Raw genomic sequence first — 41,685 nt, 5'->3', positions numbered from 1 at the left:
GGGGGGGGGGGGCCCCCGCCCCGCGGGGCCCTGCGGGGGTGGGGGGCTCGCCGCGGTCGGCCACCCTTCGGGGGGGGGGGGGCCCGCCCGGGCGGCCGGGGGGGGGGGGGGGGGCCGCCCCCCCCGCGACCCCCACCCCACCCGCATCACAATGTGGAACCGGATTCTCACTTCGTAGCCCGAACGGGGGATCCTGAGCCCTGGACGAGGGATAATCAGTCCCGGAACGACGGAACCAGGGCAGGCTCCGAACAGCCTGCGACAGCCCAGAAATCCCCACGTGACCAGGAAAGAACCGGTTTCGGGGGCAGACTGTGCGCGCCACGTCACACCGGCGACGTACCGTTCGGCGGCGGAAACAGGTACCGTTAATGCTCCAAGGGACGGTTCTCCCACTTCGGGCGCACCGGTCCTGATCATGAACACGTGTCAGACTCGGGGCCGTGAGCCCCATCGTTGAGGGGGTCGACCCATGGGGCGCGGCCGGGCCAAGGCCAAGCAGACGAAGGTCGCCCGCGAGCTGAAGTACAACAGCGGCGGCTTCGACGCTAACCGTCTGTCCAGCGAGCTGGGCGTATCGCCCTCTACCGCTTCGATCAAGCCAGAGCCGATCGAAGAAGAGGACGACGATCCCTACGCGGCGTATGCAGATCTCTACGCCGACGAGGATGACGACGCGGAGGCGGACGCGGGCAGCAGCCAGTCCCGCCGCCGCGCGTAAGAGCCTGACCGGACCGGCCCGGCGCTTCCGAGCGCCGGGCCGGTCTTCGGCGTTCCCGCGCGGGGCCGGCGGCGGACAACCGGGGAGCGGCGGCCCGCACTCCGGTGGGAAACCGCCCCCGAACGCGGAGAAGGGGCCCACCAGGGGCCCCTCCGTCCGTTGCAGCGGGTGTCAGAGCTGGAAGCCCTCGTAGGCGTTGTAGAGCGCCGCACCGCCGTCGTGCTCGTCCGCGCGGTCGACGATGTCACCGAGCAGCCAGGCCTCGACGCCGCGGTCCTCCAGGACCGCGAGCACCACGTCGACCGAGGACGGCGGCACGACGGCGACCATGCCGACGCCCATGTTCAGGGTCTTCTCGATCTCCAGGGTGTCCATCTTCCCGACCTGGGCGACGGTCTGGAAGACCGGCAGCGGGGACCAGGTACCGCGGTCCAGGCGGGCGTGCAGGCCGTCCGGGATGACCCGGGCCAGGTTGGCCGCCAGGCCGCCGCCGGTGACGTGCGAGAAGGCGTGGATCTCGGTGGCCCTGGTCAGTGCCAGGCAGTCCAGCGAGTAGATCCGGGTGGGCTCCAGCAGCTCCTCGCCCAGGGTGCGGCCGAACTCCTCGACCTGGCGGTCCAGCGACCAGCCGGCCTGGTTGAGCAGGACGTGGCGCACCAGCGAGTAGCCGTTGGAGTGCAGCCCCGACGCGGCCATCGCGATCACCACGTCGCCCGCGCGGACCCGGTCGGCGCCCAGCAGCGCGTCGGCCTCCACCACGCCCGTACCGGCGCCCGCGACGTCGTACTCGTCCGGGCCCAGCAGCCCGGGGTGCTCGGCGGTCTCGCCGCCGACCAGTGCGCAGCCGGCCAGCGTGCAGCCCTCGGCGATGCCCTTGACGATCGCGGCGACCCGCTCGGGCACGACCTTGCCGACGCAGATGTAGTCGGTCATGAACAGCGGCTCGGCGCCGCAGACCACCAGGTCGTCGACGACCATGCCGACCAGGTCGTGGCCGATGGTGTCGTGCTTGTCCATGGCCTGGGCGATGGCGACCTTCGTCCCGACACCGTCGGTGGCCGAGGCCAGCAGCGGACGCTCGTAGCGCTTGAACGCGGAGGCGTCGAAGAGCCCGGCGAAGCCGCCGAGGCCGCCCACCACCTCGGGGCGGTTGGTCTTCTTCACGTAACGCTTCATGAGCTCGACGGCACGGTCGCCGGCCTCGATGTCGACACCTGCGGCGGCGTAGGTGGCACCGCTCTCGTTGCTGGTCACTGCTGTGCGGCCCTCTCGGGTCGAAGGGGGTGTGGAACAGATTCCTCAGGGGCTGGGGGAGCCCGTCAGGGGCGCGGGGAACGGCGCGGGCCGGAGGGCGTCCGTGCCGCGCGCGCCCCCGGACGGTGCGGTGCACCGTGCCCACCGGGCCCGGCGCACCGCAGGGGCCGTCCGCGGCTTTCGGTCCGCCCCTGACGGCCCGAGGCCGTTACGGGCGCCGCAGCGCGTCGCCCGCGCCCGCTCCGCCGATCAGCGACTGGACTCCGTCCAGGTCGGTGGTCGGCTTGCCGCGGACCGGCGGCTGCTGCTTGCCACCGGCGATCTCGGCCTCCAGCAGGAGCTTGCCGAGCAGCGCCGGGTCGGGCAGCTCCATCGGGTACTCACCGTCGAAGCAGGCCCGGCAGAGCCGGTCCTTGGGCTGCTTGGTGGCCTCGATCATGCCGTCGATCGAGATGTAGGCGAGGGAGTCGGCGCCGAGGGTGCGGCCGATCTCCTCCACGGTCATCCCGTTGGCGATCAGCTCCGCGCGGGTGGCGAAGTCGATGCCGAAGAAGCAGGGCCACTTGACCGGCGGGGAGGAGATCCGGATGTGCACCTCGGCGGCGCCCGCCTCGCGGAGCATCCGGACCAGCGCGCGCTGGGTGTTGCCGCGGACGATGGAGTCGTCCACGACCACCAGGCGCTTGCCCGCGATGACCTCGCGCAGCGGGTTGAGCTTGAGCCGGATGCCGAGCTGGCGGATGGTCTGGCTGGGCTGGATGAAGGTGCGCCCGACGTAGGCGTTCTTCACCAGTCCCGAGCCGTACGGGATGCCGCTGGCCTCGGCGTAGCCGATCGCGGCGGGCGTGCCGGACTCGGGGGTCGCTATCACCAGGTCGGCCTCGACCGGGGCCTCCTTGGCCAGGCGGCGGCCCATCTCCACGCGGGAGAGGTGGACGTTGCGACCGGCGATGGAGGTGTCGGGGCGGGCCAGGTAGACGTACTCGAAGACGCAGCCCTTGGGCTTGGCCTCGGCGAAGCGGCTGCTGCGCATGCCGTTCTCGTCGATGGCGATCAGCTCGCCGGGCTCGACCTCGCGGATGAAGGAGGCGCCGCAGATGTCGAGGGCCGCCGTCTCGGAGGCGACCACCCAGCCGCGCTCCAGCCGGCCGAGGACCAGCGGGCGGATGCCCTGCGGGTCGCGGGCGGCGTAGAGGGTGTGCTCGTCCATGAAGACGAGCGAGAAGGCGCCCTTGACCCTGGGCAGGATCTGCCGGGCGGTCTCCTCGATGGAGAGGTCCGGGTGGCCGGCCAGCAGCGCGGTCACCAGGTCGGTGTCGTTGGTGGCGGCCGTGCGCCCCGAGCGGGAGACGTGCTCCTCGCCGGGCAGCTCGGCGACCATGGCCGCCAGTTCGGCGGTGTTCACCAGGTTTCCGTTGTGGCCCAGGGCCAGCGAACCGTTCACGGTCGCCCGGAAGGTCGGCTGGGCGTTCTCCCAGACCGACGAACCTGTTGTCGAGTAGCGGGCATGTCCGACCGCGATATGCCCGTGCAAGGACCCCAGAGCGGCCTCGTCGAAGACCTGGGAGACGAGTCCCATGTCCTTGAAGACGAGAATCTGGGAGCCGTTGCTCACTGCGATGCCCGCGGATTCCTGTCCGCGGTGCTGCAGGGCATAGAGGCCGAAGTACGTGAGCTTTGCGACCTCCTCGCCGGGAGCCCAGACACCGAAGACGCCGCAAGCGTCCTGGGGGCCTTTCTCGCCGGGAAGAAGATCGTGGTTGAGTCTTCCGTCACCACGTGGCACGTCTTCGAGTCTAGGGCAGTTCCGTACGCCTTCCCGAACGAGGGAGCCCCCGGTTATTGGCCGATCGAATAGCAACGCGCGTAGACAAAACCCCTTACCGAGAGCGCAATTCCGGCACGGCAATTCGCCAGGGCTGGGAGTTCCCTTGTGCCGCGTGCCTTCGGGGGGATATCGGGCCGCCGACGGCCCGTCGCGGCCGGGGCACCGACGTGACGCTGCTCACCCGGTGGGCAGCAGCAGCTCCCACGCCCCGGCGTGCACCGTCCAGGTGCGGGCGCCGACCGGCCCGATCGGGTGACCGTCCGCCTCGCACCCGAAGCCGCGGCCGGACACGGTGAGGCTGCCCGCCCGGATCCGCCGCGGCTCGCCTCCGGTGCGCAGCAGCAGCTCCAGCACGCCCTCGCCGGCCGGGACGGTGATGTCGAGCCGGCACGGCGGCTGGTGGACGTCGGCGAGCAGGCGGCCGTCCGCCTCGATCCGCAGCCGGGGGTTCCCGGCGGGTGCCGTCGCCTGCTCGGCCGCAGCGAGTTTCGCCCATAGCGAACGCCAGCCACTCGTGCGGCCCTGCCGGTAGGGGTGGATCCGCAGGCCGCCCAGGACCACCCCGCCGCCGTCGTCGATCAGCAGGTCCAGCTTCCGCGAGCTGCCGTTGATCACCGCGCGGGCCGCCGCGACGGGTTCGGGCGGAACACCCAGCGCCCGTATCGCGGCCACCGACCGGGGGCGTCCCACCGGCACCACGCCGAGCGCGTCGACACCCAACTCGCGGTGCCGGTGCAGGGCCTGAAGGGCCCGCTGCACGGCGAGATCGGAACCGATCACCACCGGTCGCCGACGACCACGGCGCGCCAGCGCGCGATCGAGTTCGGACGGGCTCTCGGGCAGCACCACCTTGACGTCCGCACCGCCGCACAGGACATCCCGGGCAATCCGCACCGACTCACCGTCGCCCTGCCGGGCCGCCGGGTCGAGGAGTACCAGGAGCGGGTCGGGACCGGCCTGGTCCACGGGTCGGGATTCGGGCGCGGACAGGGACGACACGACCGGTCCTTCCTCAGGTAATCTCTCGGTGCAAGAGCCCCTTGCGCTATTGCGCCAGGGGCTTCGTCTATCTCGGGGCAGACTGCGGCCTACGCAGGATGCCCCAACCGGAAGGGGTGTACGCCTGTGCCGGCACTCGTGCTCGTTGGCGCTCAGTGGGGAGACGAGGGCAAGGGGAAGGCCACCGACCTCCTCGGCGGCTCCGTCGACTACGTCGTCCGCTACCAGGGCGGCAACAACGCCGGTCACACGGTGGTCATCGGCGACCAGAAGTACGCCCTGCACCTGCTGCCTTCCGGCATCCTCAGCCCGAATGTGACGCCGGTGATCGGCAACGGCGTCGTCATCGACCCGGGCGTGCTGCTCTCCGAGCTCAGCGGGCTGAACGAGCGCGGCATCGACACCTCCAAGCTGCTGATCTCGGGCAACGCCCACCTGATCACGCCGTACCACCGCACCCTGGACAAGGTCACCGAGCGCTTCCTGGGCAAGCGGAAGATCGGCACCACCGGGCGCGGCATCGGCCCGGCCTACGCGGACAAGATCAACCGCATCGGCATCCGGGTCCAGGACCTCTTCGACGAATCGATCCTGCAGCAGAAGATCGAAGCGGCGCTGCACGACAAGAACCAGATCCTGGTCAAGCTCTTCAACCGCCGCGCAATCCCGGCCGACCTGGTGCTGCAGGAGTACCTGGGCTACGCCGACCAGATCAAGCCCTTCCTGGCCGACACCACCCTCGTCCTGGACGAAGCGCTGAAGGCCGACAAGGTCGTCCTGCTGGAGGGCGGCCAGGGCACCCTGCTGGACGTCGACCACGGCACGTACCCCTTCGTGACCTCGTCCAACCCGACCTCCGGCGGCGCCTGCACCGGCGCGGGCATCGGCCCCACCAAGATCGACCGGGTCATCGGCATCCTGAAGGCGTACACCACCCGCGTCGGCTCGGGCCCGTTCCCGACCGAGCTGCTGGACGCCGACGGCGAGGCGCTGCGCCGGATCGGCGGCGAGCGCGGTGTCACCACCGGCCGTGACCGCCGCTGCGGCTGGTTCGACGCGGTGATCGCCCGCTACGCCACCCGCGTCAACGGCCTGACCGACTTCTTCCTCACCAAGCTGGACGTGCTGACCGGCTGGGAGCAGATCCCGGTCTGCGTGGCGTACGAGATCGACGGCAAGCGCGTCGAGGAACTCCCGTACAACCAGTCCGACTTCCACCACGCCAAGCCGATCTACGAGACGCTGCCCGGCTGGACCGAGGACATCAGCAAGGCGCAGACCTTCGCCGACCTGCCGAAGAACGCGCAGGCGTACGTGAAGGCGCTGGAGGAGATGTCGGGCGCCCCGATCTCCGCGATCGGCGTCGGCCCCGGCCGGACCGAGACCATCCAGATCAACTCCTTCATCTGACCCGTCCGAGCCCGGAAGGGCCGACTCCGGTCGGACCGGGCCGGGCCGGCTCCGGAAGGGCCCCGCACCGTTCGGTGCGGGGCCCTTCCGCATGGGCGGACACACGAACGGAAGATATTGCACTAGTACAGAAGATCATTGCACCTAGTGCAACTTGGGGCTAGCGTGGCGCGCATGACCGCGAAGCCGCCCGCCCCCGTCACCCTCACCGGCACCCACGTCCGCCTGGAACCCTTCGACCCGGCCCACGTGCCCGACCTCTTCGGGGCCACCGGCCGGGACGAGGAGGTCTGGCGGTGGATCCCGGTGGCCGCGCCGCAGAGCGAGCAGCAGTTCGCCGACCTCGTCCGCTCCTGGCAGGCCAACGGGTTCCTGCCCTTCACCGTGGTCGACCGGCAGACCGGCCGCGCCGTCGGACTGACCTGCTACCTCGACGTCAGCGCCCGGGACGAGCGGCTGGAGATCGGCGGCACCTTCTACGCCCGTCCGGTCTGGCGCACCGCGGTCAACACCGAGTCCAAGCTGCTGCTGCTCACCCACGCCTTCGAGGAGCTCGGCATGGGTCGGGTCTGCTGGAAGACCGACCTCCTCAACGAGCGCTCGCAGAACGCCATCCGCCGGCTCGGCGCCCAGTACGAGGGCACCCACCGGCGGGAGCGGCGCCGGGCGGACGGGACGTTCCGGGACACCGTGTACTTCTCGATGCTGCGCGAGGAGTGGCCGGCGGCCAAGCTCCGGCTGACCGGGCGACTGGCGGCGGGCCAGGCGCCGACCGGCCGGCCGGGCCCCGGCTAGGGCCTGACCGGCACCGGGCCGGGACCTGGCCAGGGCCGGGCCGGGTCCCGGCTAGGCGTGCCGCACCGCCGCCGGCCGGGCCGGACGCACCTCGCGGACGATCCGGGTCCGCCCGCGCGACCGCCCCTGCTCGTACGTCCGGAAGGCCGTCCAGCAGATCAGCAGGGCCACCGCGAACAGCGGCAGCCAGGCCAGCCGGGCGAGTATCCAGCCCGGTCCGTCGGGTGCGGTGGTCAGGCCGGGCAGGGTCCCGCCCACGAGCAGGCCGGTGGTGGTGACCACCATCATCGCGGTCTGGTGCCAGAGGAAGACGGTCATCGCGGAGAGGTTGAGCAGTGCCACCGCCGCCCAGGTCGCGGGCCGTGCGAGGGCCCGGCGCAGCGGGCCGAGCAGGAGCAGGGCCGCTCCGCACTGGGCGAGGCCGAAGGTGACGACGGCCAGGGTGGGCGGGTCGAGGTTGGAGATCGCGGCCCCGGGCACGCCGACCATGGCGGCCGGGTAGCCAGCGAACAGGACCAGGACGGCGGTGGCGCCCGCACCCCCGAGCAGCAGTGCCCAGCCGGTCGCCCGGCTCTGCAGGCCACCGCGGGCCCAGGCCGCACCGAGGCAGTACGGGACCAGCCAGCCGGCCGCCACGTTGGTCCAGCCGAGCCAGGCGGGTCCGCCGAGGCCGAACCTGACCAGGTCCACGGCCAGGACGACGGCGAGCGGCCACAGCGGGTGGAGCCGCGCGGCCAACGGGGTCGCCGCCGTGAGCGCGGCGAAGACCAGCAGGAACCAGAGCGGTGACAGGACCAGTTTGAGCAACGTGTGCATGGTCTCGAAACTCGTCCCGGAGGTCAGCATCGCGCCCGCCGCCACCGTCCACACCACCAGCACGGCGGCGACCGGCCTGGACAGCCGCGCCAGCCTGGCGCCGAGCCACTGACCGTACGTCGTTCCCCGGGACCGGGCCGAGGCGTGGCTCCTCACCGCCACCTGACCGCCCACCAGGAAGAACACGGCGAGGGTCTGGAACAGCCAGGAGACCGGGGCGAGTCGGGGCATCCGCTGGAGCGGGCTCGCGCCGTGCAGGGTGCCGCTGTCGGCGACCAGGGCGGTCACCAGCCAGTGACCCAGCACCACACCGAGGATGGCGAAGGCGCGCAGGGCGTCGACGGCACGGTCCCGGCCGGGCGGGGTGGCGGAGTCGATCCGCCGGACGAGGTCACGCATGACGGTCCTCCGAAGCCAGAGTCTGCGGGGTCTGCGGGGTCTGCGGGGTCTGTCCGGAAACGATCCGGGCGATGTTCCGCAGGGAGACGGAGCCGGGATCCAGGTAGTCACCGTGGCCGCCGGCGCCCGCGTCGAAGACGTGGGCGCCGAAGCCCTTCGAGACCGGGTCGGCTCCCAGCCCGACGGTGGCGAAGGGCAGCCGGAGCCGGACGTGCGGCACGTCGGCGATCCAGTCGGCGGCGCCCCGGCCCGCCCAGACGGTGGCCCCGGTGTGCAGCCCGGCGACGCTGCCGGCCCCGGTGCCGGGACTGCCGTAGAGGACGATGTCCGCGACCCGCAGCCCCGAGGCCGCCCTGGCGCAGACCACCGAGCCGTAGGAGTGGCACAGCAGCGAGGTCCGGGCCGCAGGTTCGGCCGCACTCAACTCGTCGACGAACCGCCGGAGTTCGGGCGCCGCCTGATCCGCACGGTCGGCCGTCAGCACCTGCGGGCTCACCGTGCCCGGTGTCCGGTAGCCGAGCCAGGCGACGACCGCGGCCCGGCCGCCCAGCTCGTGCTGGAGCGCCACCGCACCGGCCCGGAACCGCTCGTACCTGTCGAGGCTGGTGTCCGAGCCGGGCACCAGCACGGCGATCCGCCCGGCCTGCGCCAGGTCGCCGAAGACCTCGGCGGTGCGCCCGCCGTCGCGCCCGTCGAAGGAGAGGAAGTGGCGTGCCGGGTCGGCCATGGCGTGCAGCGCGGCGGCCCGTCCCCGGTCGCCGTGGTCGGCGGCCATCCGCTCGGCCGCCCGGATGCCCTCGCGGTTGACGGCGTACCGGTCGTCGAGCTCGGCCGAGGTCGCGTCCCCGAGCGGGGCGAGGGCGGCGGGGGCGGGCGCGGGGACGGCCGCCGGACGGGCCGCACCCGAGACCGGTACCACCACCGCGGCGGTGACCAGCGCGGCGAACAGGGTGCGGCGCAGACGGCTGTTACGCGGGCGGGGCGCCATGGAGGAAGGTCCTTCCGGTCGACACGGCCGCCTCGACGGGGTGCTCCCTCCGGCGGCCTGCTGGCAGGAACGACGCTAGGTGTGGACACCGTGCGGGCGCGTCAGCCCTCGCATTGACATCGCGTCGCCCCCGCGGACGACCCTGACGATGCGTCATCCCGGCGATGTACGCCCGGGGCAGGGCCCTGACCGCCCAGGTGGATGTGCGCCGGAGCAGTCAGGTGTGACGCCGGGCCGGCGGGGAGGGGGCGGACCGCACCGTCCGCGTCACCCGGCGCCGGGGGCGGGCGGCTCCGCGCTCGCGGCCGTGCTCGTCGCCTCCGCGTTCCCGGACGCCGGCCCCGGCGCGGCCGGCCCTGTCGGCCGTCGTCGCCCTCACGGGCGGTGCCCGTCACCCGGTCTCGCCGAGGGGAGGGCCGCAGCGGCTCCGGAGCGGGTCCGCGCCGGGGTGCCCCCAGGCCCCAAGCCCCAGGCCCGCGCCCGGCCCGCACCGGGTCCGAACCGGAGTGCGCACGGGCATCGCGCGGGCGTCGCACGCGGGGGGATCCCTCGGACCCGCCGTCACAGTCGCCGAGTAGCATCCCGGCTATGACGCAGTCCGATGCCGCACCCTCCGGCAGACGCCGCTCAGGCTTTGTCGCCCTGGGCATGGTCGGCACGCTCGCACTGGCACTGACCAGCTGCTCGTCCGGCAACAACCCGCCGCGGCGCTGCGTGGACCCGGGCACCCTCAAGGTCCTGGACAACCACTCCTGCACCGACAGCAAGTCCACCGGCCGCTGGTACTACTGCGGCTCGGGCTCGCTGACCGCCACCGGCGGCACGTTCGACAAGGCCGCCACCAAGCGCGGCGGCTTCGGCTGCCCCAAGGGCTCCACCACCGGCACGGGCGGGGGCTGACCGGCCGTGCACCGCCGCACCATCGAACCGCGGCCCGGCTGGCAGCAGACCGTGGAGGGCCAGGGCCTGCTCTACGCCGTCTGCGACGACCCCCGCACCCCCGGCGCGGAGTACGCCTACTGGGACGAGAGCGCGTACTACGAGTTCTCGCTGCCCGAGGTCGAGCGGCTGGAGGAGGTGGTCGAGGAACTGCACGAGCTGAGCCTGGCGGCCGCCGACCACGTGGTGCGCGAGCGCCGCTTCGCCGAGTACGGCATCACCGACCCCCGGCTGGCGGAGGTCGTCGCCGAGTCCTGGCGGCGGCGCGCGGAGCAGCCCTCCGTGTACGGGCGGTTCGACCTCGCGTACGACGGGAGCGGCCCGGCCAAGCTCTACGAGTACAACGCCGACACCCCGACCTCGCTGATCGAGGCGGCCAGCCCGCAGTGGTTCTGGATGGAGGAGCGCTTCCCCGGCGCCGACCAGTGGAACTCGCTGCACGAGCGGCTGGTCGACGCCTGGTCCCGGCAGAAGCACCTGTTGCCGCCCGGCCCGGTGCACTTCGCGCACTCGCGCGGGGACACCGAGGGCGAGGACTGGATGACCACCCTCTACCTCCAGGAGACCGCCGAGCAGGCCGGGCTGGCGACGGTCGGCATCGCGATGGAGGACATCGGCTGGGACGGGCTGTCCGGCCGCTTCGTGGACCTGGAGCAGCGCTACATCCGGTCCGTCTTCAAGCTCTACCCCTGGGAGTGGCTGACCGAGGACGAGTTCGGCGAGCAGCTGCTCAGCGGGATAGACCAGGGCGGCGGCACCGGGAACACGCTGTGGATGGAACCCGCCTGGAAGATGCTGCTCTCCAACAAGGCCCTGCTCGCGGTCATGTGGGAGCTCTTCCCCGGCCACCCCAACCTGCTGCCCGCCTACCTCGACGGCCCGCGCGAGCTGGCCGGCCCCGGCGGCCCCGGCTACGCGGCGAAGCCGCTGCTCGGCCGCGAGGGCGCGGGCGTGCGGATCGTCGCCCCGGACGGCGCGCAGAGCCGCCTGGCCGACTGGGCCGGTGACCCGGACCGCTACGGCGCCGAGGGGTACTGCTACCAACAGCTCTGCCCGCTGCCGGAGTTCGACGGCAACCGCCCCGTACTCGGCGCCTGGGTGGTCGACGGCGAGGCCGCCGGCCTGGGCATCCGCGAGACCGAGGACAGCCTGATCACGCACCAGGGCGCCCGCTTCCTGCCCCACATCATCGTCTGACCCCCGCCGCCCGGCCCGGCTTCCCGCGCACGCGCACGCACCCCCGGAGCCGTCGGCGAGGGCGGCCGGCCCGACACCCGGTGGCGGGATCCGACCCTCGCCGGCCTCCGGGGCGGGATCACCGTCCTGGCCTTCCGGACGCTCCGGGCACCGGACCCACATGACGTCGGCCATGGCCGAGCCGCCTCGATCCGCGTGTGCCCGAGAGCCTCGACGAGCTCCCCGATGTCTCCCGGCTCGTCGGTGAGGACCGGCGCGTCGAGGTGCTCGATGGCAGCCAGGACGACGCCCGCGTCCACCACGTCGTCGCTGCCCGCGCGGTGGCACAGTTCAGCCGCCGCCCTGGCCCGCGCCGCCGTGAGCAAAAGCGCCTCCCAGCCACGCAGCACACGGTGCAGAACCGCCGGGGACGGCCGGGCTTTCCGCACCCGTGCCGACACGCCTGCCGGCACCAGTGGCCGAACCCTCGCAGCCGGGAGGGTCCGGTGCTGGGCCGCGGAGGAATGCCCACCCGTCTCGTGAGGTTGGATGTGGGCATGGCTTCTCGTGCTCGCGTACGCGCCCCCGAACTCGTCGGCAAGGGCGGATGGCTCAACACCGGTGGCAGGGAACTGTCCCTTGCCGACCTCCGGGGCAAGATCACTGTCCTGGACTTCTGGACCTTCTGCTGCATCAACTGCCTCCACGTCCTCGACGAGCTGAGGGAGTTGGAGGAGCAGCACCGCGACACCGTGGTGATCGTCGGTGTGCACTCGCCCAAGTTCGTGCACGAGGCCGACCACCAGGCCGTCCTCGACGCCGTCGCGCGCTACGAGGTGCACCACCCGGTGCTGGACGACCCGGAGCTGGCGACCTGGAAGCAGTACGCCGTCCGGGCCTGGCCCACGCTGGTCGTGATCGACCCCGAGGGGTACGTGGTCGCGCAGCACGCGGGCGAGGGGCACGCGCACGCGATCGCCAAGCTGGTCGCGGAGCTGGAGGCCGAGCACGAGGCCAAGGGCACGCTGCGGCGCGGCGACGGCCCGTACGTCGCGCCCGAGCCGGAGGCGGGCGACCTGCGCTTCCCCGGCAAGGCCGTACGGCTGCCCGGCGGCACCTTCCTGGTCGCCGACTCCGGCCACCACTCGCTGGTCGAGCTCGCCGAGGACGGCGAGAGCGTGGTCCGGCGGATCGGTGACGGCGAGCGCGGCCTGGTGGACGGCACCGCACCCAGGTTCAGCGAGCCGCAGGGCCTGGCGCTGGTCCCGGCCGGCCTGGGCCTGGACTACGACGTGATCGTCGCCGACACGGTGAACCACGCACTGCGCGGCGTACGGCTGGCGGACGGCAGTGTCACCACGCTGGCGGGCACCGGACGGCAGTGGTGGCAGGGCTCGCCGACCGGGGGCCCGGCCCGCGAGGTGGACCTCTCCTCGCCGTGGGACGTCGCGTACTTCGACGGCCGGTTCTGGCTCGCGATGGCCGGGGTGCACCAGCTGTGGGCGTACGACCCGGTGGCGGGCACCGTCGAGGTCGCCGCCGGGACCACCAACGAGGGCCTGGTGGACGGCCCGGTGACCGAGGCGTGGTTCGCCCAGCCGTCCGGGCTCGCGGTCTCGGCCGACGGCGAGCGGCTCTGGGTGGCCGACTCGGAGACCTCGGCGGTGCGCTGGGTTTCACGTGAAACCGCGACCGGCCCCGCGACGGTGCACACCGCCGTCGGCACCGGCCTGTTCGACTTCGGGCACCGCGACGGCGCCGCCGACCAGGCGCTGCTGCAGCACCCGCTCGGCGTGACCGTGCTGCCCGACGGCTCGGTGGCGATCGCCGACACCTACAACCACGCGCTGCGCCGGTACGAGCCGGTGAGCGGTGAGGTCAGCACGCTCGCCACCGACCTGCGCGAGCCCTCGGGTGCGGTGCTGGTGGACGGCGACATCGTGGTGGTCGAGTCGGCCCGGCACCGGCTGACCCGGCTGCGGCTGCCCGAGGAGGCCGTCCAGGTCGAGTCGGTCGCCCACCGCACCCAGCGAGCGGCCACCGAGGTCGCCCCGGGCCGGCTCCGGCTGGACGTGGTCTTCTCCGCGCCCACCGGCCAGAAGCTGGACGAGCGCTACGGCCCGTCCACCCGGCTGCTGGTCAGCTCGACCCCGCCCGAGCTGCTGGTCTCCGGCGCGGGTGCGGACAGCGCGCTCTCCCGTGAGCTCGTGCTCTCCGCCGAGGTGACCGAGGGCGTGCTGCACGTCTCGGCGATGGCCGCGTCCTGCGACGACGACCCGGAGATCGAGTTCCCCGCCTGCCACGTCCACCAGCAGGACTGGGGCGTCCCGGTGAAGCTCACCGCCGGCGGGGCCACCCGGCTCCCGCTCGTCCTGGCGGGCCTGGAGTAGCCACCGCGGGTCCCAGCGGCAGTCGGGCAGCCGCTGGGACCGCGGGGGACCGCGCCCCTGACCTGCCTCCCTTGCCTGGAAGACCGTCAGGGGCGGTCGGGAGCCGTGACGTCCGGAGGCGTCAGCCCTCCAGGAAGGCCTTGATGGCGCTCGCCAGCAGGAACGGGTCGTCCGCGCCGCACAGCTCACGGGCCGAGTGCATGGAGAGCGCGGCGATCCCGCAGTCCACGGTGGTGATGCCGAGCCGGGCCGCGGTGATCGGGCCGATCGTGGTGCCGCAGGGCATGGCGTTGTTGGAGACGAAGGTCTGCCACGGCACACCGGCCTTCTCGCAGGCGGCGGCGAACACCGCCCGGCCGACCGCGTCGGTGGCGTACCGGTTGTTGACGTTGACCTTGAGGATCGGCCCGCCGTTGGGCATCGGGTGGTGCCCCGGCTCGTGCCGCTCGCTGTAGTTGGGGTGGACGGCGTGGCCCATGTCGGAGGAGAGGCAGACGGTGCCGGCCAGCGCCCGGGCGCGGTCCTCGGGGGTGCCGCCGCGCGCGTACACGCTGCGGTCCAGCACGTTGCCGAGCAGCGGGCTCTGCGCGCCGGTGTCGGACTCGCTGCCGGTCTCCTCGTGGTCGAAGGCGGCCAGCACCGGGATGTACGGCAGTTCGGCGCCCGCGACCGCGGCCAGCGCGGCCGTCGCGGCGTGCACCGACAGCAGGTTGTCCAGCCGGGGCCCGGCCAGCAGCTCGCGGTCCTTGCCCAGGTAGGACGGCGGCTGCACGTCGTGGGTCATCAGGTCCCAGCCGACGACGTCCGCCGCCGCCACCCCGGCCCGCTCCGCGACGAACTCGATCAGCGATCCCTCGGTGACCGCACCGAGCCCCCAGATCGGCGTGAGGTGACGCTGCTTGTCCAGCTTGAGGCCCTCGTTGACCTGCCGGTCCAGGTGGATCGCCAACTGCGGCACGCGCAGCAGCGGTTCGTCGATCTGGACCAGGACGGCGCTGCCGTCACGCAGCGCGAGCCGCCCGGACAGGCCGAGGTCGCGGTCCAGCCAGGTGTTCAGCGGGACCCCGCCGTAGATCTCCACGGCGACCTGCCGCCAGCCGGCCGAGCCGGTGTCCGGCAGCGGCTTGACCCGCAGGTTCGGCGAGTCGGTGTGCGTCCCGACCACGCGGAACGGCGTCTCGGGGCCGACTCCCTCGGGCACGTACCAGGCGATCAGCGCGCCGCCCCTGATGAGGTACCGGCCGCCGGCCGCCGCGTCCCAGGCGTCGGTCTCCTGGACCCGGCGGAACCCGGCCTTCTCCAGCCGCTCCGCAGCGCTGGCCACGGCGTGGAACGGCGACGGCGAAGAGCTCAGGTAGGCGATCAGGTCGTCGGTGTGCGTTCGGTCGAAGGCGGCCTGACGGGCGGCGGTTGACATGCTGCTCCTGAGTCGAGGGAGGGCGGAAGCCGAATGGGGGAACCGGCTTCGCCCTTGAGCATATGCCCGTACACGGACACGGCACGGAGAACCCGGGAACAGTGACGGAATGGTGAAGGCCGACGGCCTGCGCTGTGGACCGGCCGCAGTGCGGCGACGGCCGGGCGGCCGCCCGACGGCGGCCCGCGGAACGGCCGGGGCGCGCGCGTACTGCCGGACTGAAGTGGGAAGTTGCCGGACGGCGAAACGCTGCGGGGCCCGGCGCAGTACGACCGGGCCCCGCAACGTGAGGGTGTGTCAGGCAGTCACTTGGGCCTTCCTCAGAAGGACTCCTCCGCGAGCTCCATGATCTCGTTGTCGATGCCCTCCGCGACCTGACGCTGGGCGGCGACGGTCGGCAGGACGTTGCGGGCGAAGAAGCGGGCGGCCGCGACCTTGCCCTGGTAGAAGGCCACGTCCTTGTCGGAGGCGCCGGCCTCCAGCTTGGCCTGGGCGACGACGGCCTGGCGGAGCAGCAGCCAGCCGATCACGACGTCGCCGGAGACCATCAGCAGGCGGGTGGCGTTGAGGCCCACCTTGTACATGTTCTTGACGTCCTGCTCGACCGAGGAGAGGTCGGCGAGCATCTTGCCGACGATCGCCTCCAGGTCACCGGCGGCCTTGGCCAGGTGCTCGCGCTCGACGGCCAGGGCGTCGCCGCCCTCGCCCGCGCCGAGGAACTTCTGGATCTGCTCGGAGACCGAGGTCAGCGCCTGGCCGCCGTCCTTGACGATCTTGCGGAAGAAGAAGTCCAGACCCTGGATCGCCGTGGTGCCCTCGTAGAGGGTGTCGATCTTGGCGTCCCGGATGTACTGCTCGATCGGGTACTCCTGCAGGTAGCCGGAGCCACCGAAGGTCTGCAGGGACTGGGCGAGCTGCTCGTAGGACTTCTCGGAGCCGTAGCCCTTGACGATCGGCAGCAGCAGGTCGTTCAGGCGCTCGGAGGCCTCGTCGGCCTCGCCGCGCAGGCGGGCGGCGATCATGTCGTCCTGGACGGAGGCGGTGTAGAGGACCAGGGCGCGCATGCCCTCCGCGTACGCCTTCTGGGTCATCAGCGAGCGGCGCACGTCCGGGTGGTTGGTGATGGTGACGCGCGGGGCGGCCTTGTCCAGGAAGTTGGAGATGTCCGCACCCTGCACGCGCTCCTTGGCGTACTCCAGGGCGTTGAGGTAGCCGGTGGAGAGGGTGGCGATGGCCTTCGTGCCGACCATCATCCGGGCGAACTCGATGATCTTGAACATCTGGCGGATGCCGTCGACGGTCTCGCCGAGCAGCCAGCCCTTGGCCGGGTGCTTGGCGCCGAAGGTCATCTCGCAGGTGTTCGAGGCCTTGAGGCCCATCTTGTGCTCGACGTTGGTGGCGTAGGCGCCGTTGCGCTCGCCGAGCTCGCCGGTCTCCCAGTCGAAGTCGAACTTCGGCACGATGTAGAGCCCGAGGCCCTTGGTGCCCGGCTTGCCGCCCTCCGGGCGGGCCAGCACCAGGTGGATGATGTTGTCGGACATGTCGTGCTCACCCGAGGTGATGAAGCGCTTCACACCCTCGATGTGCCAGGAGCCGTCCTCCTGCTTGACGGCCTTGGTGCGGCCGGCGCCGACGTCCGAGCCCGCGTCCGGCTCGGTGAGCACCATGGTGGCGCCCCACAGGCCGTCGATCATGCGCTGGGCGACCTTCTTCTGCTCCTCGGTGCCCTCGTCGAAGACGACGCCGGCGAAGGCCGGACCGGAGGAGTACATCCAGATCGCCGGGTTGGAGCCGAGGATCTGCTCGGCGTAGGCCCAGATGAGGGAGGACGGGGTGACCTGGCCGCCGATCTCCTCCGGGATGCCCAGGCGCCACCACTCGGCGTCCATGTACGCCTGGTAGCTCTTCTTGAAGGAGGCCGGGATCGGCGCGGTGTTGGTCTCGGGGTCGAAGACCGGCGGGTTGCGGTCGGCGTCGACGAACGACGCGGCGAGGTCGTTCTCGGCGAGGCGCGAGATCTCGCTCAGGATGTTCTTCGCGGTGTCGACGTCCATGTCGGCGAACGGACCGGTGCCGTACACCTGGTCGCGGCCGAACACCTCGAAGAGGTTGAACTCCACGTCCCGCAGGTTGGACTTGTAGTGACCCATGGCCGTTTTCTCCGGTTCGTCTTCCGGGGTCCGCCGCTACGAGCGCCCCACTTACCCGCCAGTAGAGCTCATGATGCTACCCGTTGGTAACTTGTTCAAGCCCTGCACGGGCTCTTCCGTTGCGAAAGTCCTATGAACGTGGTCACGTCCCACCGCCGCACCCCACAACCCGATGCCATCACGAGTTGTCCGGATCGGCCGCCCCACGAGGACCCTTGATCCCGATAGCCTGTCCCCGTGTACGGCTACGACCAGAGCACCTACCAGGGCGACCCCTACCAGCAGGCGCAGCAGCAGGCGGGGATGAACGGCATGCCCGGCCCCGGCCCGTACGGGGAGCAGCAGCAGGCCACGCCCCAGCAGTCGCTCTACCCCGAGCCCTCGCCGCCCTCACTCGCGGATGCCGTCCGGGCCTTCACCACCGGATCGATGACCGTCGAGGACTTCCAGGCCATCTTCATCACCTCCAAGGTGCACTGCCCGCGCGGCGAGCGACCCGGGTTCCTGGCCCTGCACAACACGCCCACCCCGGTGATCCCGATGTTCAGCTCGCTGAAGGAGCTGCGCCGCTACGCGGGCAAGGAGTCCAAGCACTTCAGCGTGACCGGCGCCGAGGTCCTCGACCTGCTGCCGACCGGCTACGGCTTCGCCCTCGACATGGAGGGCGAGCACCGGATGGTCTTCGACGCCAAGGCGGTCGAGCAGATGGTCGACTTCACCATGCGTCGGATGTACGGCTAGCCAGCACCCCGTCCGACCGGCCGACCCCCGCCCCGACCGACCGGCCAGTGCCGCAACCGACCGGCCGCCGCCGAGCAGCAACCCGCCCACCCGTTCCCCCGTGCGGGGCACGGCCACAACCCAATGGTTCAACTTTCAACTTGCTTCTAGTTGAGGATTGAACTAATCTCTTGGACGTAGGCCACAGAACCCCCGAAGGAGGCCGACATGCCCGCCGTGACCGTCGAGAACCCGCTGACCCTCCCGCGCGTCGCCACCCCCGACCCCGCCGCGAACCCCGCGCGCCCGGTCCTCACGGTGGTCACCGCCCCCGAGGGCTACGAGGGCGAGGGCTTCCCCGTGCGCCGCGCCTTCGCCAAGATCAACACCAAGTACCTCGACCCGTTCATCATGATGGACCAGATGGGTGAGGTGGACTACGCGGCGGGCGAGCCCAAGGGGACCCCGTGGCACCCGCACCGCGGCTTCGAGACGGTGACCTACCTGATCGACGGCGAGTTCATCCACAAGGACTCGCACGGCGGCGGCGGCCACCTCGGCGGCGGCGACACCCAGTGGATGACGGCCGGCTCGGGCATCCTGCACATCGAGACCCCGCCGGAGTCCCTGGTGGCGACCGGCGGCCTGTTCCACGGCATCCAGCTCTGGGTCAACCTCCCGGCCGCCGACAAGATGACCTCTCCGCGCTACCAGGACATCCACGGCGGGCACGTCAAGCTGCTCACCACCCCGGACGGCGGCGCGGTGCTGCGCCTGATCGCCGGCGAGCTGGACGGCCACCAGGGGCCGGGCGTCACGCACACCCCGATCACCCTGCTGCACGCCACCGTCACCCCGGGCGCCCGGCTCACCATCCCCTGGCGCAAGGACTTCAACGCGCTGGCGTACGTCCTGAACGGCGACGGCACGGTGGGCGCCGAGGCCCGTCCGATCCGCTCCAGCCAGGCGGCGGTCTTCGGCGAGGGCGACACCCTCACCATCAGCGCCGACACCCGGCAGGACTCCAGGCACCCCAACCTGGACGTGATCATTCTGGGCGGGCAGCCGATCCGCGAACCGGTCGCCTGGTACGGGCCGTTCGTGATGAACAGCCACCGCGAGCTGGAGCAGGCCATGCGGGACTTCCAGTCCGGCTCCTTCGGGCAGCCGACCGACTGACCCCGCCCTCCGGGGGCCTGAACCGTGCGGTCCAGGCCCCCGGAGGCGTCACTGCGCCGGGTCGGTGGGCTCCTCCCGGCCGGACGTCCCCCCAGGGCCGGCCGGACAGGTCCGCCGAGCCGCAGCAGCACCGGAACACCGTCGAACCGGGCCCCCACAGGGCCGGGCCGCCGCCGGACCGGGCTGCCATCAGACCGGGCCGCCATCGGACGGTGGACCGCCCCGGGCCGGTCACTGACGGGCGCACGGTGGTCCGCGTGCCTGCGGCCTGCCGTCAGATCCGCGCGTACAGGGCCGAGGCGTCGTCGTGGGCCTTGCCCCGGGGCCAGCGCTCACAGCCGGCGTCGGCCCGCTCCACCGCCCGGACCTGGGCGATCAGTTCGGCGGGCCCCGACTCGGCGAGCAGCCGCAGCGCGTCCGACCAACTCCCGAGCCCGAAGCGGTCGGTGAAGCGCGAGGCGCCGTCGGTCAGGGCGGCCACCGCGTGCAGCGCGGACAGCCGGACGAACCCGGTCTCCGCCTGCGCGGCGGCCTTCGGGGTGGCGGCGGCGATCCACGGACCCCGGCCGGTGTTCCTGACGGCCCGGACCGCCAGCGCGTACCGCAGGTGCATGGCCTTGCGCTCGGCCGAGCCCGGGACGGTCGCCCAGACCTGGCGGCGCAGTTCCTCGCCGCCAGGGAAGCGCTGGTTGTCGCCGATCACCCGGGGAGGGCCGTCCTTGGGATGCAGGATCAGCAGCGAGTCGCCGAGGACCAAGTACTCCAGCGAACTGCCGTGCAGGCGGGCGGCGACCACCATCGCGGCCGGGGTGTTCGGGTGGCCGAGGTCGCAGCGGCCGCCGTGCAGGGCCGCCGTCTCCACGATCGCGTCGGCGAGGCACTCGGCGATCGACCGGTCGGAGCGGTCGGTGAGCCGGGCGAGCAGGTGCACCCCGAGCCGGCGCACGTACCAGGAGGTTCCGTGCCGGCACCCCGACTCCATCCCGGCCGGCGAACTGGAGCCGTCCAGCAGTACCAGCGCTTCGGGCGAGGCGGCGGCGAAGTCCTCGTTCTCCCGGCCCGGCCCCTGCGGTTCCCCCGCGAGCTCTACCTGCATGCCGCCAGTGTGGCGGGCGGGCGGGGTCCGGGACAGGGGACGGCCCATGATCCCTCGAAGGGGGCACGGGTGAGGCGGCGAATGGCAAACCGACAAATATGGACATACCGTCGGTGCTGTCCACTGCCACCGCCGACCATCGACCATGCCTGGAGCCCACCGTGATGGTTCTTCAGTTCATCATCCTCGTGATCGCCGCCATCGGCTTCCCGACCGCCGCCCTGCTCTTCCTGATCGGCGGCCCCAACTTCCGCCAGCCCCGCCGCTGACCTGCCCCGGCACGGAAAATCAGGCCGTCGGAGCACGTCGGGCATGGGATGGTATGGCTTGCAGATCAGTTCTCGTCCAGGAGGTCACGCATGAGCAGCGACGCAGCCGAACCCGTCGAGCCGCAGTCGCCGGAGGCCGTACCCGATGCCGCGGCCGGCCCGGACGACGTGAAGGCCAAGTTCCTCGCCGCCCTCCAGCACAAGCACGGCGGCCGGGGCGGAGTCGGCGGCCGGGGCGCCGAAGGCTCGAAGATCCACGGTACCCACGCGGCAGCCGGCGGCAAGCGCAACTTCCGCCGCAAGAGCGGCGGCTGAGCACACCGCGGCAGCGGCCTCAGGGGGCGCGGGGCAGCGCCCCGCGCCCCCTGTCGATACCCGTGCCCCTGAGGCCGCCCGTTCCCCCGCCGATGCCCGCCCCTACCGGTGCCCGCGCTGCGCCGGAGTGCCGCGCAGCGCCGTCTCGACCCTCGACGCCCAGCCCAGCAGCCGCTCGTCCGCACTCTCCGCACCGACCAGCTGCAGCCCGAGCGGCAGCCCGCCGGGCGCCTGCCCGGCCGGAAGCGTGATCGCGGGCAGCCCCGCGTGGCTCCACGGCAGCGACATGACCGCGTCCCCCGTGCTGTCCAGGCCGAGCGGCGCCGGCCCGGTGGCCGCCGGGGCCACCCACAGGTCGACGGCCCGGGCCGCCATGGTGTCGGCGATCCGCCGCCGCCAGGAACTCCTGGCCTGGAGCGCCGCCGCGTACGCGACCCCGTCGATCTCGTGCCCGCGCCGGATCGCCGCGGCCGTCTCGGGCCGGTAGAGCGCCGAGAAGCGGGGGAACAACTCGGCGTGCACCCGGGCCAGTTCGTAGCCGTTGACGGTCCGGAAGGTCCGCACCAGGTCGTCGAAGTCGGACAGCAGCGCCACCTCCCTGACCACCAGACCGAGCTCGCGCAGCGCGTCCAGCTGCCCGGCGAAGGCCGCCCGTGCGAGCGGACCGGCCCGGTCGAGGTACGGGCCCACCGGGACGCCGAGGACGGGCGGTCCGGCTCCTTCCGCCCTCCCCGGCGACGCCCCCTCGGCCCCGGCCGACCAGCCTTCGCACAGGACGGCCGCCGCCAGTGCCGCGCCCGCCACGTCGGTGGTGAAGGTGCCGATGGTGTCCAGGGTCGGCGCATTGGCGAGCACCCCGTCGGTCGGGATCCGGCCGTAGGTCGGGCGGAAACCCACCACCCCGCAGTAGGCCGCCGGACGGATCACCGAACCGATCGTCTGGGTGCCGATGGCCAGTGGCACCAGGCCCGCCGCGACCGCCGCCGCCGAACCGCTGCTGGAGCCCCCGGGCGTGTGCCCCGGGTCGTGCGGATTCCTGGTCGGCCCCGGCGCGTCGATCGCGAACTCGGCGGTGACGGTCTTTCCCGCCACCAGCGCGCCCGCAGCCCGCAGCCGGTCCACCACCTCGGCCTGCGGCCCGGCGAGCACCCCCGGCGGCAGCACGGACCCGGCGTGGGTGGCCAGGCCGTCCACCTGGATCACGTCCTTGACCCCGACCGGAACGCCGTACAGCGGGGGCCGCTCGCGGGACCGGTGGCGGGCCTCGACCGCGTGGGCCTCCGCGGCCAGCCGGCGGCGCCTGCCGGGCTCGGGCGTGAAGGCCCGGACGACGGGGTCGGTCCGGTCGATGCGGTCGCACAGCCGCTCGGCCTCGGCGGCCGGGGCCGAGTCGCCGGCACGCAGCGCGGCTGCCACGGGCACCAGCGGGATCGGTGGCTCCATGGCTCCACGCTACGGGGCCCGGGGCCGCGGGCCGGTGCGGCGACGCCCGCGAGCGGCCGGGAATCCCCCGGCTGCGGTGCCCGCCCCGGCTGCTCCGGCCGCGGCGGCCACAGCGGCTACTACGGCTGCTCGGGCACCTCGTGCTCGGACGGCAGGTACGGGGACTCGCGGAGGTGGAGCGCGCCGCAGGTGTGGCAGGAGAGCGAGGGGTTGTCACTCCAGTGGGTGGTGTCCTTGGTCTCCGCCCCGGGGTCCAGCTCGCGCCCGCACATCGCCGTGACCTCCCGCTCGGCCACGATGTGCCAGGTCTTCACTCCGTCCGGTCGACCGCCCGGACCGTACTCGGCTCGCATCAGATGCATCATGATCACCATGGTGCGAAGCCCGTCGGAACCGGGCAATGCGGGCTACGCCTTCGGAGGCACCAGGCTGCCGTGCAGCCGCAGCCGCAGCCGCAGCCGCAGCCGGGCGACGCCGCGGTCCGGGAGGACGTCGAGCCGGACGTGGGTCGCCGGTCGCACCCGGGGGACCAGCAGGCGGTGCACGGCATCCGGCTGGAGCCCGGTGGGCGGGAGCAACTCGAACCACTCCGCCTCCCCGGTCACCGTCGCGGCCCTGGAGGGCCACCCAGCCGGCGGCGTTTCCGACGTAGTTGGCGATGTCGATTCGGCATGGCCGAGCACCAACCGGGCCGCACTGGTGAGCCGCACCCGGCGCCCGTACGGCTCCAGCATCGGCGCACCCAACTGGCGTGCGAGCTAGGCGAGTTGTCGGGACACCGTCGAGGGGGTCAACCGGAGCCGCTCGGCCGCCGCGGTCACGGTCCCGCATTCGTCCAACGCCTGCAGCACCCGGAACCTGCGGAGATCCCAGTCGGTCATCCGGCCAGGGTGCGGACCCGGCGCGGCCGCAGCACGTCCTGCGGCCGGCCGGGCGGCTCCGGCAGCCCCAGGACCCGGCCGGACTTCGAACCACCCGCGCCCGACGCCTCGTTGACCGTGCATCGGGGGGAACCCGGCTGTGGACTCGGCCCGGTGGCACACTCGCCCCGCCCGCCGTCCGACCCGGCGGCGGTGCCGGCGATGTCAGCGACGTCGGTGACATCGGTGACGTCGCTGCGGACCCACGCGGGATCGGCATGGATCTGGTGGCAGCCGAGGAGGACGTCCCTGGTGTGGAAGTCGACCAGCCCGCCGATCCGGTGCAGCGGCTGCCGGTTGAAGGTCCGGCTGCTCCGGCCGAGGCCACGGGCCCGAGCGGTGGCGGCGGCGCGTTCGAGCACCTCGCGGTGGTTCAGCAGCACCGTCCCGGACCCGTCGGCGCAGCCCGGGGCGGACAGCAGGACGGCGGGGTCGGCCGGGTCGGGCCGGTGCCAGTCCTGGTCGGGAACGTTGGCGAGCAGCCGCCGGGTGTCGCCGAGCCAGGCATGGTGCCAGCGCGGGTCGGCGGCGGTCTCGGGGGCGATCTCCTGGCAGCCACCGGTGATCACGCGCGGCGCGCCGTGGGCCGACCAGACCCGGTGCAGCCGTTCGGCCGCCGTCCGCCGCCCGGCCGTGGCGCCGCCCGGACCCCCGGCGCCTGCCATGTCACCGCCCGCACCTCCGCCGGACGCGTCGACCGGTACGGCGACGCAGCCGCCGAGGACGCAGGCCCAGTACGCGGCGAGGAGTTCGGGCGCCCGGGCGACCTGGAGGACGATCCGTTCGCCGGGCCGGACCCCTGCCGCCCGCAGACCGGCGAGCACCCGGGACGCCTCCATCAGCAACTGGAGGTAGGTCTGCCGCAGTTCGGTACCGTCCGGACGGATGAAGGTGAGACCCTCCGGATTCCCGACCCGTGATGCGCGGACCAGCGCCTCACCCAGGGTGCCGGGATCCGGTCCCGCGAGCTCTGATCCCGGGAGATCCGGCCGCGTGAGCTCCGGGGTGGCGGTGTCGGTCATGGGGCGCTCGCCTCTGGGTGTGGTGGTCGCGTCGGCCGACGGGGGAACCGTCCTGGCTCCCTCGCCAAAAGACAAACATACTCACTGCGCTGTTTATGCTCCGGATCGGAGGCTTCGACGCCCTCCGGCAGCCGGCTACGGACGCGCCGCCGCCGCGGCCACCTGCTCGTGCGCGGCATCGGCCATCCGGAGTATCTGCGCGGCGTACGGCAGCAGGCGGCGACCCGCCGGGGTGAGGACGATCTGACGACAGCTCCGGTCGAAGAGCTGGGCCCCCAGCGCCTCCTCCAGCCGCTGGATCTGGGCGGTGACGCTCGACTGGGCGTAATGGAGGTTCCGTGCTGCCCTGGTGAAACTCAGCTGGGCCGCTACCTCGCAGAACGCGCGCAACTGCTGCAGCTGCACGACGTGGCTCCTTCCTGCAACCACGGTGGGCCGATCGCGCAGATAATACCATTCAGGCGGTTTGTTTTTAGTATTTGTGTGGGCCTTCGCAGAAATCCCGGCTCCCGGCCCTCGCTCCCGCCCGGGGGCGGGGGTGCGAGCGCTCAGGAGACCGCCCGCAGCAGCGAGCCGTCGCGCCGCTTGAGGATCTTGTCGAAACTGACGATCGCTCCGCGCAGCGGGTGGTTCCGCAGCTGGACGTGGTCCGTGAGCGCATGGATCAGGAACAGCCCGCGTCCGCTCTCCGCGTCGAGCGCGGGCAGTTCGGGCCCCGACTGGTCGAACACGGGCTGGTCGGGCGCAGCGGACTCCGACCGCGCTGCCGTCGCCCCGGCCGGTGCGGCGGGCCCGGAGACCACGGATCCTCCTGGAGGGCCCGCCGCCTCCTGGAGCTCGCTCCGCCCGTCCGCCGGCCCGACGGACGGGCGGAGCGGCGGACAGGGCAGGACGTGCGTGTCGTACGGCGCGGGCCGGTCGGTTCGCCGGGGACGGTGCGCGGTCAGCACCGGCACCGAGAGGGCGGCCCGCCCCCGGCGGCCGCGCCGGGGGCCGGCGGCCGGGCGGACGGCCCTGGCGGGCGACACAGGGGCCCGGCGCAGCACGGGCACCGCTCTCGGCAGAGCGGGCAGGGACGGCATCACCCCCGACCGCAGGGCCGGCCCCGCAGCCGGAGCGGCCGGCAATGCGGGCAGCACCGGGGCGGCGGGCAGCGCGGGCGGCAGGGCCGACCCGGGCAGTCCGGGACCGGAGTCCACCACCTCGACCCGCAGCCGGTCCCCGGCGATCGAGGCGGTCACCTGGAACCCGTCCTCGGGCCGTCCTCCCACCGCGTGCTCGACGGCGTTGGCGCAGGCCTCGGTGAGGGCGACCCCGAGGTCGTGCGCGACCTGGGGATCGACGCCGGCCGTGTCCATCGCGCTGAGCAGGATGCGCCGGGCGAGCGGGACGCTGGCCGGGTCGCGCTTGAGGTGCAGAGTCCACCAGATGTCCACGGGAGGTCCCTCCTGGCTGCGGCTCCACTAGAACTAGGTATCTCCGGACGATCCCACGGCGAACCGTGCGCTGCGTCCGGGACCGCCCGTTCGGCGGATGGACGGGGGCAGCAGCCTGTGCCGGGCGGCGCACCGCGCGATTCGCACGCCGGGGCCGAACGGGCCAATCTGATGCATTGGCGCCCCCTCTCTGGGCCGCCGTTGTAGGCGGTGAGATGATGTCCCGGCCATGACCGACCACCACGCCGCCCCGCGCGCAGGCGCCGCCGCCCCGGATACCCGGGTACCGGCCGCGGCCTGGGACCTGCGGGTGGCACGGGCGGTTCCGTTCGCCCTGGTCTGCACGCTGATCGCGGCGGCCGGGCACGCCGTGGTGGGCGGCGGGGACGTCACCCTGCCCGCCCTCGCGCTCGGCTTCGCCTCGGTCTGCCTGCCGGCGGCCCTGCTCGGCGGACGCGAGCGCTCGCTGCCCGCCATCGCCGCCGCGCTCGGCGCCGGACAGCTCGGACTGCACCTCCTCTTCCACAGCGTCGGTTCGCATGCCGCGATGGCCGGTATGCACACCGGTGCGGGTGACGGCGGCCCACTGACGCTGCCGCAGGTGGCCGGACGGCTGATCTGCGACGACTCCGGACGCGCCGGGCTCACCGTCGTCCCGTTGGACTACTCCCCCGAGCAGCTGGTCAGTGCCGCGGGGCTCGATCCGCAGGCGTACTCGGCCGCGCCGCACGAGGCACTCTTCGGGCTGACGCCCTCGATGCTGCTGGGCCACCTCGCCGCCGCCGTGGTGGCGGGCTGGTGGCTGCGGCGCGGCGAGGCCGCGCTGTGGCGGCTGCTCCAGGTGACGGCCACGGCGGCACAGGAGTGCGCCGCGCCCCTTCGGACGGCGTTCGCGCTGCTCACGGCACTGCTGCTGGGTGCCGCCGCCGAGCGGCAGCCGGCCCGGTGCACCCGTGGCCGGGCCGAGGACTGGCGACTGCCGGTCACCGCCGCGCTGCGGCACAGCGTGATCCGGCGGGGTCCGCCGGTGGCGGCCTTCGCGCGCTGAGTTCCCGCTCCTCCTCCCGTCACGGCCTCAACCGTGGCTCTCGGACCGGCGGAGAACTCCGGGCGCGCCCGCGCGCCGCCCCGTCCCGTGCAGCGCCACGAGTCCCGACCGGTGCGAGCCGTACGAACCCGTACGAGCCCGCCGCCCGAGTCCACGGACCGTACGCACCCGGTACGTCACCAGCGGCGCGGCCGTACGCCACCAGTGCGTCACGGCGTCGTCACCCACAGCCCCCGCGCCCGTGCGCCGCCGCTGCGGCCCGCGCACGCGCCCCTCTCCGTTGGAGATCACCCCGATGCGTATCACCTCTGCTCGCCGGATCGCCGGTGTCACCGCTGCCGCCGCCACTGCCGTGATCGCCTTCGCCGTCCCGGCGTTCGCGCACGTCACCGTGCAGCCGGGCACCGCCCAGCAGGGCGACTACACCGCCGTCGCGTTCCGGGTGCCGGACGAGAGTGACACCGCCTCCACCCTGAAGCTGGAGGTCAACCTGCCGATGGACCACCCGATGGCCTCGGTGCGCGTCCTGCCGCTGCCGGGCTGGACCGCCGTCCTGGAGAAGTCGAAGCTCGACAAGCCGCTGAAGTCGCACGGCCAGGACATCACCGAGGCCGTCTCCAAGATCACCTGGACCGCCGACGACAGCGCCAAGATCGCCCCCGGCCAGTTCCAGGAGTTCAAGGTCTCGCTCGGCGCCCTGCCGGCCGACACCGACAAGCTGACCTTCAAGGCGCTCCAGACGTACGACAACGGCGACGTCGTCCGCTGGATCGACGAGGCCAAGGAAGGCCAGGCCGAGCCGGCCCACCCGGCCCCGACGCTGACCCTCACCAAGGCCCCCGCCGCCGCCGGGGACCACCACGGCGGCGCCTCGGCCGCCGCCTCCGCAGGCGCCTCCGCAGGTGCCTCGCAGGACGACAAGACCGACAGCCAGGCCGCCAAGTCCTCGGACTCCACCGCCCGTACGCTCGGTGTGGTGGGCATCGTGGTCGGCGTGATCGGCGCCGCCCTCGGTGTCGCGGGCCTGCGCCGCAAGAGCAGCGACACCGCCTCCTGAGACCGGCCGGGCGGGGGCCGCGCGCACCACGGCGCGGCCCCCGCCCGGCAGCCCCACGCAGACGATCGGACCTACCGCCATGCCACGTCCCACCGCCGGAACCACCACCGCCACAACCAGCTCCCGGGGCACCACCCGCCGGGCGTTCGGCGCCGCCGCCCTCGGGCTGGCCGCCGGCCTCGCCCTGACCGCCTGCGGCTCCAGCGGCGGCAGCACCGACGGCGCCGCCAAGGTCGTCAAGGAGACCAGCAACTCCCCCTACAAGGGCACCGTGCTGTCCAAGCAGTTCGAGAAGCCCGAGCTGGTGCTCGACGACACCTCGGGCCAGCCCTTCGACCTGCGCAAGCAGACCGCCGGGCACTCCACGCTGCTCTTCTTCGGCTACACCAGCTGCCCCGACGTCTGCCCGACCACCATGGGCGACATCGGCGTCGCGATGGCCGCGCTGCCGCCCGAGGAGCAGAAGAAGATCGACGTGGTCTTCGTCTCCACCGACCCCGAGCGCGACACCCCCAAGGTGCTGCGCACCTGGCTGGACTCGATGGGCAAGAACTTCATCGGGCTGACCGGCGACCTCGACAAGGTCAAGGCCGCTGCCAGGACGCTCGGGGTGATGGTCGAGGACCCGATCGTCAACAAGGACGGCACCGTCACCTCCAGCCACGGTGCCCAGGTGCTCGCCTTCATGCCCTCCGACGACAAGGCCCACGTGCTCTACCTGAGCAACAGCTCGGTCGACACCTACAAGCACGACCTGCCGCTGCTCGCCAAGGGCGTGCCCGCGTGACCGGGCGCAGTGCGGCGGCCGGGTGCGGCGGGATCACCGGGCACGGGGAGACCACCCGCTGCAGTGGGCCGACCGGGCGGCCCGAGGCGGCCCGATGAGCAGCCAGTTCCGCCGCAGCGCACTGATCGGCGCCGGGGTGGCCACCGTGCTCACCGCCGGGACCATACTCGTCGCCTGCGGCAGCGGCGGCGCAGGCGTCCAGAAGTCCGTGCTGACCGTCGCCGACTCCTACATCCCGCTCCCGGCCACCCCCGGCGGGATGGCCGCCGGGTACCTGACCGTCAAGAACACCGGCGGAGCCGCCGACCAACTGGTCAAGGTGTCCAGCCCGGCCGCCACGTCGGTGACCATGCACCGCTCCACCGACAGCACCATGCAGGAGGTCGACTCCCTCGACGTGCCCGCGCACGGCACGCTCGCGCTGGACCGGGGCGGCAACCACCTCATGATCATGGGCTGGGAGAAGGCCCCGGCCCTCGGCGACCGCCTGGAACTCGACCTGACCTTCGCCAAGGGGGAGACCATCTCCGTCCAGGTGCCGGTCAAACCCCTCACCTACCGACCGGGGAGCTGACCGCGACATGTTGAAGAGACTCGGCGCGCTGGTGGCGGCCCTCGGTGCCGCGCTCGTGCTGCTGCTGGGCACGGCCGGGCCGGCCGCCGCCCACGCGGCGCTGGTCACCACCGACCCCGCCCAGAACTCGGTGGTCCCGCAGGCGCCCGCCGCAGTGACGCTGACCTTCAGCGAGAAGGTCTCGCTCTCCTCCGACTCGGTCCGGGTGCTCAGCCCGGCCGGGAAGCAGGTCGACGCCGGTGACCCGGGCCACCTGGACGGCAGGACCGACACCGCCAGGGTCTCGCTCAACAGCGGCCTCCCCAACGGGACCTACACCGTCGCCTGGCGCGCGGTCTCGGAGGACTCCCACCCGGTCGGCGGCGCCTTCACCTTCTCGATCGGCGCCCCCTCCGCCACCTCCGTCTCCACCGGGGCGCTGCAGAGCGCCAAGGCCGACAGCCTGGTCGCCGCCGTCTACGGGCTCGGCCGGGTGGTCGCGTACGCCTCCTTCGCACTGCTCGCCGGCGTGGCCGCCTTCGTCCTGATCTGCTGGCCCAAGGGCGCGGCGGTGCGGTCGGTGCAGCGGCTGCTGATGACCGGCTGGATCGGACTGCTCGCCGCCACCGTGGCCGTCCTGCTGCTGCGCGGCCCCTATGAGCGCGGCAGCGGCATCAGCGTGGCCCTCGACCTCTCACTGGTGCGCAGCACGCTGGAGGAGCGGATCGGCACCGCGCTCTCCTCGCGGCTGCTGCTGCTCGCGGCGGGCGGGGTGTTCCTCTCGCTGCTGGTGGGGCAGCTGGGGCAGTCCGACGCATCGGCGCCGGACGACACCGAAGGCGCCGAGGCCACCAAGGCCGCCGAAGGCCCCGCCCGCACCGGGGACGCCGAACCGACCGGGGACGCGGAGGAGGACGAGCTGCGCCGGCTGGAGCAGCTGGCGGCGGCCCGGCCGCAGCGGGACGCCCGGCTCGGCCTCGGCATCGCCGGCCTGGTCCTCGCCACGGCGCTGGCCGCCACCTGGGCCGCCGCCGACCACGCCGCGGTCGGCATCCAGGTCTGGCTGGCCCTGCCCCTCGGGATCCTGCACCTGCTGGCCATGGCGCTCTGGCTGGGCGGGTTGACCGCACTGGTCGCCGGACTGCGCAACGGCCTGCCGGTCGCCGCCGTCGAGCGCTTCTCCAAGCTCGCGCTCGGCGCCGTCTCGGTCCTCGCCGCCACCGGTCTCTACCAGTCCTGGCGCGGCGTCGGCTCCTGGGGCGCGCTGGTCGACACCGAGTACGGACGGCTGCTGCTGGTGAAGATCGGCTGTGTGGTCGCGATGGTCGGCGTCGCCTGGATCTCCCGCGCCTGGGTCGCCCGACTGCGCACGGGGGAAGCCGCCGAGGCCGAGGAATCCGCCGGGAACGCCGCCGACGCCGAGGTCACGGCCTCCGTCAGCGTGGGTGCGAGCGTCAGGGACGACGGCGCCGACGGTTCCCCCACGGACCCGGGCACGGCCGACGAGGCCGACGACCCCGTACGGCAGGCGCAGTTGGCCCGTCAGCAGGCGGCCCGCCGGACGGCCACCGTCCAGCGGACCCAGGACGGACCGCCGGCCCGGGCAGGGCTGCGCCGGTCGGTGCTGGTCGAGAGCGCCGTCGCGGTGGTCGTCCTGGTGGTCACCACCATGCTGACCAACTCCCCGCCCGGCCGGGTCGCCCAGGCCGCCACCGGCAGCAGCGCGACGGCGCCCGCGAACAGCGGCGCCCCGGGAGCCTCCAGCGTCCCCGGGAAGACCGTCGAGCTCAGGATCCCGTACGACACCGGAGGCCGGACCCCGAACGCCAAGGGCACCGCGACGGTGACCCTCAGCCCGGCCTCGACCGGCCCCAACACCGTGAAGCTCAGCCTGGACGACTCCTCGGGCAAGCCGGCGGAGGTGCCCGAGCTGCAGCTGGCCTTCACCCTGCCCGACCGGGACCTCGGCCCGCTGCCCGCGTCGCTGAACGCCGAAGGTCCGGGCCGCTGGTCCGGAACGGCCCAACTGCCGCTCGCGGGCGACTGGGTGGTGTCGGTGACGGTCCGCTCCTCGGACATCGACCAGTCGACCGAGGTCAAGTCACTCAAGATCGGGTGAACGGAATGACCGAACAGATCTCACCTCCCGCAGGGACCGACGAGCCCGCTGCCGCCCCCGCGGACGGCCTCGCTGACGGCCTCGCTGACGTCCCCACCGACGTCCCCGCGGACGGACCCGCCGGCGCGGGGTTCTCCCGCCGCGCCCTGCTGGGCGGTGCGGGTGCCGGCCTCGCGGTCGGCGCCGGAGCGGGTGTGCTCGGCAGCCGGACGCTCGGCGCGCAACGCGGCGCGGGCGGCGCGGCGAGCGCCCGGCAGCTCGGCCGGGCGGCCGTCCCGTTCCACGGGGCGCACCAGGCCGGGATCGTCCAGCCCGCACAGGCGCGCGCCCAGCTCGCCGGATTCGACCTGGCGCCCGGCGCGGGGCGGGACGGTCTGCGCCGCCTGCTGAAGAACTGGTCCGAGACCGCCGCACTGCTGACGCGCGGGGAGCAAGCCGGGGCGCACGAGAACCAGATAGCGCTGGATGCGGGCCCCTGCGCGCTGACCGTCACCTTCGGCTTCGGGTCCTCGCTCTTCGACAAGGCCGGTCTGACCGCCCAGCGCCCGCCCCAACTCGCCCCGTTGCCGGACTTCCCCGAGGACGCCATCGACCGCTCCCGCAGCGACGGCGACCTGTGGGTGCAGATCGGCGCGGACGACGCACTGGTCGCCTTCCACGCCCTGCGGGTCCTCCAGCAGCAGGCCGCAGGTCTGGCCGCGCTCCGCTGGCAGATGTCCGGCTTCAGCCGGACGCCGGGCGCCACCGACCGCCCGATGACCGCCCGCAACCTGATGGGGCAGCTGGACGGCACCAACAACCCCAAGCCCGCCGACCCCGACTTCGCCGCCAAGGTCTTCGCCGACGGCCCCGGCTGGCTGGCCGGCGGCACGTACGTGGTCTTCCGGCGGATCCGGATGCTCCTGGACAACTGGGAGAACCTGCCGACGGACCGTCAGGAACGCGTGATCGGCCGCCGGAAGGCGGACGGCGCGCCGCTCTCGGGCGGGACCGAGTCCACCCCCGTCGACCTGGCGAAGCAGAACGACGACGGGCTGCTCGCGATACCCGTGGACGCCCACATCAGGGTCGCCGCGCCCGCCTCCAACAGCGGGGCCGCCATGCTGCGCCGGGGGTTCTCCTACCAGGACGGGCTGCTGCCGGACGGTTCGCTCGACGCCGGACTGCTGTTCATCGCCTTCCAGGCCGACCCGGCACGCGGCTTCGTACCCGTGCAGCGGCGGCTCTCCCGGGGGGACAGCCTCTCCCGCTTCCTGCGGCACGAGGCGAGCGGACTGTACGCCGTCCTGCCGGGCGCCCAGGAGGGCGGCTACGTGGGGCAGGCCCTCCTGGAGGGCTGACCCCCCGGGGCTCCCCGCAGCCGCGCGGAGCGGGGAGCCCACCGGGCGGCCCCGTCCCGCAGGGCTGTTCACGGTTCGGAATCCGGCGCGGCCCTCAAGCCGGACTGGCTAAGGTGGCACGTCGAGCACGATCACGCACCACCCCTTTCGCACGGAGGCGGCATGTCGGCCACCCGCTACACCTATCTCGGGCCCGCGGGCACCTTCACGGAGGCCGCCCTGCGCACGCTGCCCGAGGCGGCCACCCGGGAACTGGTGCCGGTCGCCTCGGTGCCGGCCGCGCTGGACGCCGTCCGGGCCGGGGAGGCGGCCGGGGCCTTCGTCCCGGTGGAGAACTCGGTCGAGGGCGCGGTGACCGCGACCAGCGACGAGCTGGCCTCCGGCAAGCCCCTGATGATCTACCGCGAGGTGCTGCTCCCGATCGCGTTCGCGCTGCTGGTCCGCCCCGGCACCACGCTGGCGGACGTCAAGACCGTCACCAGCCACCCGGTGGCGCAACCCCAGGTCCGCCGCTGGCTCGCGGCCAACCTGCCGGACGCGCGCTGGGAGTCGGCGGCGTCCAACGCCGACGGCGCCCGGCTGGTCCAGGAGGGCCGCCACGACGGCGCCTTCGCGGGCGAGTTCGCCGCCCCGATCTACGGCCTGGACGTCCTGGTCAACGACATCCACGACGCCGAGAACGCGACCACCCGCTTCGTGCTGGTCGGCCGCCCGGGGCGGGTCTCCTCGCCGACCGGTGCGGACAAGACCTCGATGGTGGTCTGGCTGCCGGACGACCACCCGGGTGCGCTGCTGGAGCTGCTGCAGGAGTTCGCGGTGCGCGGGGTGAACCTGATGCGGATCGAGTCCCGGCCGACCGGCGAGGGCCTGGGCAACTACTGCTTCCTGATCGACTGTGAGGGCCACCTGAGCGAGCGGCGGGTGAGCGAGGCCCTGATGGGCCTGCGGCGGATCTGCCCGCAGGTGCGGTTCCTCGGCTCGTACCCCCGGGCGGACCACGGTGCCGCGACGCCGCAGCGACCCGGTACCCGGGACGGGGACTTCAGCGAGGCCGCCGACTGGCTCTCGCGCTGCCTCGACGGCCGGGGCGAGCTCTGACCCACCCGCTGGACCGGCCCGCACGGCGCGCCGCACCGACCAGCCGCACCGGCCTGTCCGGTTCGGCTGCCGACCCGGAGTGCCTACCAGGCGTGCCGAGCAGGCGTGCCCGGCGAGAGCCACTCGTGGTGTCCACCCGGCGGCGATCCACTCCGCGAGCATCGCAACCGCCGATCAGTTGCGATCACTTTTACGGAAAACTCGGACAAATCAGGTGCTGTTTAGTCCAATTCGGTCGTTTTTCGACACGCCGGACAGTTCACCCGTGCGGTCGCACGCGGGCGCGCGCAGTCGGTCGAGCGCTGCGGCAGCCGGTACGGCTCGGCGACCCGGTCCGGCGTCCCGACCGGTCGGCACCATCCACAGGCTTGACCGTTCATCCACAGACCCGAGGGCCGCCGAGTTATCCACAGTTATCCACAGGACCGGGGATGAATCGACAAACCGGCTTATCCATCTACAGGGCCGGTCGGATCGTCGGGTAGGCGACCAGGAGTGACTAATCGACCCAGAGTCACCCTTCTGCCATCAAATCACCTGTTCGGGTGAGCGAATTCCCTCACCCGAGAAGGCGAACCGAGGTTTGAAACCTCAATTCCTCGGTCGGTTACACCGAGAACCTTCACCGTCCAACCATCCACAGGCCCAGCGACAAGCCTGTGGACAGAGCGCCCGAAGCCGGGTCCGGGACGGCCGTCCACAGCAGTTATCCACAGGCTGGCGCAAGTTATCCCCAGGCCTGGAGCACCGGCTCCGGCGCCACCGTTCCGCGCCCCGGCACCGCCTGCCGCCGGGCCGGAGGCAGGATCCCAGACAACCGGACGGACCGCGACACGGCCGACAGCGTGCAACGGCCGGAAGCCGACGGCCACGACGCGCCAAAACCGGTTCCTGAGAGCGCTCCCCTCCCCGGTAGGCTGGCCCCGTGATTGACCTTCGCCTGCTTCGTGAGGACCCTGACCGAGTGCGCGCCTCGCAGCGCGTCCGTGGCGAGGACGTCGACCTGGTCGACGCCCTCCTCTCCGCCGACGAACGGCGCCGGTCCTCGGGCAGTCGCTTCGACGAACTGCGCAACGAGCAGAAGACGCTCGGCAAGCAGATCCCCAAGGCCCAGGGCGACGAGAAGGCCGCACTGCTGGCACGCGCCGGTGAGCTGGCCGCCGCGGTCAAGGCCGCCGACGCCGAGCAGAGCGAGGCCAAGGAAGAGGCCGACCGCCTGGTCCGCTCGCTCGCCAACCTGATCGACCCCGCTGCGCCGGTCGGCGGCGAGGAGGACTTCGTCACCCTCGAGGAGATCGGCACCCCGCGCGACTTCGCGGCCGAGGGCTTCGAGCCCAAGGACCACGTCGAGCTGGGCCAGATCCTCGGCGCGATCGACACCGAGCGCGGCGCCAAGGTCGCCGGCGCCCGCTCGTACTACCTGACCGGTGTCGGCGCGCTGCTGGAGCTCGCCCTGGTCAACATGGCGATGGCGCAGGCCACCGAGGCCGGCTTCATCCCGATGATCACCCCGGCCCTGGTCCGCCCGGCCGCCATGGACGGCACCGGCTTCCTCGGCCAGGCCGCGGAGAACGTCTACCACCTCCCCGAGGAGGACCGGTACCTGGTCGGCACCAGCGAGGTCCCGCTGGCCGCGTACCACATGGACGAGATCCTCGACGCCGAGAAGCTGCCGCTGCGCTACGCCGGCTTCTCGTCCTGCTTCCGCCGCGAGGCGGGCACCTACGGCAAGGACACCCGCGGCATCATCCGCGTCCACCAGTTCGAAAAGGTGGAGATGTTCGTCTACACCACGCCGGAGGACGCGGAGGCCGAGCACCGCCGCCTGCTCCAGTGGGAGAAGGACTTCCTCAACGCCCTCGAACTGCCCTACCGGGTGATCGACGTCGCCTCCGGCGACCTCGGTGCCTCGGCCGCGCGCAAGTTCGACATCGAGGCCTGGATCCCGACCCAGGGCAAGTACCGCGAGGTCACCTCCACCTCGAACACCACCGAGTACCAGGCCCGCCGCCTCTCCATCCGACTGCGCGAGGAGGGCAACAAGGTCCGCCCGCTGGCCACGCTGAACGGCACCCTGGTCGCCGTCCCGCGCACCATCGTGGCGATCCTGGAGAACCACCAGCAGGCCGACGGCTCGGTCGTCGTCCCCGCGGCGCTCCGCCCCTTCCTCGGCGGACGCACCGTGCTGGAGCCCGTCAAGTAGGCACCACCGTCCGGCAGTCGGAACGCACGGGCCGGACGTAAGCACGTAACCCCCTGGAGACGTACGGCAGATGAGCACCGCAAGCCACCGACCCGACGTCTCCCCCGGTGGCGACCTGCCCTACCGGCTGGTCGCCACCGACCTGGACGGCACCCTGCTGAACTCGGCCGAGACCGTCTCCGAGCGGACCCGCGCCGCGCTGGCGGCCACCGTCGCCGCCGGGGCGCTGCACATCATCGTCACCGGCCGCTCGGCCACCTGGGCCCGCCCGGTCTTCGACGCGATCGGCTACACCGGGATAGCGGTCTGCGGACAGGGCGCCCAGGTCTACCACGCGGGCGAGCACCGGCTGCTCACCTCGCTCACCCTGGACCGGAAGCTCGCCGCTCTGGCACTCGGCAAGATCGAGGCCGAGGTCGGCCCACTCGCGGTGGCCGCCAACCAGGACGGCCTGGACGGCGCGGTGCTGGCCGGTCCCGGGTACCGGCTGCAGATCGGCAGTGACCTGCCGATCGTCCGGGTGGACGCCGCCGAGCTGCTCGGTACGCCGATCAGCAAGCTCTACATCCAGCACCCGGACTTCGACGACGACGCGCTGGCGCAGATCGCCCAGCAGGTGGCGGGCGACCTGGTCGGCGTCACCGTGGCCGGGCCCGGCGTGGTGGAGCTGCTGCCGGTCGGCCTCAGCAAGGCCACCGGCCTGGCGGTCGCCGCCAACCGGCTCGGGGTGAAGTCCCGGCAGACCATCGCGTTCGGCGACATGCCCAACGACGTGCCGATGTTCGCCTGGGCCGCCCACGGAGTGGCCATGGCCAACGCCCACGAACAGCTGCTGGCGGTCGCCGACGAGGTCACCGTCAGCAATGACGAGGACGGCGTCGCCCTCGTCCTGGAGCGGCTCTTCCCGGCTGCCGGCTGACCGGCCACCAGTCACCAGTCACCGGTCGCAGGTCACCGGTCGCAGGTCGCCGCTACTCGGCCGGCTTCCGGCTGCCGACTGGACCACCTGCCGGTCGGGCGGCGATCGACCACCCGGTGAGCCGCGCGCCTGCTTCCCGAACAGACCCGGACGGTGCCCCTCCTCCGAGCCCTGCGGCCCGAAGGAGGGGCACCGTCCGTGCGTTCAGCCGCCGGTCAGCCGTACGAGACGTTGCTGCACGGGTCGTCGTCGGCCGAGCGGGCATCGCCGCTGACGCTGGTCGGCAGCGGGCCCGGGGCCACGCTCGCGCCGGCGGCGGCGGCTCCTGCGCCCGAACCGCCGTTGCCCGCCGCGTAGTCCTTGCCGAGGACCAGGCTGATGCCCGCCTTGGTGACCGGCTCCAGAGTGGCACCGGGGAAGAGCGAGGCGACCGTCTGCGCCTTGGCCTTGTCACCGGGGCCGTACTGGACCGAGGTGGTGGCGTGGTTCTGCGTGGAGGCGTTCGTCGTCACGGTGACGGTGAACCTGGAGTCCTTCAGCCTGGTCACCGCCGTGGTGGCCAGGCCCGGCGTGGTGGTGCCGTTGTAGACGCCGACCCGGATGCCGACGCCGTCGACCGATGCGGGCGCGGCCTGGTCCTGGCCGGTAGCGGCCGGGGACGTGGCGGCGTCGGCCGACGGGCTCGCGCTCGCGCTCGCGCTCGCACCGGCACTCGCGTCCTCGCCGTCCAGCGTGCGGTCGGCCTTCAGCGCGGCGAAGAGCTGGTCGATGTCCGGGTGGACCAGGGCGACCCGGGCCCCCTCGAACTTCCAGGGGGTGGTGATGAACTTGATGTTGTGCAGGTCGATGTTCTTCAGCGACAGCGCGAAGGACAGCAGCTTGTCCGCCGACCCCAGGGCCTCGTCGACGGTCAGCGACTTGGTCGCGGCGTCCGCCAGCGGGAGCAGGTTGGTCGGGCTCATGCCCTTGCCCTTGACGTCCTTGATCAGCGCGGAGAGGAACGCCTGCTGGCGCTTCATCCGGCCGATGTCCGAGCCGTCCCCGACGCCGTGCCGCAGCCGGACGTAGTCCAGCGCCTGCTGGCCCTGGACCGTCTGCTCGCCCTTGGGGAAGATCTGCTTGCCCTTGTGGCCGAGGTTGGGGTCGAGGTCGCCCTCGTAGACGGCGTTCGGCAGGCAGACCGTGACACCGCCGATGGCGCTGGTCATCGCGGCGAAGCCCTCGAAGTTGACCACCATGGTGTGGTCGACCCGCAGGTTGGTCAGCTTCTCGACGGTGTTCTGGGTGCAGGCCGGGTTGCCCTGCTCGGTGTCGCCCACGGCGAAGGCGGAGTTGAACATGACCCCGTTCTCCTCCTTGGTCCACTTGCCGTTCGGCAGCTTGCAGGCGGGCCGGGTGACCAGGGCGTCGCGCGGGAACGATATGCCCACCGCGTGCTTGTGGTCGGCATATATGTGCAGCAGGATCGTGGTGTCCGAGCGCGCGCCGGAGTCCCCGCCGCCGCCGAGGTCCTTGTTGCCGCCGCTGCGCGAGTCGGAGCCGATCAGCAGCACGTTGACCGGCCGGTTGCCGTTGGCGTCCGCGGCACCCTGATCGGGACGGTCCTTGCTGACGCCGTCCTGGCCGAAGGTGCTGATGTTGCCGTTGAGCTTCAGGTAGATCGCACCGCCACCCGCGACCACCAGAGCCAGCGAGGTGGCCGCCACCCAGGCGATCACCTTCTTCCTGCTGCGCTTCTGCTTGCCGCGCGGCGCACCGCGGCCGGTCCCCCGGCCACCGCGACCACCGCCGTCACCACGGCCGCCGCCGTTGCCGCGACCACCGTCACCGTCGCCGGTGCCGCCGCCGTTGCCACGTCGGGCCGCCGCCCGGCCGCCCGGCCTCGGGGCGTCGGGACCGGCGGACCGGCGGCGCGGCGAGGGCACACCGTACGAGGCGTCCGTACCCTGCCCCGGGCCGGAACCCCGTTCGTCGTCGCGCCACCAGTCGGCGTCGTGACCGGACGCTCCCGCCCTCTGGCCTGACATACCCACACCCTTCACCAGACGGCAGGAACAACACGGCACACGGCAGACCCGCCATATGCAGGAGCAACGCCCGGCTCCTGCCGAACGTGCCGTACCACCGTCCCGGTGGTACGCAGCTCTCGCACAGATATCCGCAGAGAGCTTCAGCGGAGCATATAAAGGCCACATGACGAAGTCACTGCCCGGGCTCCGGATTGCACGATCACTCACATAACGGGCACCTCACGAGCGACTTCCGGAGGCGGGAGCAGGAGGCGAGCGGGGCCAGGGGCGCAGCGGGCTCGCCGAGACGTGGCGGGAACGTCACACAAGCAGTTGTAGGACAACCGGGCAAGTACTTGTAGGATGACCGGGCAACAGGTTGTAGGACGACTCGTCACCGACCCGGAGGGAGCCCGGCATGACCACTGCGAACAACGACGGTCTTCAGGTTGCCGGGCGGCGCTCGCTCGTCGACGCCACGATCGAGCAGCTGCGGGAGCAGCTGAGCGCGGGCACCTGGCCGGTCGGCGGAAAGATCCCGACCGAGCACGAGCTGGCCGAGCGCCTGCAGGTCGGGCGGAACACCGTGCGCGAGGCGATCCGGGTGCTGGTGCACGCCGGGATGCTCGTGTCGCGCCAGGGCGAGGGGACGTTCGTCCGGTCCACCAGCGACCCGGCCGCCGTGCTGCGCGGCGTACAGCGCTCCGGCGTGCGGGACGTCCTGGAGGTCCGTGCCGCGCTGGAGGCCGAGGCGGCACGGCTCGCCGCACTGCGGCACACGCCGGAGGACATCGCACGGATGCGGGCCGCGCTGGCCCGCGAGGCCGAGGTGATCGCCTCCCAGCCGGAGCGGGCCGACCGGCAGGCCACGGTCGAGCACGACCTCGAGTTCCACACCGCCGTGGTGGAGGCCGCGCACAACCCCGCGCTCACCGAGGTGTACCGCTACTTCGGCGCCTCGGTGCACGAGTCGATGCGGACGGCCTTCGGCGACCACGAGATGCCCGAGGTGGTCGTCGCGACCCACGAGGCCCTGGTGGACGCGATCGAGAGCGGTGACCCCGAGCGCGCCGAGAGCGCGTGTCGCGAGCTGCTCGCGGAGCCGACGGCCGCCGTGGAGCAGCTGCTCGCCACCATCGCCGCGCGGAAGTAGCACCCGGCCGCAGCCGGGAGCAGCGGCGGCACCGCCCCGCGCCCGCAGCCGCCTTCGCCGTCACCCTTCACCCCGTTTCCGCCCTGTCCTGCCCGGAGAGAAAGTCCGCCATGTCGGTCACCAGCGCCCAGCAGCCGGTCGTCAGCCCAGTAGTCCGTACCCGTACGAAGCTCGCCCACCCGGCGCTGCTGCTGATCGGCATCGTGCTGGTCGCGCTCAACATGCGCGCCTGTCTCGCCGCGATCTCGCCGATGGTCGGTGAGATCCAGCGGACCTTCGGGCTCTCCGCGACCGCGAGCGGCCTGATCACCACCGTCCCAGTGCTGTTCCAGGGTGTCGGCGCTCCGCTCACGCCCCGGCTGACCAGGCGTTTCGGCACGGAGCGGGTGGTGCTCGGCGCGGTGCTGGTGCTGGGTGCCGGAGTGCTGCTGCGGGTGCTTCCCTCGGTGGCGGCGCTGTACGCGGGGTGTGTGGTGATCGGTGTCGCGATCGCCGTCCTGAACGTCTCGATGCCCGGTCTGGTGAAGCGCGAGTTCCCGGACAGGGCCGCGACCATGACCGGCGTCTACTCGACCACCATGCTGATCGGCGCCACCCTGGCGGCCGGTTCCTCGGTGCCGCTGGAGAAGGCGCTCGGGGGCGGCTGGGAGGGCTCGCTCGGCATCTGGTCCCTGCTCGCGCTGATCGCGGCGGTCGCCTGGCTGCCCCAGGTGCTGCGTTCCCGTCAGGAGAAGGCGGCGGTGGCCGCCGCACCGGCCGGCCGGCAGATCGAGGGGATCTGGCGTTCGCCGCTGGCCTGGCAGGTCAGCCTCTTCATGGGCATCTCCTCGCTGTTGGTCTACATCCTGGTCGCCTGGATGCCCACGATCCTGGCCGACCACGGCATGGACCGGGGCGAGGCCGGTCTGGTCTTCGCCTTCAGCAACCTGGTACAGGTCGCGGGTGCCTTCCTGGTGCCGCTGGCGGCCGGCCGGATGACCAGCCAGCGCGGGCTGGCCGTCGCGATGGCGGCGCTCAACGCACTCGGGATCACCGTCCTGCTCGTCGCACCGGCCTCCGGCGCCTGGGTCGCGGCGGCCGTGCTCGGTGTCGCCCAGGGCGGGTCGCTCGGCCTGGCGCTGGCCTTCATCGTGCTGCGGACCGGTAGCGCGGCGGGTGCGGCCCAGCTGGGCGGGATGAGCCAGGCGATCGGTTATCTGGTCGCCGCCGCAGGACCGGTCGGTGCCGGTGCCCTGCGCCAGGCGACCGGCGGCTGGGACCTGCTGCTGGTCCTGATGCTCGTCCTCGCCTCGGTCGCCGCCGTGGCGGGCTGGGGCGCGGGCCGCAACCGCACGCTCTGAGCACCGCCCACTCCGGGCCCCGGGGTGCTCACACCGGGTGCTCACACTGCACGGCCGGGGACCGCAGACGCCGGGGGCGGAACAGCGACCTCGAAAAAAATCTCCCAGGAGCGATGAGTTCTGCGCTGCCGTCCGGTCTACACCCGTGACAGGCGCACAGCACAGCCCAAGCAGTGGGAGAACGACATGACCGACACCAGCGACCTCGGCGAGCTCACCATCACCCGCACGGTCGACGCTCCGCGCGAGACGGTGTTCGCGGCGTACGTCCAGCCCGAGCAGTTCGTCCGCTTCTGGGGACCGGTCGGAACGAGTGTGCCGCTGGACAGCGTGACCATCGAGCCCTGGGCTGGCGGGCGGTTCGACAGCACGATGGT

Annotated in this window: 38 protein-coding genes (1 of these 38 cut by a window edge); 22 read left to right on the top strand and 16 right to left on the bottom strand. The window is 72.7% G+C overall.

Going from position 1 to position 41,685, the window contains the following annotated elements:
- Positions 1–472 precede the first annotated feature (472 nt).
- Positions 473–721, top strand: a complete 249-nt coding sequence (locus ACFC1R_RS02835) for a DUF3073 domain-containing protein (protein ID WP_045303541.1) — start codon at positions 473–475, stop codon at positions 719–721.
- A gap of 171 nt (positions 722–892) precedes the next feature.
- On the opposite strand, the gene purM is transcribed toward ACFC1R_RS02835, so the two are convergent.
- The 3 genes from purM to ACFC1R_RS02820 form a co-directional block, all read right to left on the bottom strand.
- A complete protein-coding gene (gene purM, locus ACFC1R_RS02830) occupies positions 893–1,975 on the bottom strand; it encodes a phosphoribosylformylglycinamidine cyclo-ligase (protein ID WP_375931554.1) in 1,083 nt (360 codons plus the stop codon).
- A 208-nt stretch (positions 1,976–2,183) separates the two neighbouring features.
- On the bottom strand, positions 2,184–3,761 hold the full coding sequence (gene purF, locus ACFC1R_RS02825; protein WP_375931551.1) for an amidophosphoribosyltransferase: 1,578 nt from the start codon (positions 3,759–3,761) through the stop codon (positions 2,184–2,186).
- A gap of 219 nt (positions 3,762–3,980) precedes the next feature.
- Positions 3,981–4,802 carry a diacylglycerol kinase gene (locus ACFC1R_RS02820; RefSeq protein WP_375931548.1) on the bottom strand — a complete coding sequence of 274 codons (822 nt, stop codon included), beginning with the start codon at positions 4,800–4,802 and terminating at the stop codon, positions 3,981–3,983.
- Between the two features lie 126 nt (positions 4,803–4,928).
- Between ACFC1R_RS02820 and ACFC1R_RS02815 the strand changes: the two genes are divergently transcribed.
- Together ACFC1R_RS02815 and ACFC1R_RS02810 are read left to right on the top strand one after the other, a co-directional pair.
- Complete coding sequence (locus tag ACFC1R_RS02815) at positions 4,929–6,212, top strand: adenylosuccinate synthase (RefSeq protein ID WP_375931545.1); 1,284 nt, start codon at positions 4,929–4,931, stop codon at positions 6,210–6,212.
- Positions 6,213–6,386: 174 nt separating this feature from the next.
- Positions 6,387–7,007: a GNAT family N-acetyltransferase gene (locus tag ACFC1R_RS02810; protein WP_375931542.1), complete on the top strand. Its 621-nt coding sequence runs from the start codon at positions 6,387–6,389 to the stop codon at positions 7,005–7,007.
- A 51-nt stretch (positions 7,008–7,058) separates the two neighbouring features.
- Here ACFC1R_RS02810 and ACFC1R_RS02805 read toward each other — a convergent pair whose 3' ends face one another.
- Positions 7,059–8,222 carry an acyltransferase gene (locus tag ACFC1R_RS02805; RefSeq protein ID WP_375931539.1) on the bottom strand — a complete coding sequence of 388 codons (1,164 nt, stop codon included), beginning with the start codon at positions 8,220–8,222 and terminating at the stop codon, positions 7,059–7,061.
- Positions 8,215–9,210: an alpha/beta hydrolase gene (locus ACFC1R_RS02800; protein ID WP_375931536.1), complete on the bottom strand. Its 996-nt coding sequence runs from the start codon at positions 9,208–9,210 to the stop codon at positions 8,215–8,217. The genes ACFC1R_RS02805 and ACFC1R_RS02800 overlap by 8 nt, the downstream gene beginning before the upstream one ends.
- A gap of 588 nt (positions 9,211–9,798) precedes the next feature.
- Between ACFC1R_RS02800 and ACFC1R_RS02795 the strand changes: the two genes are divergently transcribed.
- The 3 genes from ACFC1R_RS02795 to ACFC1R_RS02785 all read left to right on the top strand — a co-directional run bounded on the left by ACFC1R_RS02795 (position 9,799) and on the right by ACFC1R_RS02785 (position 13,715).
- Complete coding sequence (locus ACFC1R_RS02795; RefSeq protein WP_375931532.1) at positions 9,799–10,110, top strand: hypothetical protein; 312 nt, start codon at positions 9,799–9,801, stop codon at positions 10,108–10,110.
- Between the two features lie 6 nt (positions 10,111–10,116).
- The gene (locus ACFC1R_RS02790; protein WP_375931529.1) at positions 10,117–11,346 is read left to right on the top strand and encodes a glutathionylspermidine synthase family protein; all 1,230 of its coding nucleotides are present in this window, start codon (positions 10,117–10,119) and stop codon (positions 11,344–11,346) included.
- A gap of 536 nt (positions 11,347–11,882) precedes the next feature.
- Positions 11,883–13,715 carry an NHL domain-containing thioredoxin family protein gene (locus ACFC1R_RS02785; RefSeq protein WP_375931526.1) on the top strand — a complete coding sequence of 611 codons (1,833 nt, stop codon included), beginning with the start codon at positions 11,883–11,885 and terminating at the stop codon, positions 13,713–13,715.
- Positions 13,716–13,836: 121 nt separating this feature from the next.
- On the opposite strand, the gene ACFC1R_RS02780 is transcribed toward ACFC1R_RS02785, so the two are convergent.
- Entirely contained in the window at positions 13,837–15,132 is a 1,296-nt protein-coding gene (locus ACFC1R_RS02780; protein WP_045303532.1) for a M18 family aminopeptidase, read from the bottom strand.
- Between the two features lie 320 nt (positions 15,133–15,452).
- A complete protein-coding gene (locus ACFC1R_RS02775; protein WP_375931522.1) occupies positions 15,453–17,282 on the bottom strand; it encodes an acyl-CoA dehydrogenase in 1,830 nt (609 codons plus the stop codon).
- Between the two features lie 237 nt (positions 17,283–17,519).
- On the opposite strand from ACFC1R_RS02775, the gene ACFC1R_RS02770 reads away from it, so the two are divergent.
- Together ACFC1R_RS02770 and ACFC1R_RS02765 are read left to right on the top strand one after the other, a co-directional pair.
- Positions 17,520–18,023: an SseB family protein gene (locus ACFC1R_RS02770; RefSeq protein WP_045303530.1), complete on the top strand. Its 504-nt coding sequence runs from the start codon at positions 17,520–17,522 to the stop codon at positions 18,021–18,023.
- 207 nt (positions 18,024–18,230) lie between these two features.
- Positions 18,231–19,181, top strand: coding sequence for a pirin family protein (locus tag ACFC1R_RS02765; protein ID WP_375931519.1), 951 nt, complete (start codon positions 18,231–18,233; stop codon positions 19,179–19,181).
- A gap of 274 nt (positions 19,182–19,455) precedes the next feature.
- Here ACFC1R_RS02765 and ACFC1R_RS02760 read toward each other — a convergent pair whose 3' ends face one another.
- On the bottom strand, positions 19,456–20,277 hold the full coding sequence (locus ACFC1R_RS02760; RefSeq protein WP_375931516.1) for an integrase: 822 nt from the start codon (positions 20,275–20,277) through the stop codon (positions 19,456–19,458).
- Between the two features lie 98 nt (positions 20,278–20,375).
- Here ACFC1R_RS02760 and ACFC1R_RS02755 point away from each other — a divergent pair, with 98 nt between their 5' ends.
- On the top strand, positions 20,376–20,546 hold the full coding sequence (locus tag ACFC1R_RS02755) for a hypothetical protein (protein ID WP_375931513.1): 171 nt from the start codon (positions 20,376–20,378) through the stop codon (positions 20,544–20,546).
- A gap of 90 nt (positions 20,547–20,636) precedes the next feature.
- On the top strand, positions 20,637–20,861 hold the full coding sequence (locus ACFC1R_RS02750) for a DUF5302 domain-containing protein (protein ID WP_375931510.1): 225 nt from the start codon (positions 20,637–20,639) through the stop codon (positions 20,859–20,861).
- Between the two features lie 102 nt (positions 20,862–20,963).
- Here the strand turns inward: ACFC1R_RS02750 and ACFC1R_RS02745 are convergent, their stop codons facing one another.
- The 7 genes from ACFC1R_RS02745 to ACFC1R_RS02715 form a co-directional block, all read right to left on the bottom strand.
- The gene (locus ACFC1R_RS02745; RefSeq protein ID WP_375931507.1) at positions 20,964–22,304 is read right to left on the bottom strand and encodes an amidase; all 1,341 of its coding nucleotides are present in this window, start codon (positions 22,302–22,304) and stop codon (positions 20,964–20,966) included.
- A 119-nt stretch (positions 22,305–22,423) separates the two neighbouring features.
- A complete protein-coding gene (locus ACFC1R_RS02740) occupies positions 22,424–22,669 on the bottom strand; it encodes a hypothetical protein (RefSeq protein ID WP_375931504.1) in 246 nt (81 codons plus the stop codon).
- A gap of 42 nt (positions 22,670–22,711) precedes the next feature.
- Complete coding sequence (locus ACFC1R_RS02735; RefSeq protein ID WP_375931501.1) at positions 22,712–22,909, bottom strand: hypothetical protein; 198 nt, start codon at positions 22,907–22,909, stop codon at positions 22,712–22,714.
- A gap of 153 nt (positions 22,910–23,062) precedes the next feature.
- On the bottom strand, positions 23,063–23,185 hold the full coding sequence (locus tag ACFC1R_RS02730; RefSeq protein ID WP_375931498.1) for a LysR family transcriptional regulator: 123 nt from the start codon (positions 23,183–23,185) through the stop codon (positions 23,063–23,065).
- Positions 23,182–24,246, bottom strand: coding sequence for an AMP-binding protein (locus tag ACFC1R_RS02725; protein ID WP_375931495.1), 1,065 nt, complete (start codon positions 24,244–24,246; stop codon positions 23,182–23,184). The genes ACFC1R_RS02730 and ACFC1R_RS02725 overlap by 4 nt, the downstream gene beginning before the upstream one ends.
- 135 nt (positions 24,247–24,381) lie before the next feature.
- Positions 24,382–24,651 (bottom strand): LysR family transcriptional regulator, encoded by a 270-nt coding sequence (locus ACFC1R_RS02720; RefSeq protein ID WP_375931492.1) that lies wholly within the window; start codon positions 24,649–24,651, stop codon positions 24,382–24,384.
- A gap of 143 nt (positions 24,652–24,794) precedes the next feature.
- Complete coding sequence (locus ACFC1R_RS02715; RefSeq protein WP_375931489.1) at positions 24,795–25,682, bottom strand: ATP-binding protein; 888 nt, start codon at positions 25,680–25,682, stop codon at positions 24,795–24,797.
- A 229-nt stretch (positions 25,683–25,911) separates the two neighbouring features.
- Between ACFC1R_RS02715 and ACFC1R_RS02710 the strand changes: the two genes are divergently transcribed.
- The 9 genes from ACFC1R_RS02710 to ACFC1R_RS02670 all read left to right on the top strand — a co-directional run bounded on the left by ACFC1R_RS02710 (position 25,912) and on the right by ACFC1R_RS02670 (position 36,806).
- Positions 25,912–26,730 carry a hypothetical protein gene (locus tag ACFC1R_RS02710; protein WP_375931487.1) on the top strand — a complete coding sequence of 273 codons (819 nt, stop codon included), beginning with the start codon at positions 25,912–25,914 and terminating at the stop codon, positions 26,728–26,730.
- A 295-nt stretch (positions 26,731–27,025) separates the two neighbouring features.
- Positions 27,026–27,787: a YcnI family protein gene (locus ACFC1R_RS02705; RefSeq protein WP_375931484.1), complete on the top strand. Its 762-nt coding sequence runs from the start codon at positions 27,026–27,028 to the stop codon at positions 27,785–27,787.
- 79 nt (positions 27,788–27,866) lie between these two features.
- Positions 27,867–28,574: an SCO family protein gene (locus ACFC1R_RS02700; RefSeq protein WP_375931481.1), complete on the top strand. Its 708-nt coding sequence runs from the start codon at positions 27,867–27,869 to the stop codon at positions 28,572–28,574.
- 94 nt (positions 28,575–28,668) lie between these two features.
- The gene (locus ACFC1R_RS02695) at positions 28,669–29,148 is read left to right on the top strand and encodes a copper chaperone PCu(A)C (protein ID WP_375931478.1); all 480 of its coding nucleotides are present in this window, start codon (positions 28,669–28,671) and stop codon (positions 29,146–29,148) included.
- Between the two features lie 7 nt (positions 29,149–29,155).
- Positions 29,156–31,246, top strand: a complete 2,091-nt coding sequence (locus ACFC1R_RS02690; protein ID WP_375931476.1) for a FixH family protein — start codon at positions 29,156–29,158, stop codon at positions 31,244–31,246.
- A gap of 5 nt (positions 31,247–31,251) precedes the next feature.
- A complete protein-coding gene (gene efeB / locus ACFC1R_RS02685; protein ID WP_375931473.1) occupies positions 31,252–32,586 on the top strand; it encodes an iron uptake transporter deferrochelatase/peroxidase subunit in 1,335 nt (444 codons plus the stop codon).
- Positions 32,587–32,748: 162 nt separating this feature from the next.
- Positions 32,749–33,684, top strand: a complete 936-nt coding sequence (gene pheA / locus ACFC1R_RS02680; RefSeq protein WP_375931470.1) for a prephenate dehydratase — start codon at positions 32,749–32,751, stop codon at positions 33,682–33,684.
- A gap of 925 nt (positions 33,685–34,609) precedes the next feature.
- Entirely contained in the window at positions 34,610–35,887 is a 1,278-nt protein-coding gene (serS, locus tag ACFC1R_RS02675) for a serine--tRNA ligase (protein WP_375931467.1), read from the top strand.
- A 70-nt stretch (positions 35,888–35,957) separates the two neighbouring features.
- Positions 35,958–36,806 carry an HAD family hydrolase gene (locus tag ACFC1R_RS02670; protein WP_375931464.1) on the top strand — a complete coding sequence of 283 codons (849 nt, stop codon included), beginning with the start codon at positions 35,958–35,960 and terminating at the stop codon, positions 36,804–36,806.
- A gap of 215 nt (positions 36,807–37,021) precedes the next feature.
- On the opposite strand, the gene ACFC1R_RS02665 is transcribed toward ACFC1R_RS02670, so the two are convergent.
- A complete protein-coding gene (locus tag ACFC1R_RS02665) occupies positions 37,022–38,833 on the bottom strand; it encodes an LCP family protein (RefSeq protein WP_375931461.1) in 1,812 nt (603 codons plus the stop codon).
- A gap of 400 nt (positions 38,834–39,233) precedes the next feature.
- On the opposite strand from ACFC1R_RS02665, the gene ACFC1R_RS02660 reads away from it, so the two are divergent.
- From ACFC1R_RS02660 to ACFC1R_RS02650, 3 genes are all read left to right on the top strand, one after another.
- The gene (locus ACFC1R_RS02660) at positions 39,234–39,968 is read left to right on the top strand and encodes a FadR/GntR family transcriptional regulator (protein WP_375931458.1); all 735 of its coding nucleotides are present in this window, start codon (positions 39,234–39,236) and stop codon (positions 39,966–39,968) included.
- A 110-nt stretch (positions 39,969–40,078) separates the two neighbouring features.
- Entirely contained in the window at positions 40,079–41,308 is a 1,230-nt protein-coding gene (locus ACFC1R_RS02655; protein WP_375931455.1) for a CynX/NimT family MFS transporter, read from the top strand.
- A 186-nt stretch (positions 41,309–41,494) separates the two neighbouring features.
- Positions 41,495–41,685: the start of an SRPBCC domain-containing protein gene (locus ACFC1R_RS02650; protein WP_375931452.1), read on the top strand. The gene runs 250 nt beyond the window's last position; the window shows 191 of its 441 coding nt (coding positions 1–191); it begins with the start codon at positions 41,495–41,497; the stop codon falls past the right edge of the window.

The sequence above is a fragment of the Kitasatospora sp. NPDC056138 genome (genome assembly GCF_042264695.1).
Classification (GTDB): domain Bacteria; phylum Actinomycetota; class Actinomycetes; order Streptomycetales; family Streptomycetaceae; genus Kitasatospora.
This window is presented reverse-complemented; position numbering and strand designations above follow the sequence as displayed.

What these genes read in the sequence shown, in the direction of transcription:
- ACFC1R_RS02665 (WP_375931461.1), bottom strand. Translation starts at nt 38,833, where the DNA reads ATGTCAGGCCAGAGGGCGGGAGCGTCCGGTCACGACGCCGACTGGTGG.
- ACFC1R_RS02695 (WP_375931478.1), top strand. Translation starts at nt 28,669, where the DNA reads ATGAGCAGCCAGTTCCGCCGCAGCGCACTGATCGGCGCCGGGGTGGCC.
- ACFC1R_RS02660 (WP_375931458.1), top strand. Translation starts at nt 39,234, where the DNA reads ATGACCACTGCGAACAACGACGGTCTTCAGGTTGCCGGGCGGCGCTCG.
- ACFC1R_RS02800 (WP_375931536.1), bottom strand. Translation starts at nt 9,210, where the DNA reads ATGGCGCCCCGCCCGCGTAACAGCCGTCTGCGCCGCACCCTGTTCGCC.
- ACFC1R_RS02745 (WP_375931507.1), bottom strand. Translation starts at nt 22,304, where the DNA reads ATGGAGCCACCGATCCCGCTGGTGCCCGTGGCAGCCGCGCTGCGTGCC.
- pheA (WP_375931470.1), top strand. Translation starts at nt 32,749, where the DNA reads ATGTCGGCCACCCGCTACACCTATCTCGGGCCCGCGGGCACCTTCACG.
- ACFC1R_RS02755 (WP_375931513.1), top strand. Translation starts at nt 20,376, where the DNA reads ATGGACATACCGTCGGTGCTGTCCACTGCCACCGCCGACCATCGACCA.
- ACFC1R_RS02670 (WP_375931464.1), top strand. Translation starts at nt 35,958, where the DNA reads ATGAGCACCGCAAGCCACCGACCCGACGTCTCCCCCGGTGGCGACCTG.
- ACFC1R_RS02725 (WP_375931495.1), bottom strand. Translation starts at nt 24,246, where the DNA reads ATGACCGACACCGCCACCCCGGAGCTCACGCGGCCGGATCTCCCGGGA.
- ACFC1R_RS02780 (WP_045303532.1), bottom strand. Translation starts at nt 15,132, where the DNA reads ATGTCAACCGCCGCCCGTCAGGCCGCCTTCGACCGAACGCACACCGAC.
- ACFC1R_RS02705 (WP_375931484.1), top strand. Translation starts at nt 27,026, where the DNA reads ATGCGTATCACCTCTGCTCGCCGGATCGCCGGTGTCACCGCTGCCGCC.
- ACFC1R_RS02765 (WP_375931519.1), top strand. Translation starts at nt 18,231, where the DNA reads ATGCCCGCCGTGACCGTCGAGAACCCGCTGACCCTCCCGCGCGTCGCC.
- ACFC1R_RS02700 (WP_375931481.1), top strand. Translation starts at nt 27,867, where the DNA reads ATGCCACGTCCCACCGCCGGAACCACCACCGCCACAACCAGCTCCCGG.
- ACFC1R_RS02810 (WP_375931542.1), top strand. Translation starts at nt 6,387, where the DNA reads ATGACCGCGAAGCCGCCCGCCCCCGTCACCCTCACCGGCACCCACGTC.
- ACFC1R_RS02785 (WP_375931526.1), top strand. Translation starts at nt 11,883, where the DNA reads ATGGCTTCTCGTGCTCGCGTACGCGCCCCCGAACTCGTCGGCAAGGGC.
- ACFC1R_RS02710 (WP_375931487.1), top strand. Translation starts at nt 25,912, where the DNA reads ATGACCGACCACCACGCCGCCCCGCGCGCAGGCGCCGCCGCCCCGGAT.
- ACFC1R_RS02655 (WP_375931455.1), top strand. Translation starts at nt 40,079, where the DNA reads ATGTCGGTCACCAGCGCCCAGCAGCCGGTCGTCAGCCCAGTAGTCCGT.
- ACFC1R_RS02690 (WP_375931476.1), top strand. Translation starts at nt 29,156, where the DNA reads ATGTTGAAGAGACTCGGCGCGCTGGTGGCGGCCCTCGGTGCCGCGCTC.
- ACFC1R_RS02805 (WP_375931539.1), bottom strand. Translation starts at nt 8,222, where the DNA reads ATGCGTGACCTCGTCCGGCGGATCGACTCCGCCACCCCGCCCGGCCGG.
- ACFC1R_RS02760 (WP_375931516.1), bottom strand. Translation starts at nt 20,277, where the DNA reads ATGCAGGTAGAGCTCGCGGGGGAACCGCAGGGGCCGGGCCGGGAGAAC.
- ACFC1R_RS02740 (WP_375931504.1), bottom strand. Translation starts at nt 22,669, where the DNA reads ATGATGCATCTGATGCGAGCCGAGTACGGTCCGGGCGGTCGACCGGAC.
- ACFC1R_RS02775 (WP_375931522.1), bottom strand. Translation starts at nt 17,282, where the DNA reads ATGGGTCACTACAAGTCCAACCTGCGGGACGTGGAGTTCAACCTCTTC.
- ACFC1R_RS02730 (WP_375931498.1), bottom strand. Translation starts at nt 23,185, where the DNA reads ATGACCGACTGGGATCTCCGCAGGTTCCGGGTGCTGCAGGCGTTGGAC.
- ACFC1R_RS02835 (WP_045303541.1), top strand. Translation starts at nt 473, where the DNA reads ATGGGGCGCGGCCGGGCCAAGGCCAAGCAGACGAAGGTCGCCCGCGAG.
- ACFC1R_RS02795 (WP_375931532.1), top strand. Translation starts at nt 9,799, where the DNA reads ATGACGCAGTCCGATGCCGCACCCTCCGGCAGACGCCGCTCAGGCTTT.
- ACFC1R_RS02750 (WP_375931510.1), top strand. Translation starts at nt 20,637, where the DNA reads ATGAGCAGCGACGCAGCCGAACCCGTCGAGCCGCAGTCGCCGGAGGCC.
- efeB (WP_375931473.1), top strand. Translation starts at nt 31,252, where the DNA reads ATGACCGAACAGATCTCACCTCCCGCAGGGACCGACGAGCCCGCTGCC.